Raw genomic sequence first — 57,671 nt, forward strand, 5'->3', positions numbered from 1 at the left:
CGCCGCCGAAGGGCATGAGCACCGTGGCCGCGCCGATGGTGGAGTCGAAGCGCTCCACAAGGCCCTTGTTCGAGGCCACGTTGATGTCGCCCACCAGCGTTTCCATGCGGTCAGCGAAGGTAGCGCCCTCCCAGCTCGGCGCCCAGGCGCCCTGCTGGGGCACGGACACGGCGGCGTGCTTGGGCGCACCGTTGGAGGCCAGGAAGTCGCGGCTCACGTCCACGATGGTGTTCCCGCGCCAGTTCATACGCACGCGGGGCTCCTCGGTGACCACGGCCACCGGCGTGGCCTCCAGGTTCTCCTCGTGAGCCAGAGCGATGAAAGCATCCACGTCTTCCGGCGCCAGGGCCACGGCCATGCGCTCCTGGGATTCGGAAATGGCCAGATCGGTGCCATCGAGGCCGTCGTACTTCTTCGGCACGGCGTCGAGGTTGATCTGCAGGCCGTCGGCCAGCTCGCCGATGGCCACGGACACACCGCCGGCACCGAAGTCGTTGCAGCGTTTGATCATGCGGCAAGCGTCGCCGCGACGGAACAGGCGCTGGATCTTGCGCTCCACGGGCGCGTTGCCCTTCTGCACCTCGGCGCCGCAGCTTTCGAGCGACTCCACGGAGTGCGCCTTGGACGAGCCCGTGGCACCGCCGATGCCGTCACGGCCCGTGCGGCCGCCCAGCAGCACCACCACATCGCCCGGCGCCGGCGTCTCGCGACGCACGTGGTCGGCCGGCGTAGCGCCCACCACGGCGCCGATCTCCATGCGCTTGGCGGCGTAGCCGGGGTGGTACAGCTCGTCCACGCGGCCCGTGGCCAGGCCAATCTGGTTGCCGTAGGAGGAATAGCCGGCCGCCGCCGTGGTAACCAGCTTGCGCTGGGGCAGCTTGCCGGGGATGGTCTCGCTCACCGGCACCGTGGGGTCGGCCGCACCGGTGACGCGCATGGCCTGGTACACGTAGGAGCGGCCGGACAAAGGATCGCGGATGGCGCCGCCCACACAGGTGGCCGCGCCGCCGAAGGGCTCGATCTCGGTGGGGTGGTTATGAGTCTCGTTCTTGAACAGGTAGAGCCAGTCCTGCTCCTCGCCGTCCACGTCTACCTTCACCTTTACCGTGCAGGCGTTAATTTCCTCGGACTCATCGAGGCCGGTGAGGATGCCTTCTTTCTTCAGCCACTTCGCGCCGATGGTGCCCATGTCCATAAGGCACACCGGCTTCTCGTCGCGGCCCAGCTCATGGCGCATAGCCAGGTACTTGTCGAAGGCGGCCTGCACGTTGGCGTCGGCGATGGCCACATCGTTCAGCACGGTGCCGAAGGTGGTGTGGCGGCAGTGATCGGACCAGTAGGTGTCGATCATCTTGATCTCGGTGATGGTGGGGTTGCGCCCCTCATCGGCGAAGTAGGCGCGGCAGAACTGAATGTCGGCCAAGTCCATGGCCAGGCCGCGCTCGGCGATAAAGGCCTCCAGAGCCGCGTCGTCCATGGCCGTGAAGCCCTCGATGACCTCCACGTCGGCCGGGCGCTCGAACTCCATGGCCAGCGTGTCGCGCGTATCCAGCGAGGCCTCGCGAGCCTCGACGGGGTTGATGACGTAAGCCTTCACCGCCTCGACGTCGTCGGCGGAAAGGTCGCCCTCCAGGTAGTACACCACGGCGGAGCGCACGTCGGGACGCTCGCCCTGGCTGATAAGCTGGATGCACTCGCTGGCCGAATCAGCGCGCTGATCGAACTGACCGGGCAGAAACTCCACGGCGAACACCGCGGCGCCGTTGGCCTCAGGCAGCTCGAAGGTGGCCGTGTCGGACTGCGGCTCGGAGAACACCGTGGGCACGCAGGCGGCGAACAGCTCGTCGCTGGCACCTTCGACATCGTAGCGGTTCACCATGCGCACGCCGGTGAGGCCGGCGATGCCCACAATGTCGCGCAGCTCGGCGGCCAGGGCGCGCGCCTCGCCGTCGAACCCGGGCTTCTTCTCAACATAGACGCGGGATACCATGCTTGTACCTCTCTCTTTTGAGCGGGCGAGCAGAAGCGCCCTGCGAACCAACGGCGGTCAGGCCGCCTCACAAAAGAAGCCTGCGAGCATTCCCCCACTCGCAGGCTCTTGCACTTCCCTACTTGGATTCGTCGGCCTGGGCAGCCTTCTCGGCAGCCTTGGCCTCCTTGGCGGCCTTCTTCTCGGCCTGCATCTTCTCGCGGTTGGACAGGCGGAAGCCGCTGCCGAACAATCCGCGGCGCTGCGGCTTGACCGGCGGCTCGTCGGAAGCATCGGCCTCCGGAGCCTCCTCGGCCGACGCGCCTTTCTTCGGAGCCGCGTGGCGGTTCTGGTTCTTGCCCGAGCCCTTTGGCTTCACCGACTGCTTGGCCTGCTGCACGCGGCGCGCCTGCTTCTCGGCCTTGGCGTTCTTCTCTTCCTCGGCCAGCATGCGCTCTTGGTAGGCCACGCGTTCCTTCTTGATGACCACGAAGTCCAGAATGAAGGCCGCGATAATGAACACATAGGCCAGCACCAGGATGACCACGCCCGCCGTGGGGGGCATCCAGGATTGGCCCACGAAGGACAGGGTGGTGCAGCCGATGGCCGCAACAAGCAGCACCCACCACAGGATGCGCATGCGCTTGTAGCGCGGCGTATCGGGCTTGTAGTACTTGCGCTCGATTTCGCGCTGCTTCTGCGAAGCCTCGCGACGGGCCGCCTTTTCGGCCGCCTTCTTCTGCTCGGGCGTTTTCTTCGCGGACTTCACCGTGACCGAAGCAGCTGCTTTCGACTTCGGCTTGGCAGAGGCGGCGCTTTTGCGGGTGACACCGCGGCGGTCCTCGGACTGATAGCGCTCGTTCATGGGGTTACGCTGTGACATTGAGAGAATCTCCTAGAAAGTGCTGGGATCGAATTTCTTGCCCGTGATCAGTTCATAGGCTTGGATGTACTTGGCGGTGGTGGCGTCGATGACCTCCTGGGGCAGGCGCGGGGGGTTGCCCTGCTTGTCCCAGTTGGCCGTCAGCCAGTCGCGCACGAACTGTTTGTCGAAGCTGGGCTGGTCGGCGCCCTCCTCGTAGGCGTCGCCGGGCCAGAAGCGCGAGGAATCCGGCGTGAGCACCTCGTCGGCCAGGATGATCTTGCCGTCGATGACGCCGAACTCGAACTTTGTGTCGGCAATGATGACGCCGCGCTCGGCCGCATGGTCGCGGGCCGTGGTGTACACCTTCAGGGCCAGATCGCGCAGAGCCGAAGCGTCCTCCTCGCCGATGATCTCCACCAGGCGCTCGTAGGAGATATTCTCATCGTGGTCGCCAATTTCAGCCTTGGTGGAGGGCGTGAAGATGGGCTCGGGCAGCTTCGAGGAATTCACCAGGCCCTCGGGAAGCTGGATGCCACACACGGTGCCCTCGCGCTGGTACTCCTTCAGGCCGCTGCCGGCCAGATAGCCGCGCACAATGCACTCGGCCGGGAACATATCGGCCTTGCGCACCAGCATGAAGCGGCCGCGCAGCTGATCGGCATAGGGCTGGAACTGCTCGGGCAAGTCGGCCACATCGGTGGAAATAAGATGGTTGTCCACCACACCGTCCAGAAGCTCGAACCAGAACTTCGACAGCTGCGTGAGCACCTGGCCCTTGCAGGGAATTTCATCTTCCAGCACGTAATCGAAGGCCGAAATGCGGTCGGTTGCCACCAGCAGCAGCGAATCTCCCAGATCGTACAGATCGCGAACCTTGCCCTGCGCATCGGGGGCGATGTCGATTCCCGTCATGGACACCCTTTCCACTTGTGAGTTTCAGGCTCGAAACACCATGGTCGAGCCCCATTTTTGCGTACCGCTCATTATGCCACAAAGGAACGGACGCCGAAGGCGGCACCGCCCTGCGGGCGAGGATTCAGCACGGGGAACCCATCGAGCGGTGCCCGCGCCCCGCGAGCCCCGTCAACAGCACGAGCCCCGCCAACAAAAGACGGGGCTCGCCGAGAATGACTGTGGCAACGATGGCTTACAAGACCGACAGCGGTGGGAGGGCCAGCTCGCATCCGCTGCGTCAAAAGCCTAGCGGTTCTTCTTGGTGCTAGTGCGCTTCTTGCCCGAGCGGCCTGCGCGCTTCTGGGCTTCCTCGTCGTACAGGGGAATGTGGATGGTGAAACAGGCGCCCTTGCCCTTTTCGCCTTCCACCTGCACCCAGCCGCCGTGGCGATCGACAATTTCCTTCACCACGGCCAGACCCACGCCCAAGCCGCCGCTCTCGCGATTGCGGCCAGCGTCGGCGCGCCAGAAGCGGGAGAACACCATGCGGGCCTCTTCCTTCGACAGGCCGATGCCCGTGTCCTTGACCGCAATGGAGGCCATGATGTCGCCCTTGCGCACGCTGACGTTGATGTGGCCGCCCTCGGGGGTGTAGCGCACGGCATTGGAAATAAGGTTGGCCGTGGCCTGGCGAATCATGTCGGCGTCGCCCACCACCATGACGTCGGGCTGGGCGTCGTACTCCAGGGTAAGGCCCGAGTCGGAAACGAACATCTCATGGGTGGCGATGATGCCGGCGATAAGATCGCCCACGTTCACCACTTCTTCCTTCATGGGCTCGGCGCGGTTTTCCAAGCGCGAGAGTTTGAGCAGCGCGTTGACCAGGCGCGACAGACGCTGAATTTCGGAGTTCACCGTCACCAGACGCTCCTCGTCGGCCTCGTAAACGCCGTCGACCATGGCCTCTACCGTGGCCTGGATGGCCATGAGCGGGGTGCGCAGCTCGTGGGCCACGTCGGTGGTAAGACGCCGCTCCAAGTCGCGGTCCTTCTCGACCGACTCGGCCATGGCGTCGAAGGTTTCGCCCAAGCGGGCCACCTCGTCCTCGCCCGTTAGGTTAGTGCGCGCTGACAGGTCGCCTTTGCCGATGGCGCGGGCGGCTCCCATAATGCGGTTGATGGGCGCCACCAAGTTGCGCGCGAAAAGGAAGCCGATGCAGGAGGCCAGCACAATGGCCACGCCCGCGGCGATGAACATGGCCTGATAGGAGTTGTCGCGGAACTCCTGATCGGGCTGGCGCATGAGCGCCTCGGAGCCGTACACCCACAGGCGCACCTTGCCCACCACCTTGCCGTCGACCTTAATGTCGGCGATGGCTACCTGATCGCGCTCGGCGGGCTCGAAGGACTTGAGCGTGCCCGCCTGCTCCTCGTCGATGATAATGGAGGAATCGAAGGGCGTGCCGCCCTTCATGTCGGTGACCTTCACGCCAATGCCGCTGGTCATTTCCGTGGCCTGGGCAGCGGGCTTCGTGGTTTCCGGCGCCCACAAGTCGCCCGTTTCCTCGTAGATGGCCGCAATGCGGTTGGCCGTGGTTTGGCAAAGGGTTTCCATGTTGTCGGCCGTGTAGGTGCGGAAGTGCTGCTCCCACACGAAGGACACCACGCCGATGGCCACCAAGGCCGTCATGGCGGCGATAAGGGCAAAGGCCAGGGTAACGCGGGTGGTGTAGGAAAAACTGGACCAGCGAATGAGGCGCTTGCGCTTCGTTTTGCGCACCGATGCAGCCGCCGGCGGTGCGCCAAGTGACGGCTCGTCGGCCGTCTCCAAGATGCGGGGCTTTGCTTCAGCGTCGGTCATGGGACTCCTTCAAGGGCCTTGCGGCCTGCGGCTCTCACAAAAAAGAGGCGGCCTTGGAGCCGCCCCTTCACTACGTTATGGCTGGGGCCTTCCCTACTGGCCCGATTTGGTGGGATCTTCGAAGCGGTAGCCCACGCCGTGCACGGTGTGCAGCCACTTCGGGTTGCGGGGGTTATCACCGATCTTGGCGCGGAGGTTCTTCACGTGGGAATCGATGGTGCGCTCGTAGCCCTCGAAGTCGTAGCCGAGCACCTTTTCCACCAGCTCCATACGGGAGTACACGCGGCCCGGGTAGCGGGACAAAGTGGTGAGCAGCTTGAACTCGCTGGCCGTGAGGTCGATTTCCTCGCCGGAGACGAGCACCTTGTGACCGGACACGTCGATGGTGAGCTCGCCGAATTCCAACACCTCGCGCTGAGGCTCGGAGTCGGCGTGCACGCGGCGCAGCAGGGCGCGGGCACGGGCCACCAGCTCGCGGGGGCTGAAGGGCTTCACCAGGTAATCGTCGGCGCCCAGCTCCAAGCCGATGATGCGGTCCTCGACCTCGCCCTTGGCGGTGAGCATGATGATGGGCACATCGGACGTATCGCGGATGACGCGGCAGACGCGCTCGCCGGGAACACGGGGAAGCATGAGGTCCAAGATGACCAGATCGAAGTGGTGCTTCTGGAACTCTTCCAGGGCATCCTGGCCGTCGCCCACGGCGGTGACCCAGTAGTTTTCGCGCTCGAGATAGGCCGTTACGGCGTCGCGAATGGCCTTCTCGTCCTCCACCAGCAGAATGCGGCGTGTTTCATTGCTCATAAGAGGCTCCTCTGGTTCGTTTGCATTGCCTTGGGCGCCCAAGCAGAAAGTGATACTGACCTGCGGTTTATTGCCGTTGTCGGTATATATCAGCCCGGCGGTCGTGTTTGGGTTTATTGTAGCGTTTAGCCTGCAACGGTCGCCGAGGCGTATGCGAAATGACACAATACACCCATGCCACAGAAGAGAACTTCACGCGCTCGCACCACCGGCCCGAGCCGACGCTCGGCCGCCTCCCGTTCCGCCAGCGCCTCATCCCATAATTCAACCCCCCGCTCTTCCGCCTCTCGACCTTCCGCCCACGCGCGCCGGGGGGCTGCTTCGGCGCGTCCTGCCACCAGCGTCACCATGCGCCATGCCGGTGCCATGCCCAAGCGACGCCCCAGCACGGCCCCGGAGGGCAAGGAGATCACCCTTCCAGGCGGCCATGAGGTACTGCTCACCCGCCGCCACTTCCTCTACGGCGCCGCGGGCGTAGCCGCCCTGGCCGTTCTCGGGGGTGCCACCGCCTACGCCAACGACCACGCCAAAGGCTCCGACGACCTCGCCGTGCTCACCGTCCCCCAAGAGGCCGTGTACGACTCCCAGGGCCTCGAGCAAATCGAAGACGTCGACTCCGTGGCCACCGTCGTGGCCACGGCCAAGCTTCCCTACGGCACGCTGCTCTGGTCGAGCGACGACCAGGTAGCCGCTTGTCTCCTTCCCACGGAAACTGCCAAGCCCCTGGCCCAGGTCGGTCTCCTCTCGCTGGAATCCGGCACGTGCACGACCGTGCTCGAGCACGCGGTGGGCGAAGACGAGGGCTTCGAAATCTACGATGTGCGCGGCAACGCCTCGGGCCTTATCTGGACCGAGGCCGACATCATGGACGGCCTGTGGCGCGTGTACGGCGCCAAGGTGAAGGGCGAGAAGCTGGGCAAGGCGCGCCTTTTGGACGAGGGCGATGGCAATTGGGAAATGCCCACGCTGGCCGTGGCCGGCGCTTACGGCTTCTGGCAGTGCCTTCCCCAGCTGAACGGTGACGCTCGGGTAGAGAACTCGCTGCTCAAGCGCGCGCAGTTCGGCACCGACGAGGCCGAGGTGGTCTACGAGTCCCAGGGACGCATGGCCTGCCCGCCCACCTCCTGCGGCGACGCCGTCATCATCACCCCCCGCGCCCGCACGAGCGGCACCTACTATCAAATGACGAAGATCGACGGCGCTTCCGGCACGGTGACGGATGCCTGCGTGCTACCCACTTCCATGAAGCCCATGGAGTGCAGCTACGGCCCCACCGGGTTCAACTTCGCCTTCGAGGCCATTTACGACTACGGCGACGGCATTGCCAACTTGGGCACCTATATGCCGCTGACACCGGTCGACACCGAGGTAGCCACCCCCGCACCCGTTGAAGAAGACGCCGCTCCCGATGGCGAGGCCACCGTGGCCGCCAGCGCGGCCCAGGCCCACTCCATCTCGATCGACCAGGCCAATGCCGCCACCGAGGCCTACAGCGACGCCCCGTGGTTCCGCTATGCGCGCACGCCCGTCTCGGCCCCCTGCTGGTGCGGCAACTGGCTCATGATCAAGGGCAGCACCAACATGTGCGTCGTGAACCTCGAGGAAAAGAAATTCGCCGCCCTGCCCCTCGAAGAGGGAGCGGACTCCTACAAGGACTTCCTTGCCTCTTCGGGCATGGGGAAACGCGCCGTCACCTATAGCAGCGTCAACCACACGCCCGTCAACGGCGAGGCCGAGAAATGCTGCAAAGTGCGCATCTGGGAGACGAAGTAAGCGCCCCTTTCGGAAATGCCGCAGCCCGCAAGGACCGCAGCACCACCGTCCGCCTCGGAACGTGCTCTACCACGAGCCGTGCCTCCTGCCATTACCGCCGTTGCTGCCACCCCGTCTAGGCCTGCAGGTACTTCGCCTTAGCCGCCAAGATGCGCGTCACTGACTCGTCGATGCGCTCTTCCGTGAGGTCGCCCGCTGCTACGGCGTCGAGAACGCCCTGGTAGGCGGCGGAGAAGTCCTCAGGCATGAGCGGGATGTCGCACCCGGCCTGCAGGGCGGCCACGGCCGCTTCCGCCGAGGAATAGCGATCAGTGATTGCCCCCATGGCCAAAGAATCGGTGACCACGATGCCCGTATAGCCCAGCTTGTCGCGCAGCAGGTCCTGCACCACCTTGGTCGAAAGCGACGCCGGCGTCTCATCGCCGATGACGTTCGGCAGGTTCAGATGGCCCACCATGATAAGGGGCACGCCGGCCTCGATAGCCGCCTTGAACGGCACAAAATCGACTTCCTCCAGCTCTTCGACGGTTTTCTCGATGGTGATGGACCCATCATGGGAATCGCCGGCCGCGGAGCCGATGCCCGGGAAGTGCTTGGCGCAGCACAGCAGGCCGGCCGCCTCGAAGCCCTCCACTTCAGCCCGCACCATGCCGGCTGCCACCGTGGCGTCGCTCGAAAACGAGCGGAGTCCCATGGTGTCGCTCCGCGAGGGATCGACCACATCGGCCACCGGGGCGAAATCGAGGTTGAAACCGAGGGGCTTCAGATAGTCGGCGATGGCCTGAGCCGCCTGCTTGGCCGCCGCCGGATCCCCCGCGCTGCCCAGCGCCGAGGCATCCCCGACATCCGGAACGTCGAAGGTCTCGTTGTCGGCAATGCGCACGACGCTGCCACCCTCCTCATCCACCGCGAGGAAGGGCGTCACGTTGCCATCCGCCTCGTAGAACTGCTTGACGTTGGCTAGCATATCGGTGGTCTGCGTGGGGTCCAGCAGGTTCGGGGCGAAGTACACGATGCCGCCGACGGGCCAGCGCGTCAGACCCTCATGGGTCATGTCCCCTGCTTGAGTCACTTGGGACACTCCTTCGACGAGCGCTTCCGGCGCCACGACGAACAGCTGAGCCACTTTCTGCTCGAGCGTCATAGCGCCGAGGCGATCAGCCACCGCCGACGAGCTGTCGGCGGAAGCAGGAGCCTCCTCGCCAGCGCCAGCAGTCGGTTGAGCGTCGTCAAAGGTGGTGGAAGAGCCGGGCTCCGAAGTCTCAACGTCCTCCGAGCCGGCACAGCCGCCGAGGGCCAGGGTGCCGCCCGCCACCGCGGAGAGCCACACGAACCGGCGACGGGACAGAGAACCAGGGAATCGAGCCATGATGCCTCCTTGAAACGAGGTTACGCGTGCGTGCGTTTTTGCTGATAGGACTTCAGATAGGGGGCAAATTCCTCGGAGGTATCCGAATTGCCCGAGCGCCAGGCCTTGTGGTCGATAATTTGGCTTTCGAACCCGTAGTAAGCGTCGATGTAGGCGATGAGCTTGTCGACCGCCTCCAGCTGAGCCTCGGGGTAATCGCCCTCGCCTCCCTGGTGCACCATCTCAATACCGATGGAGTAGGAGTTCATGCCGTAGTCGGCATAGTCGTCGCCGATGGGGGTTGTACCCTTTTTGTCATCGCGAGCTTCATTGTTGGTGCCGAACTCCACGTTGTGGCCCGTGTCGCCGAAGCCGGCGTGATGGGCGATCTTATCGAGGGGAACGCATTGCCAAATGGAGCCGTCCTTGTTCACGATGAAATGGGCCGCTACCAGGTTGCCGTTGGAATCCCACCAGTCAATCACGTTGGCGGCGCTGTCGCCGCCCTCAGTGTCGTGCAGCACGATATAGCGCTGATAGTCCGCCGGTTTCTCGCCATGCACGAAGCTTTTGCGATAGTCCTCGGTGACATCGAGGTCTTCGAAAAGAGCGTCGATGTCCACTTCCTCTTCGGGGGCAGCCTCGCTGGCGGCTGCGCCTTTGCCGCTGGACGCGGCCGCGTCGGGCGCCGAGGCGCCAGGTGCGGGGTCAGGGGATTCCTTCTGGGAGGAAGCGCCGCTTGAAGCCTCGGCGTCTTCGTCCGTGGTGGCCGTCGTGGCGGCTGGCGTGTCCAATACGTCAGAAGCAGACGGCGCCTCAACGGCCACCACGCTTCCAGAGGCCGAAGAGCCGGAGGAAGCGTCGGCGCCTTCTTCGCTTTGCTGCGCGCAGGCCGTCGCGCTGAGGAGCACCATCAGAAGCAGGAAGATCAGGGAGGTAATTTGCACGACATCGAGCGCACGGCGCGTAGCCGTTGAGCGCTGCTCAAGAAGCGGAGCCGCGGCCCCGAGAAGATTTCTCATAGCCATTCCTTTGCGTTGAACGATTAAGGGATATTTGCAAAGTGTCACCCCAGCATACGCCACCTTTTCCCCGCGCGCAAATGATTAAGCCCGAAAAGTAGAACGCCCGCGCAGGGCGGGCGTTCTGGGGCAGTGAGAGTTATCTCTCTTCAGCTTCGATCTGCTCAAGCAATTCCTCGCAGAATGCGGCGTCGCATACGGCTCTCTGCGCTTCCTCGACGCGCCCCTCGTCAAACAGCCGCTTCATGAGAGCAGCCATCTCGGCCTTTCCCTCGACCTTTCCCTCGGCCTTTCCCTCACGTCGCGAGATAGCAATCTGGCTAGCCATGTCCTGTTCGAGCGTAAGCAACTGGATCGCCTCCCTTCGCCAGAGATCGTCTTGATTGGCATGTCGAACTGCCTCATCGACCTCTCGCACTAGCGCAGTTTCAAATACCTCCGAAGCCATTCCGCCTTGTGCGGTGTATCTTAACAAATCACGTAGTTCGCCAAAAGGCGCATCTTCCCAGTACGCCGCATTGAGAATCTTCCAGCAAGTGCCATCATCGACTGAGAGCTGGGGAGCCTGGCAGCAACGTTTCACGAACGTTGCGACGGGAATTCCCAAGCCAAGCGGATCATCGGTGCAGATAAAAATAAGGTAGCTCTCGGGCAGATCCTCGTAATTCGACCCCTTCCGCAAATAGGCGACATCCATGCTCGCCTGATAGTATCGCAGTCGTCGCCAAAGATCTTTCCTCCCGTAGGCTTGCATCTCGATGTCGTACATCTTTCCTGACGCCTTCAAGAACACATCCATCCGAATGCCCTTCGAGCTCAAGGCTGGTTCGATAGCCTGCTCGGCGTTGATCAATTCAATACGACCAATCTCTTCCCCAAGAATCACTTCCACAACTCTCTTGCAGATAGCTTTATCGGCCATAACGCGTCCAAACATGGGGTAGTCGCTAAAGGCAAGCATTCCATCTTTCATAGCACATCCTTTCTCGCAGCCACAGATGCACACCATGGCAAACACGAGCCGTGCTTCCTTCGCAAAAAAGGTGACCCCTGCTTCGCAATCCTCTCACGGCGCAGCCGCCATTCGCCCGCAACCCCAAAGAACCCGTGCCACACCCCGAAAAGCAGAACGCCCGCGCAAGGCGGGCGTTCTGGGGCAATTCGCTCTAGGAGCGCACTCTGGTTACTTTTTTACTGCTACCTGCTTGACCTTGCTCCATCCTGTATATTGCTTCTTACCCTTAACGGTTTTATAGGCACGCACTTTCACGTAGTAGGTTTTACCCTTCTTGAGCTTCGACACAACCTTCTTTGTCGTGGCCGCCTTCTTCACGGAAACATTCTTCGCGCCTTTGAAGTTCTTATTGGTCGAATAGGCAATTTGGTAGCCTGTTGCGCCGGCCACCTTCTTCCAGCTTACCGTTATTTTCTTCCCCTTGGTGTTTTTCGCGCTCTTGAGAGTCGGCGCGGGCAGACTCGAGATAACAATGGTCTTCGAGACAGCCCCCTTCGCGTAGCCCGGGAAGTACACTTTTACCGTAGTCGAGCCCGAGCTCTTTTTGGCCTTGATAACGCCCTTCGAAGCACTGACGAGCGAAGACTTGGAGCTCTTGTAGACGAGCGCCGCTGCGGGAATGGTCACCGTGGAAAAACCGTTATGCCACGTACAGGCGATCTTGGCGGTTGCTCCCTTTTTCTTCAGGCGCGTTGTCGAGAACGAGAACTTGGGCTTGTAATACTCTTTTTCAGGCGACACATATACCGTTCGGGTTTTATTGCCGTCCTTGTACGACCCTTTCGAAGCAGTCGTGCCTTTGGCCTCCCCAAAGCACTGAACCCAGTACGTTACTCCGTTCACCTGCACACACCCCACACCGATGGAGGCGTACGACGATCCCAGAATGTTGGAGCGATGGCCCGGGCTGTTCATCCACGACGACATAACGCTTTTCGCCGTGGCTTGTCCCGCAGCGATGTTCTCTCCGCTCATCGCCGAGGAGACCGTAAAGCAGTCCATGCCACTTGGGCGGGTATGGCTCCAGTAAAGCGTCGTTTCCATAGCGCGCTGCATAGCCGCTTCCAGTAGATTCTTGTCCATGGTAAGCGCCGGCAACCCATACTTCTTACGCTCGGCATTAACCTGCGTAAGCACCGCGAACGCTTGGGAGTAGAGCTGTTTGCCCCGCATAGCGACCTTGACAACTATCGAATACGAGCCGTCCTCCATTTTCGTAAGACCGGACGGTATGTTTGTCATTTTAGTACTCGGCGGAAAAGCCTCTTCCCCGATATGCGTCACGGTAGCTGGGATGCGAACCGTTTTAAGACCAGTGCACAGGGCAAAAGCATAGCGATAAATTTTTTCCAACCCATTCGGCAGCGCAATACTGGTGAGTGACTTGCAGTTCAAAAACGCCTGATAGGCTATTTCTTTGACCGTACTAGGAATGGTCACGCTCTGCAAGGAAGTACACTCGCCAAACGTACCGTTCATAATCGCCTTCACACCCGAGGGGATGACAATCTTTTTGAGGGAAGTGCAGTAACCGAAGGCGAGCATATCCAAATCAGTCACTTTGCCAAGATTCACGTTCACGAGATTTGAGCAATCATAGAACGTGCGGTAGCCGAGAGCCTTAAGACCCGTTCCGATTGACACCGATGCAAGCGAGTAGCAACCCTCGCATATATACGAGCCAATGGAGGTAACCGAATTAGGCAGCGCCAGACTGGTAATATCTGCATAGCAGAATGCGCCGTCCTCAATGGTCTTCAGCGTGCTCGGCAGCGTAATGCTCTGAAGACACGATTGCATAAAGGCGTTTTCCCCGAGCGACGTCACCCCCGAGGGCACGGCAAAGCTTCCCGTCTTGCCCGCAGGGCAGAGCACCAGCTTCTTGCCGTCTTTGCTGTAAAGCACGCCCTGAGACGCTTTGAAGCTTTTACTGCCTGCCGCCACCTCGATAGACGAAAGCGAATACACACTATAAAAAGCTGTGGCATCAAGAGAAGTGAGCGACGCGGGCAGGACCACGTTCTGGAAGGCGCAGTTTTGGAAGGCATACGAACCCACCGTGCTTAGCTTCGCGGGAAGATTGATGCTCCCTAAGCTATAGCAGCCGGCAAATACACCGCTTCCCAGCGAAGTCAGCGTCGAGGGAAGCTGCACGCTCTGGAGTTCGTAGAAATTGTAGAAGGCAGCATCCCCCAGGGACGTGATGCCCTCGCTCACCACCACCCGCGTCACCTGCGAAGCATAGGCGGCGTAGCCCGGTGTCTCGCTCGAGGTTTGAGCGGGCAGAGCCCCTCGCCCCGTGAGCGTAAGCACACCATCAGTCACCGACCAGGAAATCGGCCCCCACATACCCGACGCAGCAGAGGCATTCTTCTTCAGCAATGTGCCAGCTTCTGCGCCGAGACTGAAGCCGGCGGGCGGCGCTGCGCTATCCGCGGGGGCGTCTAAAGCACCTTCCATCTGAGCGGCATTCGTCGCAGGCAAGGTCAAAAGATTCTGCTGGGCAGCCGCCTCCGGCATGGCCTGCTCAGCGGCTTGAGCCGGCACTGTCGGCGACAGGGTCGCAACAAGACATACCGCTGTGAATACACTGAGGGTTTTCCGAGGCAGTTGCCCACCTCTCCGAAACGCTGTTTGCTTCATAGTCTCCTCCTGACAAGACCCTCTGCGCAGAGCGCGCATCGGCCCCACATTCTGGGCACTTCCTATTTCAACACCAGGTCGTCGGCGTCGATGCAGCTGTCATCGTCCTGCTTGACGTCCTGCTTCTTGTCACTGTTGGAACTGCTCTCCGACTTCTTGTCGGAGCTGCTGTCGGACTTTTTGTCCGACTTGCTCTCGCTCTTCTTTTCGGACTTCTTCTCCGATTTCTTCTCGCTCTTCTTCTCCGTCTTCTTTTCGGAGCTACTGGACTTCTTCTCGGAGCTGCTGGATTTCTTTTCCGACTTCTTGGTACTACTCGACGAGCTCGAGGACTTCGACTCGCTCTGAGTCTTCGCCTCGGCAGCCTCGGCCTCGGCAGCCTCTTCTGCAGCAGCCTCGGCCTCAGCCTTCTTCTCTGCCGCCTTCTGCTCGGCCTCGGCCTTCTCGGCGGCCGCCTTCTCGTCTGCCTCCTTCTGAGCGGCCTCCTCGGCAGCCTTCTTGTCGGCTTCTTCCTTCTCGGCAGCGGCCTTGGCGTCCGCTTCGGCCTTCGCAGCAGCGGCCTGATCCTCGCCCTCCTTCGTTTCCTGCTGAGCCGTCTGCTCGGTATCGGCCTGCTTGGTGTCTTCGGCCTGCTGGCTCTGAGCGCAGGCGGGCAGTAGGCCCATGCTCAAGCAGAGGCTCAGTCCGAGTACGGCCATTCCCTGGGTCTTCTTCATTGGTTTGCTCCTTTGTTCGGGGGCGCGTGGTGCCCTTGATTCCCTTTATGCTGAAAACCGCACGTCGTAGGTGTCGAGAAGCAGCACATCGGCTCCTCGCTGCACCATAATGTCGGCAGTCAGGTTTTGCTCGGCCCACAGATCGAGGCTCGCATACACGCAGTAGCCCTGATCGGTGCCTGCCTCGTCGTCGCTGATGAGGAACGCACGGTACGTGCCGGCCGCCCCCTCCTCGTCGGTCAGACGCACGAGGATCTCATCGCCCTCTTCCAACGTTATGCCTTCGATCACGCCCTCGACGCAGGCCAGCGGCCCGTTTTCCGACGTAGCGCACGAGGCGCTGCCCTCAGCTTCAACCGGCTCCACTTCTTCCAAATCTACCTGGGGGCACACCATAAGCGGCGCCTGCTGGGCGAACAGGTCCATGTGGCGCTGGGCGCGCTCGACCACCACCACCTGGGGCTCGATGTCATCGACGAGCAGGGCGTTGTAGGGCAGCTTCTTGCTGAACGTGGCCGACTCGAATTCGCAGGCCAAATACGGAATAAGGCTGTTGCCGAACGAGTCGCGGAACATGAGTAGCGAGCCGTTTTCCGCCGCCAGGCCCTCGTTATCGGACGCCGGCTGCGCCTCAACGGTCGAGTCTTCCACCGAGGCGCCCTCGACGAACTCCCACTGGGACCCGCTGCGCAGCGAGCCCGTGGCGCCCGAACCGTCGTTGATGCCCACGGCATACCAGTTGGGCTCGGGATCAGGCGAAAGAGGATAGAGCATGCGGCTCAAGTCACCCGTGTAATCATCGGCTTCCTGCAAGTCGGCCGGGGTCAGCCCCAGCGGGGTGAACCCTGTCGCTTGGGCCAACGCGTCGTGAGCCACCAGGGCGCCCTTCTCCGTCCAATGGGAGTCGCGCAGGAAATACAGGCGCTCTTCGGACGCCGCCAAGGGCTCGACCACGTCGACGTAGTTCACACCTGCCTCTTCCATGGCCTGCTTCATCCGCGCCAGATCGTCTGAGGCCACCGACGGGTAATAGAAGGGCATGTCCTGCCCGTACAGCGTGTTTTTATCGGGCGCTACCGTCACGGCGAAAGCAGCCTCGCGCTCTTCGCAATAGTCCTGCAGCATACGCATGTTGTGCGCCATGTTGCGCGCCTCGGCCGGCCGCAGCGGATCGCGATTCTGAAAGTCATTCAGCGTGCCGGCGTAGTACAGCCAGCCGTTGTTTCCCACCACCACGCTATCGGCCGTGGATACCCCGAACAGCCCGGCGTACAGGTGAGCGCCGGCATCAATCAGGGGCACGCGATAGGCGAAGTGGTCGGAGAAATAGTCGCCGGCCTGAGAGAGGAAGTCACCGTTGAGCCCCGCCTCTTCATCGTAAAGCTGCGGGAATGATACCAGCTCGCGGTTCTCAATGGACTCGTCGGTGGGAGCCCAGATCATACCCACCAAGGGTAGCAGCAGCATCGCGAACACCAGCACGGGGAACACCACGCGAGCAGCGCGCGCCGAAGCCGGCGCCTTGCGAATGTCGTTGTAAGTTCTTGCCACGGCGGTCACCCCCTAGAACCGGAAATAGATGAACGGACTGTAAGCGCCCCCGGCCAGCGTGAGAAGGCACACCAGCAGCAACGCCACGCACGCCACACTGGCCAGCGCGTCCATGCGCTTTTGGACGGCCATGGGCTGCTGCATAATGCGCTCTTTCAGCTTCGGCAGCCACGGGAACGAGCCCACGGCGCCCAGCACCAGCGTGAACAGGAACAGCGGCGTAATCTGCGCCGCCAGCAGCACTTCGGCTTGGGCGCTGAGCGCTCCCCAGCCGGTGAACATCTGGCCCAGGAAGTAGAGGCCCTGCTCGATAGTGTCGGCGCGGAACAGCACGAAAGCCAGCATCACTACCATCATGGCATACAGCCAGCCCAGTGGTTTCGGCAGCTTGCGAATAGGCAGGTACTCTTCCAGCAGCAGGAAGAAGCCGTGGATGAGGCCCCAAATAACGAAGGTCCACGCTGCACCGTGCCACAGGCCGCAGCAAAAGAAGATGGTCAGCTTGTTCAGCACCGTGCGCGGCCGCCCCTTGCGGTTGCCGCCCAGGGGGATGTACAGGTACTCCTTGAACCACGTGGACAGCGAGATGTGCCACTTGCGCCAGAACTCCTGGATGGACGTGGAGGTGAACGGGTAATTGAAGTTCTCCAAGTAGGTAAAGCCGAACATGCGCGCAATGCCGATGGCCATGTCGGAGTAGGCACTGAAGTCGAAGTAGATTTGCAGCAAGTAGGCGAAGGCCGCAAGCCACGCCGCCGGCGCCGTCACGTCGGCCATGTCGGCGCCGAAGATGCCATCGACAGCTACAGCCAGCACGTCAGCAATGAGAACTTTTTTCGCCAGGCCCACGATGAATCGCTTGAGACCCACGTGCACGCCCTCCCACGTGATGGTGCGGTGGGTAAGCTGCTGGTCAACGTCGTGATAGCGAATGATGGGGCCGGCGATGAGCTGCGGGAAAAACGAGATGTACAGCACCACGTGCAGCAGGTTGCGCTGAGGCTCGACGTCTTTACGATATACGTCAATGATGTAGGAGATGGCCTGGAACGTGTAGAACGAGATGCCCACGGGCAGAGCGATGCCCGCAATGGCCATGGACTCGTCGATGAGCTGGCCCAGCATGCCCGTGAACCACTCAGCGTACTTGAACACGCCCAGGCAGCCCAAGGCCACCAGGATGGCAATGCCCGCATACAGCTTGCGCGCCGAGGGCTTCTCAGTGGCGCCAATGGCCCGCCCGAAACCATAGGACATGACGGAAATGACCACCATGAGCAGCACGTAGGCCGGCTCGCCGTAGGCGTAGAACAGCAGGCTGGCCACCATGAGCATGACGTTCTGCCACCGCGTCTTCCTGATGAGCAGCGCCAGCAGGAAGACAACGGGCAGAAAGACGCAAAGGAATGTGAGGGAGCTGAAGACCATGAGACCGCCGAGGGGCGCAGGCTACTTGCTATAGACGAACAGTGTAGCGTCTGCCGGCTGCATGAACAGGCAAGAGTCCAAAGCGAGACCCTTCTCTTCCACGATCTGCGTAGCAACCTTGGAAGTCGGATTCTTCAGCAGCGTGTTGGTGTTGTTCGGATCGCAGATGTATCGCTTGCCCGCCTGCTTGATTTCAACCCAACCATGAGGGCGTCCGGAAGTTTTACCGGAAACAACCTTGGCGTCATAGCCGAGGCCCTTCGCGAGCCAGCAGAACAGCGCAGCCGACTCATAGCAGTTGCCGCCCTTGTTCTTGATCATCTTGCTGGCACCCGTCACGTTCCACTTGCCCTTAGCGGCAGTGCCGCCCACGGTCTTATAAGGAAGACCCGCGACATAATCGAAGGCCTTCTTCAGGCCGGCTTCGCCGGTCTTCTTGATCTTCTTATCGAGAATGTTGTTGATATTCTTGTCCAGCTTCTTGTCGCCGGTCTTCACGCGCGTAGTGATTGACTTCGTGGCCGACCAAGCGCTGTACTGGGTCTTCTTTCCCACCTTCTTATAGGTGCGCACTTGCACGTAATACGTAGTTGCCGGCTTGATTTTCTTTTTAATAGCGACGGACGCCGTCTTGGCCTTGGTCACCTTCTGCGTCTTGGCTTTGGACATTTTGGCATTGGTGGCGTAGCGCACCTCGTAGCCGTCGGCCTTCTTGGCGCTAACCTTCTTCCACTTCACCGTCAGTGTGGTTTGCGTGCGAGTAAGCTTGGTGATTTTCGTGGCCGGAGGCTTCTTCGCCGACTTCTTTTCGGCCGCCAACGCCGAAGCGGGTGCCACGGCCACCATCGAGCAGGCAAGGGTCAAGGCCGCCACCGAGGCGATACCTTTCTGGAACATCGTTTGCTTCTTCATGGGCTTCCTTTCACCTTGCTCGGCGGCTTGCGGGCGCGCCGCTCGTTTTACGGCTCGTTACTTGCGTGTTACCTGATTATCACGCCGTTCGCTGCCCTGTCAACCGTTAATCATCGGTGAACCGAAGAGCGGAACGATGCCTGAGCTTGATGAGGCCCCAGGTGGGGCCTCATCGGATGCGCTATTGCTTCTTAGCCTTCTTGTATTTCATGGGGGCAGACTTGTAGGTCATCTTGAACAGGTCGAATCCCTTCAGCACATGCTGCATTTCGGGATCGTAGATATAGGTCTTACCATCCAGCTTGACTTCCACCCAACCGTGAGGCGCCTGCCCCCGCGACCGACTGGGCACCGAGCCCGTCACTGCCGTGGCATCGTAGCCCAGACCACGGGCGAGCCAGCAGAATAGCGCGGCGTAGCGATAGCAGTTGCCGCCCGGGGTCTGGTACAGATCTTTCGCATAGGACACCGACCAGTTGCCCTTCGGCGTATCGTTGGTGCGAATGTAAGGATAGGTCTTTACGTTGGCCACGTGCTTGAACGCCTTTTTCAAGCGCTGCTCCGGGGTTCCCTTGGTGCCTACCTTTTTAGTAAGCACCGTTTTGACAATGGCGTCCAGCTCTTCGTCGCCACTGTTCACGCCCGTTGTTACCGCCTTCGTCTTCGACCAAGCACTGTAGTACTTCTTACCCTTCGCCTTCGCATAGGTACGCACCTGCACGTAGTACGTAGCGCCGTCCTTCAGACCGGTGATCAGCTTGAACGTGGTGGACTTACCCGCACTTACCGTCTTGGCGCCCTTCATGTCCTTGGCCTCGGCGTAGCGAACCTGGTAACCCGACACCTGCTTTTTGTTGCCCGCCTTCCAATTCACCGAGAAGCCGCCGACAGCCCCGAGCGCCTTGCGAATCGACGTAGCCTTGGGATTCACCGTGAGCGTGTACTTTGCCGACGCGGCCTTCACGCCTTTCGTGGCCTTCGACTTCACCTTAATGGTGGTTGAGCCAATGCCCGTAACAGTCACCTTACCCTTGGCGTTAACCGTGGCCACTTTCTTGTTGGACGAAGTGTAGGTGAGCTTGCCCTTTACCTTCTTGTCCTTCACCAGTTTGTTGGTGAATTTCTTGGCGCCGATGGTCTTTGTGACCGTGGCACTCTTGAATGCCAACGGCTTTGCGGGCTTCACTGGCTCCACGGGCTTTACCGGCTGCACGCTTGGGACGGTCTCATCAGGAGTTGCAGCCGGCGTATCCGCCGGAGCCTCCTCGGCGGCCAAAGCCGTGGCCGGCGCGGTTCCCATGAGCGAAAAAGCGAGGACTCCTGCCAGAAGCAGTGAGAGCCCTTTGCGCGAAGCGCGCTGCAGCGAATAGGCCTTCATGTGCATCTCTTCTCTCTTTGTTGGCTTACATGCTTGATTCGTTGTCTCGCATGCTTGACGCGCGCCGCCATCAGCAAGCTGGCACCTACGGCGCTGCGTCCCTCTCAGCCCTGCGCCTTTCCCCAAAAGCGCAGGTCGTTGCTTACCAAGCGCGATGCTAACAAAGCGCCCCCCCCCCGTCAAGGATTCTCATCAGGCAAAACACCCAGCGGTTCTGGGCTATACTTACCGTAGGAGAGAGAAGAAACGAGGACCGCCATGACCGCACTCCAGCCCCTTGCATCCAGCCATCTTGCAAAGCGCCTGCGAACCCTTGCGATAGCCGCCTTTGCCCTTGCGCTCGGCTTTATCTTTCTGAGCGCCGCACCCGGCGTTGCGCCCAAGGCCCATGCCGACGCTGCTTCGCCCTCGGTAGAGTGGATCGAGAAGGCCTCGCAGGTGTACTGCAAGGTGGACGGCGTTACGCAGAAAGACGGTCTCAAGACTATTGGCAGCAAGACGTACCTCTTCGACAAGAAGGGGCGGCAGCTGACTGGCTGGCACAAAGTTGGGAAAGACTACCGCTTCTTCACCGTGGCAGCTAAGGCTAAGGGGGCCATGGTTTCGGGCAAGGTAGTTAACGGCGTCAAGCTGGACAAAAGCGGACGAGCAACGCTAACCAGCGAAACGCGTGCAGAGCTGAAGGTGCTGGTGAAAGCGACGGATTTTGTCGAGCAGCACACCAAGGCCACCTGGTCGCAGCAGAAAAAGCTGCGCACCTGCTTCAACCTTTTGCGCGACAAGTACTCCGAGCGCACCTTCCGCAGCTTCTCGGCGAAAAGCGGCTGGAACCGTTCGTTTGCCCTTGACATCTTCACCAAGAAATCGGGCAACTGTCACTCCTACGCCGCGGCCTTCGCCTACATTGCCAACGCCATCGGCTGCAAGACGTGCAAGGTAGTGTCGAGTGGCGGCCATTCGTGGGCCGAGGTGAACGGCAACGTGTACGATCCCGAATGGGCCAAGCACTGCAAAGTCGACCTCTTCGCCTTCCCTTACAGTAAAAGCGGTTGGGGCGGCTCGCCGCGCTACAAGAGCGCTCGCAAGTACGTGGTCACGGTGGCACCCCGCACCAAGGCCCTGGGCACCGGCACCTCCAAGGCGGCATCGAATCGCTTCGCCGGCAAGCGCGGCCTGGTAAAGCTGGACGGCGCCCGCTACTTCGTCAAGAACGGGAAGGCCATCACCAGGCAATGGCAGACGATCAAGGGAGCGAAGTACTACTTCCTGGCCAGCGGCAAAGCGGCCACGGGGCCGACGAAGATCAAAGGCACCTGGTACGTGTTCAACAAGAACGGCAAGCTGCTGACGGGCAAGAAGACACGCGTGGTGACCGTAGGCGCCGAGAAGTACCGCGTCACCAAGGCGGGCAAGGCGAAAGCCGGCTGGGATGCCAGCAAGACACATCGCTTTGCGAAGGATGGACGCATGCTCACCGGCACAGCCGTTGTGGGCGAGAAGTTCTTCGCGTTCAGTGCGAAGGGTCGCTACGACGCCGCGAAAACCGCGCAGCTGCGCCGCGCCGCAAAGATAGATGCTGATGCCACACCACTGCTAGCCCTGCTCGGTTCGCCCTCCAAGCGCATCTACACCCCCAGCTGCTACTTCATCGAGGGAGCCGACGGCAACCTCATCGGCGGCCAAGACGGACGACTGACCTACCCCCATTTCACCGTCTACACCTTCAAAGCCGACAACGGCATCGAATACTACCGCGGAGCTGAGGAGCGCTAGGCGCTACGGGTCGTTCGCAGCGCGTAACAATCACCCCTCCGAACCGCACCGCGACGAAGGGGGCAAATAGTCTGTGGAATAATAGGAGCAGAAAATAACCTGCGCTCGGCAGCGCAGAAGCTCATTGCGCCAGCTGGCATGAAAGGACCCGCCGACCCTATGGAATTCGTCATTACCTTTTTGGAAGGCATCATCACGTTTGTGTCGCCGTGTCTTCTGCCCATGATTCCCATTTACGTGACGTACTTTGCCGCGGGCGAAGAGGTGCGCACCCCCGTAGTGCTGCGCAATGCGCTGGGGTTCGTGCTGGGCTTCACGCTGGTGTTCATCGCCATGGGCGCGCTGGCTTCCAGCGTGGGCGCTTTCTTTGTGGAGTACCAGGCGGCTGTTAACGTGGTGTGCGGCCTGGTGGTTATCGCCTTCGGCCTGTACTTCCTGGGGTTCATCAAGATCAACCTGTTCCACGGGCGTCAGAATCCCCTGGCCGGACGTCAGCTGGGCTTTTTCTCGTCCATGCTGTTCGGTATCATCTTCTCTATTGGCTGGACGCCCTGCGTGGGAGCCTTTTTGGGATCGGCGCTCATGCTAGCCTCGCAGCAAGCCTCGGTGGTAAAGGGCATTCTGTTGCTGCTGTGCTACTCTGCCGGCCTGGGTATTCCCTTCGTGGTGGCCGCCGTGCTCATCGACAAATTGAAGGGCGCTTTCAACGTTATCAAGAGTCACTACGATGTCATTAATAAAGTATGCGGATGGTTCCTCGTGGTCGTGGGTGTGCTTATGGCCACGGGGCTGCTGGGCGGCTTCCTTCGCCTGCTTAGCTAGCCGCACGAATGAAAGGGTAAAAGCATGACCGAGAACGAAAAGAAAGCGGACACTTCACAAGAAGCGTCCGAGCTGAAAGACGCCGTGCTCGAAGGCGCGGCAACAGAGATCGCGCAAGAGACCGCCCGCGAAGCGACCGATGGCGAAGCGACCGATGGCGAAACCCCCGAGGAGCGCGGCGAGCAGCTGGGCGAAAACATCGCTAAGCTCGAGCAAGCCGAGGCCGCTCAGGCCGCCAATCCCGCGGCGGTCCAGGCAGACAAGAAGAAGCACATCGGCGTGATCGTGGCCGCCGTCGCCTTCGCTGTCGTGCTGGTGGGAGCCGGTGTAGCCTATTCGGCCCTCGCGCCCGCCAACCAGGCAAGCAAGATCGCCGCCAGTCCAGCTGCAGTCGACAGCGCCTCGCAAGACGCCGCCCAGAGTGCGGACAGTGCGGGCTCTTCGGCTGGAACCGACACCGCCGCTCCTGGACCGACCAACGACCCTGATGCCACCCAAGCCGACCCCGAAAGCGGAGTTGCCGGCAGCAACGCCCCCGAGGACGCCAACACCACAACGCCGGCGCCTGATTTCACCATGACCGACGCCTCGGGCAAAACGGTATCCTTGGCCGATTTTAAGGGCAAGCCCATTCTTCTGAACTTCTGGGCCAGCTGGTGCGGCCCCTGCCAAAGCGAAATGCCCGCCATGCAGGCCGCCTACGAGCAGTACGGCAGCGAAATCGAGTTCCTGATCGTCAACATGACCGGCATGAGCGGCGAGACCCAGGAAACCGCCTCGCAGTTCATCAAGGAAAATGGCTACACCTTCCCCGTCTATTACGACCAAAACAGTAGCGCCCAGGCCGCCTACGGCGTGAGCGCCGTTCCCCAAACTTATCTCATCGACCCTGAGGGCAATATCATCGGCGCCGCTATGGGCGCTTTGGATACTGCCTCTATTGAGCAGGGCATCCAGATGCTCCAAGCTTCGTAAGGGCGCGGTAGGTCGGGCGGGCGGCTAGAACTCCAGACCCTCCAGGCGATCGAACACGATATCCTTGCGGGTGAGGAAGTCCCACGGATCGAAGATCTCGTCGAGCTTATCGGCCGTCAGCAGAGCCATGGCCTCGCCATCGGCCTCCAAGCGCTCACGGTAGGAGGGGCCATCCACGGCGTTCTGAATATCCTCCCATACCTTCATGGCGTTGCGCTGCACGATGACGTAGGCATCCTCGCGGGAAATGCCGGCATCCACCAGGGCCAACAGCACCTTCGAAGAGAAGATGAGGCCCTTGGTGCGCCACAGATTGTGCTCCATCTTGGCGGGATAGGTTTGCAGGCCGTCGAGCATCCACTGCATCTTCGCGAACATGTAGTCCAGCGCCGTGAAGCTGTCGGCCAGCACCACGCGCTCGGCGCCGGAGTGGCTGATGTCGCGCTCGAACCACAAAGCCACGTTGTCGAAGGCCACCTGGGCGTTCGCCTTCACCACGCGGGCCAGGCCGCACACGCGCTCGGCCGTGATGGGGTTGCGCTTGTGGGGCATGGCCGAGGAGCCCTTCTGGCCCTTGGTGAACGGCTCTTCGGCCTCGATGACGTCGGACTGCTGCAGCAGGCGCACCTGCATGGCGATAGATTCCAGCGTGGAGGCGGTAACGGCCAGGGCCGCCATCACCTGGGCGTGGCGGTCGCGCGCGAGCACCTGGGTGGACAGAGGATCGGGGGTAAGGCCCATCTTCTCGCAGACGTACTGTTCCACGAACGGATCGATGGAGGAATAGGTGCCCACGGCGCCCGAGATGGCGCCCGTGGCGGCCACGGCGCGGGCCTCCTCCATGCGGGTGAGCGCGCGCTTCAAGGCCCAGGCCCAGCTGCCGAACTTCATGCCGAAGGTCATGGGCTCGGCGTGGATGCCATGGGTGCGACCGACGCACAGCACGTTCTGGAACTCGAAGGCGCGACGCTTGCAGGTTTCGCCCAAGCGCTTGATGTCCTCGATGATGATGTCGCAAGCCTGGGTGACCTGGTAGGACAGCGCGGTGTCGCCCAGGTCGGAGGAAGTCATGCCGTAGTGCACCCAGCGGCTCGGCTTCTCGGCGCCCTCGGGAATATCGGCGTCGATGTAGTTGGCCATGCACGTGGTGAAGGCGATGACGTCGTGGTTGGTGACTTTCTCGATCTCGTCGATTTCCTCCACGGTGAAGTCGGCGTGATCGCGGATCCACTGGGCCTCCTCGGCCGTGATGCCCGCCTGGCCCAGCTCGGCCTGAGCCTCGCAGGCCAGCACCTCGATTTCCTTCCAGATGGCGAACTTGTTCTCGAGCTCCCAGATGCGGCCCATCTCCGGGCGGGTATAGCGACCAATCACGGACGTTCCTTTCCTCGCGCCCCGGCGCAGCGCATCGGGCAATCGGGAGCCAAGCCCCGCCAATCGCCCAAGCGTCACCTCAGAGGCTGCCTGCTGCAGCCGCCGCACCTTCCCAATCCCTGCGCGCCCGCTGCTTTTCCTTATTGCGTAGATTACCAAAAACGCCGAATTCTGCGTTGCGAAACCCCCAAGGGTCAGGTAAGATACAGCATTACGCGGAGGAGTGACCGAGAGGCCGAAGGTGCTCGCCTGCTAAGTGAGTATGCCCCACAAGGGCATCTAGGGTTCGAATCCCTACTCCTCCGCCACTTTGAATGCAACGCCCTCAACCGAGGGCGTTTTTCATTGTCGGGGGTCGTGCGGGGGATTCGAACCCGCGAGGGGAAAACAGCCCAGTGGGCTGTTTTCGGCCGAGGAGCCGAAGGCCCGCAGGCCTTGCGGCTTCGCGCAGCGAAGACGCGGACATCCCTATTCCTCCGCCACTTTGAATGCAACGCCCTCAACCGAGGGCGTTTTTTTGTTGTTGGGGGTCGTGCGGGACCCAGCTTCCCAAATCGGCCACTTTGGTTCCCTTGCGGCTGTCAAATTCAGGCGCTTTGGTTCCCACTTCCCGCAAAACCCCTGATCAGAATTTTGCCTGCCGCGGCACAGGGGAACCAAATCTGCCAGTTTTGGAACTAAATGCGGGAGCCGGGAGAGCGGCGACCAGGCGCGAACCCCTGGCAGCCAGCATTAAGCCCGGGCCAACCAAACGTGGGCCTTTGCCAACCGACAGCAAACCTCGGCAGCCGGCTGCAAGCCCCTCTAAAGCCGACAGAGGCTGATCCGCTATGCCCAGCCCCTCATCAACCCGCCCTTACACTGCGCGGAAACCGCGGAAGTAGGTGATGCCGTTGTCGCCCTTCAGGAATTCTACTTTGCAGTTCTTGTAGGTGTAGGTGAGGTCTTTGCCCCATACGTCCTGGCCATCGGGGGTGAACACGGGGTTGCAGCCCGTCACCTCACTCTTCTTGCCCGGCGTGCCGATGAGCTTGAGCAGCGCGCTGCCATCGGCCTCCTTCTTCGCGGCCGCACGAATAGCCTGGGTCTTCGCGACATCGTACACGCCCTTGTCGGTGAACCAGTACACCTGGCCCTTGTACAGGCTCAAGCCCGTGGCCATGCGACCGTTCTCCAGGTACAGCTTCGTGTTGCCGGCCGCCCAACCCGCCTTCGCAACGCCGTTGGCCTTCACCTGGTACTTCTCGCCATCGATGGTCACCACACGGGTCTTCGAACCCTTCTTCAGCTTGCCGTTGTCGGCGAACACATACCACTTCCCCTTGATCTTCGTAGGGCCGGTGGCGGCCGCGCCGTTCTTCTGGAAGTAGTACTTCGCACCCTTCCAAGTCTTCCACTGGCTCTTCAGCTTCTTGCCATTTTGGTAGTAGTAGCGCTCGCCGTTCAGCACAGCCAGGCCGTTCTTCGAGGACGCTTTCACCTCTTCCTCAGAGGCCTTCGGCTTTTCGCCCACGTACTTCGAGGTGGCGTAGCCGTTGCTGGCCGAGGGCACCATAATGCGCACCGAGCGGAAATGATAGCCGCCGTTCTTAGTGCCGTAATACTTCGAGAAGCTTTTGGCCTCGGCGAACAGGGGGTCGTAGAACTTGCCGTTGATCTTCGTGCAGCCGTGACCGCCGGTGCCCTTCTTCGAATCGATGCCCACGTACACGTTGTCGTAGCCGATGGCCAAGGCCAGATAGCCGAAGGCCGCCGCATCGGAGTTGCAGCAGCCGCTGCGGTAGCCCTTCCACGTTTTCAGGAAGTGATCGTTGGCGAAGTCGGCTGCCCAGCCCTCGTAGTTGCGGAACTTGCGGTACTGATGGTAGTAGCCCTTCTGCACCCACTTGAAGCACTTCAGCAACTTGGTCGCCTTGCTGTCCGACTTCTTCGTGATGTCGGCCGCCACCTCGCGGGCGCGCAGCAACGTGCGGTACTCCTTGGCCTCGTAGGCCTTCATCTTCTTGCCCGTGGGCTTGTAGTACGTGCTTTTCACCTGGTAGGCTTCCATTTTTCCGCTGTCACCCAGGTAGTAGGTAGTGGAGCCGTCCTTCACGGTACCCTTTTTCATAACGCCCTTGGCGTTGAAGTAATAGTAGTTCTTGCCGATCTTCTGCACACCGGTCAGCTTCTCGCCCTTTTTGTAGTAGAACTTCTGACCCTTCACGGTATGCCAGCCGTTCTGCGTGTTGGCAAACGCCAGCTCAGACGTTTCGATTGTCGTCCATGCGAACGCGAGCAAAAGCGCAACAAGCGCCGCCGCCATTCCCTTGCGCAGCATCTTCGCCGTCATAGAAGCCTCTTCTCTCTTGAGCGCAGGCACCGCTTGTTTCCCCTTGGCAGCGAGCCGCCCACGCATGGTTCATCGGCTCCTAATGATAACGCAAATCGCGCCTTTGACCAGGTACACTGCAGCGAAAGGGGTGCGGCAGTGCCAAAGCAGGAGCTCCGATGGGCACCGAGTCGCAGGCACTGAGATGACCGCCAACGAGCGCGGAATCGATAGGTGATGGGATATCCACCAATGATCGACGTGCTGACGAAGGCGAAATAACCGGTAGCGACCGCCGAGTCAGCACGTACGGAGTGCCCCGCCGGCCGCTGGTATGGCGCGGAATGGCCCCTAGCGGCTCCAGGGCCAACGGCGCTTGGTGCGCGCGGCGAGGCGCTTCTGGCGATAGTGCGGATTGTGCTTAAGGAAGCGATAGTTGCAGAAACGGGTAATGGCCAGACCTGCCAGCGTAACGACGAGGAAGCTGGCCGTCAGATCGAGCACCGCCGAGGCATGGTCGAAGAAGGCGTACACCGAGGCCAGGGCGAAGAACACGCTGAGACCGCCGCACAGCCAGGTGAACACCGAAATAAGCACCTCTTTGGCCCGGGCCGGAGAATGACGGTACGTGACCACCAGATAAATGATAGTCGCCACCACCGCAAGAAGCAGGGCGAGGGGCACCACGCGCGAAAGTCGTGCGAGCAATCCCATGACGTCCTCCTCTTTTGAGCCTTCGGTGTCTCCTATATTGCTGTTGCTATTCTAGCGGCTTTTCACCGCCGCGCCGCTGGACACGCGGGGAAGAAAACGGCTTGTTACGCTTGTCCCCGCAACTGTCGGGCGGCGTCCGCACCTGTCCGCCATGAGGCTATGCCCGCGTGGCTTTGCCCTCCGGCCCCACCTACGCAACGGAACGCCCGAGCATCTGGGCCGTTCTGCGCCTGCGCAACCTCGCCCGCACCGCTGGAGTGCCCTAGCGACCGGGCAGCACGGCGGCGCGCAGCCCTGACAAGTTCGTGGGGCGCGCCCACCAGCCCCGCTTGCTAGCCTCTACCGCCAAAGCGCTGGCCTGGTCGAACGTATCAACCAGGGCGAAGGTAGTGGACCCACTGCCGCACAGCAGCACATTACCCTCCCCCGCGCGCTCGGCCAACCATTGGCGAATGACGGCCAGCTCCGGCAGCAGCGCCTCGGCAGGCGCCGACAAGTTATTGGCCAGGGGCAGCGCAGCCGCCTCAGCCTGCTCGTCTACGGCCTGCAGCACCGCGTCGGCCACGGGCTTGGGCTGCTCGTCGAAGCGTTGGTAGCACGCTGCCGTCGACACCCCCGCCGCGGGGCGCACCAGCACCACGGCCTGATGGGACGGCGCGTAGGTGCGTGCTGCGCGCTCGCCCGCCCCTTCCAGCAGCTGACACCCGCCCTGCAGGAAGAACGCCACGTCGGCGCCGAGACCCTGGGCCACTTCCAGCACGCGAGGGTCATCGGCGGCTACATCCCATTTCGAAGCCAGGCCCACCAGCACGGCCGCCGCATTCGAGGAGCCACCGCCCAGGCCACCCTGGGCCGGAATGTGCTTCTCGATGCGCAGGGAAACTTTCTCGGGGGCCACGCGCTCCACGGCGCGGGCCAGGCGATCGGCCGCCTTGAAGGCCAGGTTGTCGGCGGCGGCCACCTGCAGTTCCTGCCCGGTGCGATCCGACAGATCGATCTCCACCAGCAGATTGTCCGCCGGGCCGCCCACGGCGCGCGCGTTGAGCAGCGCCGCCGCGCGGGGGGCGCGAGCGCGGGCCACTGCAGCCGCCTGATCATCAGGCGCTTCGGCCGCGCGAGCGTCCTCTTCCGCTTGGGCTAGAGCAGTCTGCGCCTCGGCCAATTCGGCGGCGTCGCGGGCCAGATCGTCATCGGAAAGCGCTTCGACGTGCAGGTACAGCGTGTCGTGCAGCGCCAGCGCATGCATGACGTTGCGCACCTCATGGTAGCCGTCGGCGCGGCGCGGCCCCACAGCCAGCACCAGGTTCACCTTCGCCGGCGACACCAGCTTGATCGACCCGGGCCCTAGAAACGTGCCCGCCGACCACTGGGCGTCCTTGGCCGCGGCCAGCAGGTTGACCTCCATCTCGCGATTGCGCTGCACGTTCTCGGTCATTCCGCTTCCTTTCGCTTCGTTCGCCGGGCGCGGAAAAACTCCTGCAGCAGGGCGACGCACTCCTCTTCACGCACACCGGCCTCGACATCGAACTGGTGGTTCAGGCGCTCATCCCGATGCACCTGGTACAGGGTGCCCGTGGCGCCGGCCTTCTGGTCGGGGGCGCCGAACACGCAGCGGCTCACTCGTGCCTGGTGCATGAGCCCGGCACACATGATGCAGGGCTCGAGAGTGACATACACCGTGCAGTCGGTCAGCCGCCACGCATCCAGCACGCGGGCAGCCTCTTTCATAGCCAGGAATTCCGCATGCCCCGCGGGGTCGCGATCGGTTTCGCGGCGGTTGTGAGCCCGCGCGATGACCCGGGGTTCTGCCGTGGCGCGCCGCGTACCGCGGTCGATGGGCTCGTACACCACCACCGCACCGATGGGCACCTCGCCCATGGCAGCCGCGGCCCGGGCCTCTTCAAGGGCCAGCGCCATGTACTGTTCATCGAGAAGCCGCTGTTCAGCGGCAGTGCGCATTTCATTCATGAGGAGGATTATAACGAAACGAAGAGCACGGCCGGGGAGGGTCGACCGTGCTCTTCGAAATCTCCGTTGGGGAAGCGCCCCAACGAGGGCGCGCCCAAGGGAAGGCAAGGGGGTGAAGGGGCTGCAATGGGACGCGGCCGCGGGGAGCGGGGCGCCGCGGGCTGCAGCCCCCTAGGCGTTCAGGATCTCATCGGCCACGTAGGCGCCGGAGCCCAGAGCCAAGCCCACCGAGGAGCCCTCGTTGGTGTAGTAAGGCACGCTGTAGACCGAGCCCTGGTCCACACCGGCCACGTACAGGCCGGGGATGGCCTTGTTGTCCTTGTCCACGGCGCGCAGGTGGCTGTCCACCTTCACGCCGCCGTTGGTGGACCAGCAGCTGGGCACGTACTCGAAAGCATAGAACGGAGCGGTCTTCACAGCCTTCAGGAAATGGGCCTCCTTGCCGTACTCCTCGTCGACGCCCTTCTCGCAGTAGCCGTTGTAGGCCTCAACGGTCTTCTCCAGCGCCGGCAAGTCGAAGGCCTCGGCAATTTCGGCAATGCTATCGGCCTTCACGGCCCAACCCTGCTCGATGGCCTCCTGCAGATGCGCCTCGCCGTTCTCGGGGGTCACGTTGTAGTAGCCCGCCTCCGGGCCGGCAATCCAGGCCTCGGGCTCTCCCAGATAGGCGTAGATACCCTCGTTCTGCACGGCCTGGTAGTAATCATCGTCCATGATGACGTAGGCCTTGCCGGCGCGCAGCAGCGCCTCGCCGCCCACAGCCAACGGGAACTGGGCAATCTTGCCTTCACTGATGAAGCGCTCGCCCACCGGATCGGTGTAGAGGCCGCCGAAGAGCCAGTAGCCCAAGTGCTCGTTGGTGTTGTGCCAGTCCTCGGTGAAGGGGTTCGTGGTGGCCTTCGACACGGCACCGCACTCGTTGCCGAGCACCGCGAAGTTGCGGTCCCAGGCTCCGCCGGCATCCAGCACCATGTTGATGCCCGTACCGTCAGAGATGGTGCTGCCCAGGGGGAATACCGTGGTGTTCAGCTTCTCGATCTGCATCTCCTCGTTGCCGCCAAAGCCGCCGGTGCACACCACCACGGCCAGGGCCATCACGTCGATGCCGGCATCGGTCTGCACGCCCACCACCTTGCCGTCCTCCATGATAATCTTCTCGCCGCGAGTGTTGTAGAGGAACTCGCCGCCGTTGGCCTCGATGTCGGCCACAATGGGAGCCGTGCGCCCTTCGCCATCCTCCATGAAATAATGGCGGCCGCGGAAGCCCACGCCGTAGGTGTCAGGTATAAGCTCCATCTCGATGCCCAGATCGAGCATGGCATCGATGGCCCCGCCCGTGTGAGCCAGGCAGTTGCGCAGAAGGGCGCTGTTCACGCTGCCGCGCGAGAAGTCGTTCATGTAGGTGAATATCTGGTCGAGCGTTACCGTAGCATTCTCTTGGGCCTGCAGCTTAGTCTCGCAAGCCGTGGGGCCGCCGCACATGGAGAAGTTCGAGATAGCCGCCGAAGGACCGGCCTCGATGACCACGACCTTCTTGCCGCCACGAGCCAGATTCATGGCCGCCATGAGACCGGCAGCCCCGGCACCCACTACGGCCACGTCGCACTCCTTGGTTTCGGAGCCTTCCTTGCGCTTGATGCCCTCCGCGGGGGCCTCGCCCGTGTCGCCGAGCGGCTCAGCGGCGCCAGCGTTCGGGGCCTGGGGCGCACAGCCCACCAAGCCGGCTCCAGCGGCCAGCGCACCGAAAGCGGTCAGCCCGAGAAATGCACGACGATTCATTGACGTTTCCATAGGTAATCCTCCTTGGTTTCCCTCCCGAAGCGGACGGGCTGGCACGGCAGCCCTTGCGGTCGCATCGTTCCGCTCCTGGCGTTTTCAACGAGGTGCACTTTACGGAGCGAGGACGTCTTGCGCATCACCGCAACGAGAGGTGATGGCCTGGAACTGGGAAGACTTTGGTAAAATCACCGCGGTGAGGTGATGGCCGCCGAGCCGTTTTTGCCTAAGGTGGAAGGCAAAGGGGAGGGAGAACGTCATGGCGCACAACACCCGCGCGGAGCAGAAGGCGCGCACCGATCGCGAAGAGCGCGGAGAACAAGGCGCGCGCAAGGGATGCGGTGCGGGCGAAGGCCAAGCGCACTGTCCGGGCCCAAGCCGCGCGGGGGCGGTTCTGGCGCGAATGGACGCCAACCTGCCATTGCGCCTTCTGGGCTTCGGCCTCATTTATGCCTGGAGCACATGCCTGTGGGAGATTCCGTTCATGGGAGACGGATCGCCGAGCACGCTCCAGGGTGGCGACGGCTGGCTCTTTTCGGCCGTGCTGACGCCTCTTACCTGCCTGGCCATCGCTTTCGCTGGCCGTACCCGCGCTTTGGTCGACCAACGCTGGATAACCGTGGCTGCGCCGTTGCTGTGCTCGCTGGGCACCATTGCGGTCTTAGGCGCCGAATCGACCGTTGGCACCGCCAGGCTGCTGTGCGTGATCGCGGCTGGCATCGGCACGGGCTGCGGGCCCGCTTTGCTCGTCCTACTGTGGACCGCGCTTTTCTCCAGGCTGGACATGGGCATTGTCGAAACCGTCGTACCCGCGTCATTCGTGGCGACGCTGCTCTGCACCCTGGTTATTCCCGCCCTTGCGCCCGCTATCGGCGTGCTCCTTCTGGTACTCCTGCCCCTTCTTTCGGGGCTTCTCTTCGTTTTATCGCGCCACAGCTTTCAGGAGGGGCACATTGCGCCAGCCGAAAAAGAGCCTGCCGAGGCGGCCGGCCCGGTAAGCCTGCGCGCCTTCGCCCGCATGCTCGTCCTGGTGGTGATCGTCTACGTCCTCGCCTGCCTGTCGGCGGCCATCGTTGCCGCTCCGCTCTCCCCTACAGACGAGGCCTTCACCACCATGGCCGGCATGCTCTTCGCCATCGCCCTTTCGGTATCCATCGTGCTTTTCGCGCGCCGCGTCAACATCACCGCGCTCTACCGCTGGATTACCATTCCCTTCGTGGTGGCCATAGTTGCTGCACCGCTGCCCTTTGTCGAAGCAGCAGCCCTTTCGCGCGTGCTCATGAACGTCGTGTTCACGGGCATCGAGATCATCGTCGTGCTCTATGTGGTGAAGCTGGCCCAGCTCACCCAACGCCCTGCAGCGTTTTTTATTGGCTGGGGCGAATGGGCCGGTTACTTCGGCGTGCTTCTGGGCTATGTGCTGCTTGAGCCCTTTGCCGAGCTGCTGGCCACCAACAGCGAAAGCCTGTTTGCCTGCCTGGTGATTCTGGGAGCCTTCATTCTGGCGTCTCTGCTGGTGCCGCAGGACGAGCGAGCCTTGACCGCGATGCGCGCCCAAACCACGGGGTCGGAAACTTCAGGCCTAGAAAGCACGGGGCATGGTGCGCCACTTGACGGGAGTACCATGGCCGGCCCGGTTGCGGCAAAGAACCCCGAAGGCGCCCCCGCTCCCGTGGTGTCCTCCTACGGTGCGGAGATGGACGCCATCCTGGCCCACCGCACCGCCGTGGCCCAGCGCTTCGGCCTGTCGGCACGCGAGACCGAGATTTTCCTGCTGCTGGCCCAGGGCCGCAGCCGGCCCTACATCCGCGACTCGCTCTACCTGTCGAAGAATACCGTGGCCACGCACATTCGCCACATCTATGAGAAGCTGGGCGTGCATTCCCAGCAGGAACTGATCGACCTAGTTGAGGAATAGCCCGCCCGTTCATTGTGGTATCCTGTTTACCCTACGGAGGCGTGTCCGAGTGGCTTAAGGAAGCAGTCTTGAAAACTGTCGTGCCGAAAGGTACCGTGGGTTCAAATCCTACCGCCTCCGCCAGAAACGATAAAGCCCCGGGACCAGCGCCCCGGGGCTTTTTCTTGCTACAGCTGCTGGGCCTTACGCACGCAGGCATCGACAGCGTTCATGACGCTGGCACGGAAGGCTCCCTCTTCCAGGGCCTTCACACCTTGAATGGTAGTGCCGCCCGGCGAGCACACCATGTCCTTGAGGTCGCCGGGGTGACGCCCTGTTTCCAGCACCAGCTGCGCACTGCCCGCCACGGCGGCGGCGGCGAACTCGTAGGCCTGGGCGCGCGGCATGCCGGCGGCCACGGCGCCATCGGCCAGCGACTCGATGAACATGAACACGAAAGCCGGCGACGACCCGCTCACCGCGCTGGCCGCATCCATCAGGCGCTCGGAGATAACCACGGCACGACCGAAACTGCTCATCAAGCTGATGCACGTCTCTTCATCGGCCTCCGTAGCACCCTCCCCCAGGCACACAGCGGTGCAGCCGGCATTCACGAGGGCCGGCGTGTTGGGCATGCAGCGGATAAGGCGCATAGTGGCCGCATCGCGACCGAACAGGTCGGCGATGCGCTCTAGGGTAAGACCCGCGGCAATGCTGATGACCAGCTTGTCGCCAATAACGTCGCGAATCTCCCCGATGACCTCGGGGAAGAACTGCGGCTTTACCGCCAGCACTACCACGTCGGCCTGCTCGACCACGGCGCGATTATCGGCGGTAACGGCAATGCCGAACTCTTCGGCCTTGGCGCGGCGCGTGGCCTCGGTCTTTGCCGAGCCGATGATGTTGGCCGCAGTGATGGCCTCTTCGCCCGCGCCGAGCACCGTGCCCTCGCGCAAAAGGCCGCCGATGATAGCCGTGGCCATATTCCCCAGCCCGATAAACCCTATGTTCATGGATGCTCCTTCAGTGATAGTGCGTCAGCAGCGGATGTCAGCGAAAGCTGGTCGAAACCTGACGCCCATTCAGTTCGCAGCCAGAAGCTGCCCGTTTTCGGTCGCCTGCCATTGTAGCGCAGGGAATATTCCCCTGCGGTTCGTTTATGACCGAAGGGGTTCTTTCGGCCGCAGTGCATACTGTTTTCATGATTCCGAATCGGGTTTAAAAAATTATATAAATCACCAATATTTATTGCTTTATTTGTTGGCTCTTTATACAATTTGCGAAAGGATTCTTATGCCGATGACAGCGCGCGAGGCGGCACGGCTTGTTCGAAAGATGGGCGGTCGCTTTGGATACCATGGAGCCGAACACGACATCTACTATGGGCCCAAAGGCAACGCCATCCCCATCCCACGCCATAAAGGGGATCTGTCTCCCGGCACCGAGCGATCCATCAAGCGCGCTTTAGGCTTGAAATAGCGGCAATGCAAAGAGGAGCGTTTTCCATGAAGTATCTCTACGAGGCTTTTTTAACGCCCTGGGGAAACGGCTACGAAGTCTCGTTTCCTGACCTCGAGATCGTTACCCAGGGCGACGATCTACATGATGCCGTGTACATGGCGCAAGACTTGCTGCAGCTTTGGATTTCCTCCGAAAGGGCCCAAGGACACGCCATTCCTCCGGCGACGATGAACAACCAGGCTCCCGAGGGAGGCCAAGTTGTTTTCATCGCCGTCGAATGCACCGACAAAGTTCCCGAAATAGAAACCATGACGGTCAAAGAGGCAGCTGACATCCTGGGCGTTTCCAATGCACGCATTTATGCCATGGCAAGAGACGGCGTCCTCGAGTCAACCAAAGTGGGAAACATGCTGCTACTCAGCACCGAAAGCGTGCGCAAGCGCTACAACGAGCCCCGCAAAGCGGGACGGCCCAAGAAGGTGCAGGCATAGGAAAAGGCTCGGCGGCCGCTCGGCACGGGAGCTCGCCAAAATACCAGCGTTAGCGAGGGAAGGCTCCTCAACAGGGAGTTGCGCCTTTACACCTGAGCGGTTCGTGACGAGAGCGTCGCGCGCCTTCTACAATCGAGCCACCCCCTACCAAAGGAGCCTCAAGCATGAAACTCGCAGAGAACGTGCGCGCGCTTCGCCTCGCCCACGGCCAGACCCAGGAGGATGTGGCTCGCGCTCTTGGTATCACGCCGCAATCGGTCAGCAAGTGGGAGCGCGGCGAAGGACTGCCCGATATCACCCTTCTTCCAGCCCTGGCTGCCCACTTCAGTGTCTCCACCGACGAGCTTCTTGGGTGCGCACCTCCTTCGCGCACCCAAGACTATGCCGCCATCAATGAAACCTGGTGCCTTCAGAACGACGCCGGGCTCAACGCTGAAAACGTTGAGCTGATGCGTAGCGCCCTGGAGCAATTCCCCAACGACGCCCTTCTTCTGGTTCAACTGTCCACCTCACTTGAGAAGGCCGGCAGCACCGCTGAAGAGCGCGAGGACAACTTGCGCGAGTCGCTTGAGGTGCAGGAACGCATTCTGCGCTTGCCCGTTGACAGCGAAATGCGCAGCGCCACCCTGTTCAACATCTGTTTCACCTACTGGAAGCTCGGCCGTAAAACGCTCGCCCTCGACTGCGCTCGTCAACTGCCCAACCTCTACAAAGCACGGGAAAACGCCCTAGTTACTTTTCTTGAAGGCGAAGAGCGGCGGGTGGTGGCTCGCGAGGCGCTGGAAGCGATGGCCTGGGTAGCCAACCGGCACCTCAACGCCCTGGCCGATCTCGAAAACGACGAGCGCTATCGAGAAAAAGCGCGGGCCATTGAAGAGCTTCTCGAAGACGCCATTCGCTTGGGCCGAGATCGAGGCTGCGAGTAGAACTTGGCATGGGGCCTGGGGCGCGAGGCGCGAGGTGCGAGGTGCGAGGCGCGAGGCGCGGGTCTTGGGCCCGCTGTTGGATTCGGGCGCTGAGTCCACTTCTGGATTCGGCAGCCGAGCCCACTGTTGGATGCGGGTCAAAAAACGCTCGAGGTTGAAGCTTTGGTTCGCAAAATGACTTTTAAGGTCGAAAACCGGCCGAAGCGGGGCTTTTGTAGCGGCCAATGCGTCGGATTCGCCCTTTTGGATGGAAAACAAACCACATTTGGCCGCACGCTGGTCAAAATATGGGCAACGTCAGCGCACAAACCCCGCCTCGACGCAATTGTGACCTTAAAAGGATCCATTCGCGCAAAAGCATCAACCTGGAGGCGTTTTTGACCAGTCCCGGCACGATGGCAACGAAGCAGAGGGGAGTGATCTGGGACAGAGGCGGCACACTCCCTTGCTGTACCGTCAGTCTGGCACAACCCGCCACGCCTCCACCTCTTACGCGCGCCCGGCCGCCCGCGCGGGCAAGCCGAATCCGACCATTGGCCGTAGCGAGGAAATCCGCCGCACCGAGAACAATCCGACGCTCATCGGCGAGCCCTGCATCTGCAACAGCGTTCACTCCTCCCCCTTGCACAAGAAAGCGCCTCGCGGTGATTTCCGCGAGGCGCTCTTACTCTTGCCTTGGCGGCTTCCCCTAGCGGCGCTCGAGGGGCACGTAGGGCTTGGTGCCGCGGACGGTGTTCTTGTAGGCGGGGCGGATGATGCGCTTGCCAGCGCCGATTTCCTCGAAGCGGTGCGCCGCCCAACCGGCCATGCGAGCGCAGGCAAACAGCGGCGTGAACAGGTCTTCCGGGATACCCATCATGGAGTAGATGAAACCGGAGTACATATCCACGTTGGCGCACAGCTCCTTGGTGGAGCCCTTCTCGCGGGCGAACACCTCGGGAGTGAGGCGCTCGATAGCCTTGAGCAGGTTCAGCTCGGCCTCGTACTCGGTGCCGGCGGCCAGCTGCTCGGCGAAGCGCTTGCCGATAACGGCGCGCGGGTCGGACAGCGTGTACACCGCGTGCCCCATGCCGTAGACCAGCCCCGTGCCGTCGTAGGCCTGCTTGTTCACGATTTTCGCCAGGTAGGCGGCCACTTCGTCGTCGTCTTCCCAGTTCGCCACGTTCTCCTTAATTTCGGCCTGCATGGCGCGCACCTGGTGGTTGGCGCCGCCGTGGCGATGGCCCTTGAGCGACCCCAGGGCCGCCGCATAGGTGGAGTACGGGTCGGTGTCGGACGAGGACAGCACGCGCGTGGTGAAGGTGGAGTTGTTGCCGCCGCCGTGCTCGGCGTGCAGGCACAGCATGATGTCGAGCATGCGTGCCTCTTCCGGCGTGAACTGGCGGTCGGGACGCAGCATGGATAGGATGGTTTCCGCCGTGGACTGGCCCGGCACGAAGCGATGCATGATCATGGACCCGTGGTTGAAGGTGGCCTGCTTGGCGTAGTAGGCCAGCACCATAATGCGCGGCAGACGGCTGATGAGCGAGAGCGCCGTGTGAATCTCGTGGCCGGGTGAGCGGTCCTCGGCGCAGTCGTCAGCCGCGTACAGACGCAGAATGGAGCGCTGCATCATGTTCATGAGGTCGGGCGACGTGTCGTTCATGAGCACGCTGGCGGTGAAACCGTCGGGCAGCTCGCGTTGGGAGTCGATAACCTCCACGAACTTGGCCAGGCGCTCTTGGGTGGGCAGTTCGCCCATAATAAGCAGGTAGGCCACTTCTTCGAAGCCGAAGCGGCGCGAGGGGTCCAGATCGCCCAGCAGGTCGTAGATATCGTATCCGCGCAGACGCAGCGAGCCCTCGGCGGGCATCTTCTCACCGTCGGACACCACGTAGCCGTGCACGTTGGACACGTTGGTCATGCCAGCCAGCACGCCGGTGCCGTCGGCGTTGCGCAGACCGCGCTTGACGTCGTAGGTGCGGTAGAACTCAGGGTCGATGGAGTTCACCTGATAGAAGTTGTCGTAGAGGCGAACACGGGCCGCTTCCTCATCGCTAATTTCGAGGGGCTCGACCTCGTTCAGGTCGGCGGGGTTCTTGACGCGAATGACGGCCTCGTCGATTTCCATGGCCATAGCTGTTCCCTCCCTCGGAGCGCTTCTGAAGTAATTGGTCTATTCTAACGTCCATGCCCTCTACGCGGGCGGTTTGTCACCTTCCGTTTGCCGCTTATGCGGTGAGCGGCGCACTTTCGAAAAAAGTTCAAATTTCTCGTTGACAACCTAAAAGGGTCATGGTTAAATAGTCGTTGCTGTTTTGAAGTGCGCCGTTACCTCAGCTGGATAGAGGGACTGACTACGAATCAGTACGTCGGGGGTTCGAATCCCTCACGGCGCACCATTTTGAACTGCTGAAACCGCCTCTTGGCGGTTTTTTTATTGCTCAGGCTCGGTGCAGGCGCGCGCCAAAAAATAAGGAAGCGCCTTCCGCAGGAGGCGCTTCCTTGTCGAAGCAAATATCCCGTCTAACGCACCTCGGGCGGCGGGGGCACCTGGCCGGGCTCGGCGGCCTTCACCTGCGGGGTCACCTTGCTGCCCTGGAACAGCTCGCCGATCATGCCCGTGGCGCTGGCAATGCCCGTCAGCTCGGTGGGCATGAAGATCTTCGTGGCGTTGCCGTCGGCAATGGCCTTCAGGCTCTCCACGTAGCGCACGGCAATGTAGGAGTCGGTATCCTCGGCGTGCAGTTGCTCGAGCACGTTGGCCACGGCCTGAGCCTCGCCCTCGGAGGCCAGCACGCGCTGCTGCTTTTCGGCATCAGCCACCTCGCGGATGGCCTGGGCCTTACCCTCGGCCTCCAGGATAGAGGACTGCTTCACGCCCTCGGCCTTCTCGATGGCCGCCTGACGCTCGCCCTCGGCCTCCAGGATGACGGCGCGCTTCTCACGCTCGGCCTTCATCTGACGATGCATGGCCTGGGTCACATCCGCCGGCGGCTCGATGCGCTGCAGCTCGACGCGGACAATCTCGACACCCCACTGCATGGTGGCATCGTACAGTATGTTCTTCAGATTGGCGTTGATGGTCTCGCGGCTCGTCAGCGACTCGTCCAGCGTGAGCTCACCGATCACGTTACGCAGGTTGGTCTGAGCCAACTTTGTGGCGGCCAGGTAGAAATTCGTCACGTTGTAGATGAGCTTCACGGCATCGGTGGCGCGATAGTACACCACGGCATCCACGGTAACGGCCACGTTGTCCTTGGTGATAACTTCCATGGGGGGCACGTCCACCACGTTCTCGCGCATGTCTACCTTGGTCATGCGATCCACGAAGGGAATGATCCAGCGGAAGCCCGACTGGGCGGTGCGCTTGTACTTACCGAAGCGCTCCACGACGCCGCGCTCATAGGGGCGGACAATGCGCACGCCCATCACCACCATCGCAATAATCGCAATCGCTACTACCACGCCAACAATCCACATAGTGCCTTTTCCTTCTCTCGTTGATGGTCCGTCTCCGCACCCGAAATCCTGGGTGCCTAGCCTCTCTCTACCTCTGCCATTGCCTCTTCGACTTCTGCCCCTCCCCTTTCTGCCTGTCTCTGCCCTCGGCGCTCACGCCGCACCTTGGCCTTGTCGTCGTTCTTGATAATGCGCCGCATAAGCACCCGCTCTAAAAACGTCATCGACCTTCCCTCTTGCTTGACCACTTGCTTGAGGGGCTCCATACCGTCGGGAAGCTCCTGGATTGCGAGGGGGTTCTCGGAAGCGACGCGCTCAGTGGCCGGGAGCGTCAGCCCCTGGGCCTCCAGCTTGTCGGCCACCGCGCGCACCAGCGCGTCGTTCGCTTCCACCAGGCGCCCCTCCAAAATGCTGTCATTGCGCCGAGCGTCGCGCCTCACCTGTTCGAAAGGATCCCCTGCATCGCCCTCTTGGGCGTCGGCCCGAGCAGCCTCGGCTCGATCCCTCAGAGCATCTCGATCGATGCGGTAGAACCAATCGCGCTGCTCGAGGGCGAACCAGTTCACCCTTCCCTGCGCATCCAGCCGCGCCACGTCCTCGTATTCAAGCGGTCGCGCCCCTACAAAGAACTGGTAGGTTGCACGATCGTAAAGCAGCCGCTTCCCATCTTCGCATTGTCCCAACTGCACGCTCATGAGGCTCCCTCCTGACCCTCCGCCGTCGCATGGGCATCGGTGCCATCGACTGCCTCCGACCCCTTCTGAGCCACGGCCATGTCAACGTTATAGGGGGCATCTTCCGGGAAGGGGAAGTACACGACCTGGGCATCTGCCACCAGCTGCTCCACATAGGCATCGCTCGCCGTCTGCCAAAGAGCGGTGGCCACGCGATCCTCAAAGTACTGAGCCAGCGAATCCGGAAGCCCCTCGATTCCTGCGCTTCCCTCCTGCGTCGCCGCTGCCGTGTCGCACACTTGATCGACCCAAATAAAGTAATAGCTTTCGTCGTCGGCCAAAAGCTGAGACACGTCGCCAGCTTTCATATCTGCCAGCGCCGTCTGGTAATCCGCTGCGTAGGTTCCTTCGTCCACATACCAGCCGTAGTCGCCATCGCCGTCCGACGATGCCCCGTAGGCCTCCTTCAAGGCCGCGAAGCTCGCAGCGGTCTTGTCCGACTGGGCGAACTCGTCACGCACCTGCTGAGCCGCTTGGCGCTCGTCGAGCGACCCTTCCGCGCTGCTCTTCGCCATGCGCAGGCAATAGGAGTGCTTCACCACGGCGTCGCGGCCAGCTTCCTGCTCTTGGGCCACATAGGCGCTCAGGGCGCTCCTCACTTGATCGTTCGTCGGTTCCGGCCACGGAACCTGCTCGGCGCAGAGCTTCTGACGCAAACCCTCGAGACGGTACACCTCGCGCAGCCCCTCTTCAGTTTGACCGAAAGAGGCCAGGGTTTCCTGCCAGGCCGCGTCGTCGTCGAAAGCCAGCATGCCCTTTAAGGCCTCCAAAGACGACTCAATCTCCTCTTCGGAAACGGTCAGCCCGGCCTCGGCCGCCCTCTTCTCCACTAATCGATCAGCGATCAGGTTGTAAAGCGTCGACTCTCGCAAGCGCTCCGGCGTCAGCTCGTTCGATGCGAGAAACGTGGCCCATTCCTCGTCGGTGACCTCAGCCAGGCCCATTTGCTGACGATAGGTGGCAATGTACTCGCTCACCTCGTCTTCCCCCACGTAGCTGGCGAAGTCGTATTTTGCCGCGGCGCCGGGAGGAGCCCAAAAGCCCGTTCCCACGGCGTAGGCCGTGCCTGCGGCAACCCCAAGAACTATCAGGACGGCCACGATCGCCCCCGCGAGCCATCGACGCGGCCCTTTGCCGGCGCTTCGCGATCCCTGTTTCGACACGTTCGTCATAGCCTCATCGTTCTTCAAGATTCATCAGCCCTTTTTTACCGTGGCCTTCTTGGAAAGGCCTTTTTTGACAAGCGCCTTGCCATAGGCTTTCACCTTGGCCTTAGGCACTTTCACAACGGCCTTGGAAGCAGTTTTGGCAAAGGCCTTGGACCCAATGCGCTTCGCGGTCAGCTTCGACGTGCCCAAGGTAATCGCCTTAAGCTTTTTGCAGTTGTAGAACGCCTTGGCTCCGATTTTCTTAAGAGACTTCGAGGGAATTTTGACCGTAGCGAGCTTCGTGCATCCCTGGAACGCCGAAGCGCCAAGCGTGGACAGCTTGCTGCCCAGCGTCACGGACTTCAGGGCCGTGCAGTTCAAAAACGCCCCCGATCCTACGCTGGCAACCTTGCCCCCCAGCGATACCGATGCAAGCTTCTTGCAACCACGGAACGCGTTAGCCCCTACCGTCTTCAATTTGGACGAAAATGCGGCCTTCTTAAGCGCCGTGCAGCCCTGGAAGGCCCCCGATCCGATGCTCTTCGCCGCCGGGAACGACACGCTGCTCAGCGCTGTGCAGCCGTAAAACGCCTTCTTCCCCACGGTGGTAGCGCTGCGCACATTCCCGTTGAGCGTTTTCAGGGCCGTACAGCCTTGAAACGCGCTGCTGCCTATGCTGCTAACCTTTGCGGCATAGGCAACGGAGGAAAGGTTTTTGAGGCCGCTGAACTGCGAGGCGGCAATGGTCTTAACGCCGGTGTTTTGCACGCTTAAACTACGCAGGCCCGTCATTGACTTGAAGAACGTCGCCGGTATCGACGACACTTGGGCGCCCAGCGTCAAAGACGTCACCGTCGCACCCGCCAAAGCACCGGACGCCACGGAGGTCACCCGATAGGTTTTGCCTGCATAGGAAACCGTGTTGATCGTCAGGCTTGAAGCCGCCATCGTCGTTGCGCCGACAAGCTGCACCGTGTCGGTGCCCGTTATCTTGTACACGAGCCCATCGGCTTCAACGGTGTCTCCCTTCGCAATGGCCGTGGCGCCGGGCTTGTCCCACAGCGAAAGCACGCGCTTGCGCACATCGCTGCCCCAGGAAGAGAAGTTCCCGACAAAGTACAGGTTTTCGATAGCCGTGGAGCCCTTCTCAGCAATCAGCGACTGCAAATAGACCTGAAGCTGCTTAGCATCGGCCGAGGAGGCGCAGGTGAGAACAATGCCGTTGAGGCTTCCCGCAAGCACCGAGGCAGCCGTCACATCAGCGGCATTGCGACCATCGGCAATAACCACCTGGGCCGAGGACGCGCCCGCGGCAAGCATCGCCTTGGCGCCGGCGATGCTGTTGAGCGCGCTGTTGCTGTTTTGCGAGAGAAACCGGCTCGGCGTAACGCCCGTAGACGACTTGATGGCCGTAGCGCAACTAGCAGACACCTGAGCCGTCGTTCCCGCGATGACGATTTTCTTGAAGCGGCCTGCCTTCAGGTACCCCAGATCGGCCGAGCTGAGGGCGCCCTGCTCATTGGCGAAGAACACCGGGGCCTGCCTCTGGTAGGCATACTGGGCAACCGTCAGAATGTTGCCGGCATTCTTCGTGGGGACAACGAGCGCCGTGTCGCTCCAAGTTACCCCCCAGCGTCCCTTCTTTATGGTGCTGTACACCTCATCGGCCAGGCTTTGCGGCGTGCCGTCGCTACTGTAGCGCGACGCTTTACCCAGATTGCGCTCGCGCAGGTAATCCATGAGATAGGCCTCGCTCGACGCACGGGCCGACTGGGGCAGGCGGCTTGTCGACCCCACCGCCTGCAGAGCCGTCGCCCCCGTCTGAATGAAGGCACGGGTCATCTCGTTGGAGTAGTCGCTTCCGCAATCGTACAGCAACACGCCTTGCCCTGTACCGGCCAAGGCCGCACCCACCAGCTGATCTTGCCAGTGGGATCCCGAAACCGCGACGCTGAACTGGCTGCCCTCAACCTGCTCGGCAGCGCGGGCCATAAGCAGCCCCAGGCGGCGCGATTGACTGCTGTCGCCAAGATCGGTCACCTCGGGCGCATAGGCCGCCACCGTGAATGTCGCCGGGGCCGTCTCGGTTTTCGCATAGGCGCCAACGCCCCGGGCTTTAACGCGGTACGTGCCACCGAGTTTAATTTGGGAGGCGCTGATCGTCTTATAGGTGGATTGCTTGTTTACGGTGGTCACTTCCTCGAACACCAGTGTGTATTTGGACGGATCGAGAACCGATCCGTCGGCCGCGCACACCTTGAGACGGTCAAGCTCGATCACCTTGCCCGCCCGATCCCGATAGAACGTCGTCGTCACCGTTGAAATATTCGTCGCCCCCGGCGTAATGATGCGGTCTTCGTTGGCCGCATCAAGACGCGGCGACGAAAGCCAGCCATAGTCGAGGTTTTCGCGCTCAACCGCCGCCACGCGATAGGAGCCCGCCATCTTCGTCTCAGCACAGGCAACGGTATGGCCCGTCACACCCCAGACCTTTCCGCTCGGACACGTGGGCAAGGATGCGGCACTTCCGCTGTAGCGATACGAGGCAAACTGCGCGGGATTTTTCAACAAGGCGAGCAGGGCAATGGGATAGCTCTTTGTTCCATCGGAGCCAATTTGCGCGCCCCGATAGGTGGCCGAGCCCAAAAGCCCTGTGCCCTTTTCGGCGCCCTCGGCGCTATCGTAAAAATCGAGGGTAAAGTACATGTTCTTCACCGGAATGGCATTCTGGCTCGTTCCCATGGGGAAACTCACTGTTTGGCCCAAGCACACGAAGTCAGTGAGCACCGGACACTGGGCGAAGCAGTTCGTGCTGGCCAAATAGGTAAGCTGCGTCGAGGCCACAGGCCCCTGGAACACAATGCGCTTAAGCTTAGCGCATCCATTGAAGCAGTCCTCGCCAATTGTAGCCCGTGCCAAAAAGCTGGGATTTACCCCCGTTTCCGCAGAAGTGGGGTAAGCCGTCAGGCACGGCAGCGCCAGCTCGGTAAGCGAGGTGCATCCATAAAAGGCCTGATCGAGAAGGTACTTCATCGTGGCGCCCTCGAAGGTGACATTCGCCAGAGAAGTGCAGCCGCGGAAGCACTGCCAGGGAAGGTACAAAACACTTGCCGGAATTGTAATGCGCGTCAAGCCCGAGTTCATGAACACCGCTTCGCCCATCGTTTTCAGAGTGGATGGCAACTTGACCTCTTTGAGGGCTGCCACCCCCTTGAAGGCTTCCGCGCCCAAGGCCACCACTGGCTGCCCGTCTATGGTGTCGGGTATCTCCAACGCGCCGGAACCCACGGCCGTAACGCCATCAACACAAATGCCGTCGTTCGTAGCATGATAGGCCAGCGTCCACGTACCGCTTATGACACTTGCTGCAGCGCGCTCTTGAGAAGGGGCGGAGGAGGCAAACGCTGCCGTGGGCGCCCCTGAAAGCACCAGCAGGGCGCTCAACGCAACGGACAGGCTTGCCGACGCGGACTTTGGCAGATGTTTTGTAGCTTCCATGGCATCTCTTTCAGTCAGGTAGAGCTTTTCTTTCGATCAAAACGCCGTCAGGCTCCCTGCTGTCTAGCGGATTGACAGCAGGGAGCCCTCAGGAAAAAGAATTCAGAGCACGTTACTTCTTGATCGTCATCGTCTTCTTGAATCCCGTCGAGGTCTTGAACACCTTCTTGTAAGCCTTCACCTTGGCGGAGGGAACCTTGATCTTCGCCTTGGCGTTGATGCCGGAGATGGCTTTCTTGCCCACGCTCTTCAGCACCTTCGACTTCACGGTGATGGTCTTCAGGTTCTTGCAGCCATAGAAGGCCGTGGCGTTCACCTTGCTCACCTTGGCGCCCAGCGTGACACTCGTCAGCTTGGTGCAGCCGCGGAAGGCGCTGGTGCCCACCGTGGTCACCTTGGAACCAAGGGTTACCTTCTTCAGAGCCGTGCAGCCGCGGAAGGCGTTGGAGCCAATAGTCTTGACGCTCGCACCCAGCGACAGGGTGCTCGCCTTGGTGCAGCCGCGGAAGGCGTTGGAGCCGATGGAGGTAACGTACTTGCCCACAGTGATCTTAGTGATCTTCTTGTAGTTGTAGAATGCCTTAGAGGCCACGGCGGTTACCTTGAAGGACTTGCCGTTGATCTTCACCGTGGCAGGAATGGTCACCTTGCCCGTTGCCTTGGCCTTGGTCTTCGCATGGCCGACCACCGACACGGTGCCCGTGCCGTTCGAGGCCACCGTCAGCACCTTGTACTTCAGCGAGCCAATGGTCTTCTGATCGCCCTTTTTCACCGTTGCCGCCGGAGCCGTTGCTGCCGGTGCCGCCGGCGCGCTCACGTCGTCCGCCGTCACCGCATGGCTCGCCTTGGCCCACGCCCCCGAGGGAGCGAAGCCGTTGAAGGCGTAGCGCACGCCGTTAAGCTGCGTCGTGCCATCGAGAGCCGTGTTGGTCAGCACGCGCTTGATGGTCGGATCGGTGCCCATGGCCTTCTGGAAGTAGTTGTAGCCAATCTCGAACTTGTTATCGACCGTCGCCAGCTTGTACGTCTTGCCAATGTTGGACAGCGTGGTGCCCGCCGGCAGCGAAGCCGAAGCGTAGATCCACGACATGGCCGAGGGCAGGCTGGAATCCTTCAGGTGGTACACCTCGTCGCACCAGTAGGTGGACAGCGCCATGTTCTTGAACAGCTCGGGATAGATACAGTCCATGGCGTAGGCGCCATAGATGAGCTTCTCCATGGTGAAGTTGGAGCCGTTGGTCACCGCCGGAGAGGAGGCGATGTAGGAGATGGAGGCAGCCTTGGCTTTGTTGGCAGCGGTGGTGGCGTTCTTCTCGATCCACTCCTGCCACTCCTTCGCCGTCACCGAGTTGTGGGGGCTGTAAATGACATCGCAGCTGGCCAGGTCATCGGCCGTCGCATAGTACAGCGTGTAGGTGGTGGTGCTGTCGTCCGACGAGGACACCGCGCCGCCGCCCGTTTTGGCCGTCTGCACGCTGTTCGTCTTCAGCTGATCCACCACCAGCGGAGACCAGCTGGCACGACCGTCCATGGGGCCCGAGCCAATGTTCTCCGTAAAGTCATAGACCGCCACCACGACCTGTGTTGCCGACGTCGTCACATTCTTGGTGTTGTTGAACGGATAGGCGACATAGGCTACCTTCTTTTTCTTCACCGTGCCGTCGTTGATTTTGGCCAAGGTATAATAGACCGAGCCACGGGCGAGCTTCTCAATATTCACGGCGCACTCCGTCGGGGTCTCCGTGTAGCGGTTCGAGCGGGGAAGCTTATTGACCGTACTCCAGTTGAGTTGCTCACCAGCTGCCAGGCCGGTGTTCTTGCTCGTGGCTTGCATAACGTCTTCAGCGGCCGACGCCAAGGTGAACGCTGAGTTCACGAAGGAATAGGGGCTGTTGTTGTTGGGCTGAATAATGGCAGGGTTGTAGGTCTTGTCGCCCTCAATATAGAACTTACTATCGTAGGAGCCGTCCTCTCCGGCCACTGGCTCCGAATAAGAGTAGCGGTCGTTACTGCCCTTGACCTGGGTGTCGCTGGCGGAGTATTGGCCCTTCTGAATGTAACTGATGTACTTCTTGGCGTTTTCCTCGCTCAGGTTGTTGTTCAGCCACACCACTTCGGGACGATACTTGAAGCCAACCCAGACGCCCGAGGCACTATCCCAATAAGACGAGCCGTCAGTGCCGGCTGAAGACACAGTCGCCCAATCGCTCAGACCAGCGCCCTTGCTCTTCGCATAGAAGTTGTAGAACGTATTCCAGTTGTAGGCATTAGGGCTCTCGTTGGCCGCCGTAGCCCATACGCCAATGGTCGAGTTCTTCTGCGCCGACGCCAAATCGGTGATCTTCGGATTGCCGTTGCCTCCGTTGCCGTAATAGGCGCTGTTCGACACGCCCAGGTAGTCCGGGCCCGACGTCGACCAGGCCTCGGCCCAGGTGGTCAGCACCTTGTACTGCTTGGCCCCAGCGGTGTTAGCCGGAACCACGTTGCCCTTGGCGTCCTTCCACACCGTATTGGTCATGGGCGTAGTGGGGACCGTCCAGTTGGCACCGTTGCCGCCGACCGTCGTCGTGCCAGCGGCCACAGCCGTGCCGGCACCCAAGGTAGCGCAAAGCGCCACGGAAAGCGCGAGGCTCGCCGCCACCTTCCCCTTTCTTCCCTTCTTCAATCGCTTCATAGGGCTCCTTTCTTCTCCAAGGCGCCGACGGCGCCTCCTGCTCTATGAATAAACATGAGTCCGCTCCTCATGTCTATTAATTATATCAAATTGAGTATAATACTTGTAATAGGATAATTTAGAACGCAGAGGGGTATTTTGCGCCCCCGTTCCTCTCTAAAGGCGGAACGAGACGATCAGATAGCGCGGCACCCCCAGACGGCGCCGCGCACCCTTCCAGAACGAGCGGTAAAACGCCTCAGCACGCAGCAGCCCCTCCCCGGTTACGGGCTGAGCGCCATACTTGCTGGCGGCATAGTCATCGACCAGCAGGGCGAAATCCGCCCCAGCCGCCCTGCCAAACGGCGCTATGGCGGCCTCACTGCTCCGACTGAACTCAGCAAGGCTTTGGCCTGAGGGCACGGTTATGCCAAGACGCTCAAAGCGTCCCATCAGAAAAAGAAAAATACCCTCCAGTTCGCCGTTGGCTCCCTGTATCCGCAGACGATTGAGGCGTGCGCGACGCCACAGGCGGCGCCCCACAAAATAAGCGAGAACAAGCAGGAGGACCAGCGCCAGTACAGCCCAGAGAAATGCCGAGACCGAGGGGCTGTTCTCAAGATCGAACTCCTCCTCGAACGCATTGAAGTCGATGCCCAGGAACGATCCTTGGTTCTGCTGCGGCTGTTCCCCCGTATCGGGCAACTTGTTGGCCGGCCAGGTCATGCCGCCCGCGTCTTCCTTGATGTCGTCGGTAGTACGCATGCCCTCATTGGTCTCGCTGCTGGTAAGCGAGGTGTCGGGCGTTTGATACTGATTGGAAACACCGCGCACCGCCCGGGTCTCATAGGCGCGATACTCGGTAACAAGCTTCACGTCCGCCGCCTCCGGGTGCAGCGGGGCAATAAGACCGAACCATATACCGCATCCCGCACCGACTACCACTAGCGCGCTGGCCAGAGCCACCGCGAAGCCGGGCGCAAACGACACCGAGCGAACCGTGGATACCGACGTCAACGACTTCTGATAGTTCCGGTACACCAACAATGCCAGCGACGCGCCGACAAAAAGAAGCGTCCACCCAATATAGGAGCCGTGATAGAAGAACTGAATGAGCGCGCAGAGGAACGATCCGAGAACGAACAGGAGTGCTGCGCCCAGCTGGCGCCGCGACAGCAAAAAGCACCCGGTGGCCGTCAAGGTCACCACCATGGCGAATATCAGGTAGTTATCCGCATTGTCAACGAAGACGTTGCCCCCAGGAGTGAGAGCTGCCGCCACCGCCCAGCTGGCGATCAGGGCAAGCCCGTAGAACGCCCCGCCGATAGCGGCCGTTTTCCGCGACCGAGCCGCAAGGAACAACAGAGCCTCGCAGCCCGCAACGCCCACGGCGCACCACGGACCATGCTGGAAGACCGGACTGACGTTGAAGCCATCGAGCAGGGTATAGGCCAGCGCTGCAGCCGCCAGCGAAACGAACAGGAAATCGGCCCAGGAAGCACGGGCGTAGTCGGCAAACCTCATAGAGCAGTCCTCCCCGCAAGATCGGCGGCGGTAGAAATAACGAAAAAGGGAACGCGACCTCCCTCTAAACGGCGCAAAGGGCGCGTAAGCTCGCGCACATCCTCGGGATCAAGCCTTGGAGGCACCACCACAAAGAGCAGCGGATTCTTCTTGCGCAGACGCATTTCCAGCAAGCTGGTCACCAGTCGTTCCGACACGCGCGCGGTGCACATAACGACATTGTCCTGACCATGCAGCGAACGGCCTTCATTTTCTAACAGATCGAGCGCGTCCTCTTCCGCCCCGCGATGAATGGGCAGCAGTGCATCCGTCAAGGAGGTGAATTCGCGCTCATGCACCAGCTGCAGAAGACGGGCTTCGTGATAGCGGTCGACAAACGCCAAGGTCGCATCAAGGCCCTGATCCAACAGATAGCGATTCGCCGAGAGCGCGCTTTCCACCAAGCCATCGTAGACGTCCATCAGCGACTCGGCATCGTAGGCGGGCGACGCGGTGTCGATGATAATCGTTGCCCCCGGGTTGTTGTAGGACTCGACGAGACGCGTCAGATAATCGCCCTCGGTCAGGCGCGACGAGAGCTTCCAATGAATGGTCTTCAGCGGATCGCCCCACTCGTAGGGGCGCACCCCGGCATAATCCATGTCGTCGGCCACCACCGTCTGGAAGGGCTTGCGGCTATCGGCCGAAGAGGTGCTGGACAGAGCCAGGCTCCCCACATCGAACAGGCGCGGCATCACCTCGACTTGGTGGCGATGATCGTTGTCGATAGTGCAGAAGAAGAGGCCGAGCAGGTCGCTGATGACGATCTTCTGAATGCCTGCGGCATAAAAGCCCACATGGTCGAATTGAGCCGCAAAGGTAAAGTCGCGCGTTTCCCGCGGCATCAAGGCCATGGACACCGGGGTAACCGTGTCCATGGCGCCGAAAATATCGCTGATGTACACAAAGACCTCGATGCGGGGAAACACCAGCGGAGAGGTGTTTTGGAACTGAACGACAAAATCGATCTCACTGCCTCGCTCGCACGACGGCTGGAGCGAATCCTCGCTGAACCGCAGCGACCGCTTGAGCCCCTGCAGGTACAAAAAGGAAACGATCACCATCGCCGCGAGAGCCAAAAGCGGGATATAGCCGATGACATCGTTGACGAATACCGGCAGCACCGCGCAGCAGCCGAAGGCCACCACCAGCAGCGCAACGCGCCCCGCCACCGCTCGGCGATGGCGACGTCGAGCTTCTCGGGCGACCACATCGCGGTTCTCTGCCTTTTGCTTTCCCACCGTTACTCCCAACTTCTTTGACGGATGGCGAGCATCCACACAAACAGGGGCATCGCGAACAGCGTCACCACCGGACCGAGCCCCACCGCCGTCCCATCGAACAGCAACGCCGTTGACAGGTCGCCGCACACGAGCAGCACTAAAGCGCCCAGGAGCATGCTGCCCCCCAGCTGCTTGCGGAACTCGGAGCCGAACACCGCCCGCGCCACAAAGGGCACCACAAGAGAAGCCATGGCCACCTGACCGGCGTTCAGCTGAGCCACCAAGATCATGAGCGAGCCACAGCCCAAAGCCACAAGCCTCAGCTTTGTCGGATTGACGCCCAGCAGGCGCGCCTCGTCATCCGAAAACGACACCAAGTTAAGCTGAAAGCGGAAAAGAACTACGGGCACCAGCGCCACCGCGCCGCCCGCTATAAGCGACAGAGCCATCCAGGGGCTCTGAACCCCGAGGGCGTTCTGCAGCAGGTAGTAGGCCTGCCACGCCTGCTCGTCCATCCAGGCCACCTGGGCGTAAGACACCACCACGCCCAGAAGCTGAGAGACAATCGTGCCCATAAGGATCATGTTCACCACATTGAAGCGGCGGCGGCCACTCATCCATTTGCCGCCCAGCATCACCAAGGCCAGCACGGCCGCTCCCCCGATCAGGGAATAAAGGCAGTACTCGTCGCCATGATTGACCGCCTGGTAGCCATACTGCAGCACCAAAATGAGTACCGCCACATTCATGCCGCTGGTTACGCCCAGCATAGACGGGGCAGCAATGGGGTTGCGAAACGTGTTCTGATAGAGCATCCCCGACAGCGCCAGGAGCACCCCGCAGGCGGCGTATTTGAAGACGGTCCACACTTGCAGCATAACATCGGGATAGGCGGGCATCTCGATAAGCATGGTGCGGTAGGCCTCGGTAAAGGCAATAGGGGCCGCAAGCTCAAGGTACGTCAGCTTGAACCACAGGCCAATGCAGGACGCCACCTCAAGGGGACTGCGCACCAAGCCAGGCTGCGTGGTGCTCAGGCACAGCGAGAACAACACTAAAGCCACCAACGCGCCGCCGAAGGCCAGATACTTTATCTGCTGCTTGCGCCGGCTCTCCGAGCGAAGGGACAAGGAGCCCGAGACGACGGACAACTCCCCCACGCCCGAGACCGAGGCCCCCTCCGAGCGATCGCCCGCGCACCCACGACGCCCGCGCCTTCCCCGGAGCACCGCCTGAGCCCGCGCCTCATCGGCCGGAGTGCTCCCCGCCGGGCGGCCCGTCGCGTCGGCCTGCTGGGCCTCCTGCTGGCCCGGGGCGAGCACGGCTTTGGGGTCCACGGGCGCGACCGTGTCCACGGCAATGCGTATCGCCTCGTCGGCACGGAGCGCCTTCCCATCGATGAAGATGTACTCGTCGTCTCCTCGACGACGCTTAGAGCCACTCGCCACCGGCCGACCTCCTTCCGCGCACCGCAATAATCAAGAAGGCAATGCACCCGATCAGGCTTGTCAGCACCCCGGTACCACCAGCGGTGATGAAGGGAATGCCCAACTGGGTAAGGTAGAAGACGCCCGTAACCATAAGAGCGCCCAGCAGCGCGCACACGGGCAGCAGATAGCGGAAATCGGGCCCGACCATCTTGCGCGCCATGTGGGGCACGAGGAACCCGACGAAGCCGACAGGGCCGCAGAAAGAGACCACGAGCGCTGTCAAAACCGTGCACAGGGCGATCATGCCATTGCGCAGACGCACCGGCGAGATGCCCATGGAGCGCGCCTCGTCATCGTTGAACGCCAACAGGCTCAGGCGCTTCGACAGCGCAAAGATGCAGCCCATGCACGCCAAAAGCGGCACGGCAAACACCAGCACCGAGGGCACCGTGTAGGCCCCCATGAACGTCATCGTCTGGGCCTGAGCCAAATAGGTTGCCGCATCGACGTCACCGTGATTGGTCAAATAAAGCCGTATCCAGCTCAGCACCACGGCGATAACCGCCGTGAACACCTGGCCGGCAATGACCAGCGACACATTGGACACCTTCCCGCGACCCGCGATGAAGGCAATCACCATGATGAGCGCCACGATGAGAAAACAGCCGAGCAAGGAGGCGATGAACGAGCTGAACTCCTCGAAAAGCTGCTGGCCCAGCGGCAGTTCACTTTGCAGGGCCACCAAATCAGTGTAGGAGCCGACAAAACCATAGCCCGACTCCTCGGGGCGCAGAAACACCGCGTAGATGATTGCCCCGATGCTGCCGCCGCTTGTCACGCCGAGCGTCGACGGAGACGCAAGCGCGTTTTTGAGCGAGCCCTGAAACACTCCGCCCGACAGCCCCATGGCGGCTCCGGCCAGCAGCGTCACCAGCACCGTGAGCACATAGGTGCCGTACATAGTGTCGGGCTGGGCGAAAAAGCCAATAAAGCCCTGGAAGGCCGCGGCCGTTTCAGCAGCCAAGGTGCCGATCGTTCGGTCGGCGCGGCCCACATCGAAAACATTGGTGGGCAGAATGCACACCAGCACGTACACCACCGCCAAGGCCATACCCAAGCCGAGCGCCACTTTCGCGCGCCTGTCCAACCCATAGCGCTCATCTTGCTCGGCCGCGTAGGGATTCACCTCGTCTTTTTTGTGAATGCGAATGCGCCGATAGCTGTAATCGGGGCCGAAGGCATCTTTGCGATCGCGCTCAGCGAACAGCGACCCCATGACTTCCTGGGGCTGAGACTGCCCGGCCTGAGCCTCGTCCTTCCCCGGGACACCCGAGGGTGCGCTCCCGCCAATTTTAAGCTCTGCCATAAACCGCTTCCCTACTGATCCGCCAGCGTCCGCGGGTCGACGTCGTAGCCATAGAAGGTCTGGTAGAAGTCCTTCGCCTCCTGCTCCCAGCTAACACCCGAAGCCTCATCGTTGACGACATCGCACACCCAGGCCGCCTCGAGGAACGACTCCACGGTACCTTCGGTCCAATCGCAGAAGAGCCCCGACGGATTCACCTCGATGACCTGCTCGAAGGCATCTGCCTGACTCAAAACGTTGGTTGGATCATCGTCGGTCACGCCGCCGATGCAGGTATAGATCACCGTATCGCCCACGCTCGGGCCCACCGAGCCGATCTCAGCGCCCTGGCTGTAGTCGTAGGGGTGATATAGACCGTGGTCTTTCTTGCTGTTCTCCACCAAGGCTTCCTTTATGGAGCCCTTGGTGACAATCACCTTGGGGAACGAAGGGCAGCCAAGGCCTTCGCCCATGTCGGTAACCGAATGAACGTTGACGCCCGAATCCAACAAAGAACGGTCAAGGTTGGCAATGCCCTCCATCAGGCTTAGGTCGATGCCCGACCACTCCTTTGCTTTGAAGGGGAAACTCTTCAGCTGAAACTGCCACACCGGCACCTTGCCGGCGCTGCCCATGGTGGTTTGGGCCGCCGCATTGTTGATGAGGCCACCTACCTGCATGTAGTAGGACACCGGCGTCGTCCCGTAGCCTGCACCGGCAAAAGCCATACCGCTTGCCGGCTTCCAATTGGCGTCGCCCTGGCCTTCGCCCACGTACTTGGCCCCCTTGACGTACTCGTCAATGAGCAGGGTATAGCGCGGCTCGGTGTTCTTGCCAACGTCCTTGTCGCCCTTTTCGCTGCTCTGGTATACCTGCTTGCTCGAGGACTTCAGGGCCATGCCGCCGGCCGCATCGGCACAGGCCTTCACGACGCGATCATGGAACGCCACGTAGTCGGCGGCTCGATCCTCGGCGGTATCCCCATAGGCCGCCTTCTTGCTTCCCTGCAGCAAGCTGCCAACCGTATTCACATTGGCCTTGATGTTCTGAGAAGAGCTCATATCATACATAAGCACCGTGTGGATGTGCGCCTTGCGCAGCTTCTCGAAGTCAGCGTCGCTCAGGTCATCCAAGTACGATGAGTCGGTAACGAGAATGACCTCGGCACCCGATTTCACCAGCGCGTTCACATTCATGCCTTGCGCCGTTCCGTCATCTTTCCACCCCTTGCTGATGCCCGACGTGTCGAAGACGGTCTTAAAATCGCTCTTGAGCGTGGTGGCATCGGTCGCAGCCAAAGCGCCCGTACCCCCTATCATCTGAACCATGGCCGCATAGGGACCGAAGGCCGCAATCCGCTCCACCTGGGGCGGGTCTTGGTTCGGATCGGATGCATCGTAGATAACGCGCGTCGGATCCTTCTTGCGATCGGGGCCCGCGGTGTCGGCCTCGGGGCTTTCCGTGCCGTTGCTTTTCTCGTCCTTCTCTTCGGCGGCTATCTGGTTGTCGCCCCCGGCCGTCGCTCCCTTATCGGTCTTCTCGGCCTTGCTTTTTTTGGACGATCCCGAAGACTCTCCCTCGCGGTTTTCCCCGTCGGGATTCGCCTCGTCACCTGCACTTGTCGTCTGAGGCGCTTGCTCGTCTTCACGCTCCTCGGACGCCGCTTCCTCTACAACCGTCGCCTCGTGGTCGAACGCATTGGGGTCCTCGGAGGGCACGAAGCACACGGTCTCGCTGGCCTCGATGCCCGGAAAGTCCGCAGGGTCGGCGAAGGCCGATTTCTTAGCAGTAAATCCCGTGGTGTTGGGCTCCGAAGAGTACACCACCAGATTCTGCACCTCATCCGTCGGCTCAGCGTCTTCGCTTACCTCGGCGGCAGCAACGGCGTCGCTTGTCTCCTCGGCGCTCTCATCGCTGATAAAGAACTTGGTAGGGTTCTCGTAGTCGATTACCGTCGCCCGTTGGTCGTACACAATCTCTTTGAGCGCGTCGGTGTCTTTGCAGCCACCTAGCGTAAGAGCGCACAGGAGCGCCAGGGCAACGGTGGCCGCCCGAAGAACACACCCGCGCATGCTTCTGTCTGTCGCCGTAGTTTCGGCCATCTGCCTCACACTCCTCGGTGCGAGCTACGAGCGCTGGACGCCCTGCAGCTCTTGCTCGTTGCCGTAAGGAACTGCGATGCCCGAGAGAATGGATCCCAGCACGCCTTCGGCTGTGCGGCCCGTAATCTTTGCCTCGTGGGACAACATAATGCGATGGCCGAGCGTCGGCACGACGAGCGCCTTCACATCGTCAGGAAGCACGTAGCCGCGGCCGCGCGCCAGGGCCCAAGCGCGGGCAAGGTTCATCAGTGCCAGGCTGCCGCGCGGCGAGGCGCCCACCTGAATCTCCGGGTTGCTGCGGGTCGCTGCAACGATTTCCACGATGTAGCGCAAAACGAGCGGGCTTACGTAGACCCTCTCTGCCACTTCGCGCGCCGCCAGCACGTCGGCACCGCACACCACGGGGGCGAGGCTCTTTTTCGCCGAATCCCCCAACTCCAAAACGCGCACCTCCTGCTCGAAGGCGGGATACCCCATGGAAACCTTGATGAGAAAGCGATCGACCTGGGCTTCGGGCAGCGGATAGGTGCCGAACTGCTCGATAGGGTTCTGGGTAGCAAGCACCATGAAGGGCTCTTCCAGCTGATAGGTGCGCGCGTCCACCGTCACCTGGCGCTCTTCCATCGCCTCGAGCAGCGCGGACTGGGTCTTGGCGCTGGCGCGGTTGATCTCGTCGGCCAGAACCAGATTCGACATGACGCCGCCGGGGCGAAATTCAAAATCCTGGGTTTTCTGGTTGTAAATACTGAAACCCGATACATCCGAGGGCATGACATCGGGCGTGAACTGAATGCGCTTGAAGTTGCAATCGATGGACTTCGCCAAAGCACTGACAAGGGTCGTCTTGCCCGTGCCCGGCAGATCCTCGATCAGTACATGCCCCTTGGCAAGAAGTGCCAGCACCACCAGTTCGACCACATCGTGCTTGCCCTGAACCACCGATTCAACTTGGGCTACCATCTGGTCGATGGTCTTTTTCGCAATCTGAATGTCTCCGTCATCCACCATGACCGCCATACTGACAACTCCTTAAAACACTGGGGCGCACATGCGCATGATTTCGTTCTTGGTGTTCACAAACTCGACGATCTTCACGTTGACGCCGTAGGCTTGCTTCATGTTCTTCTCTGTGATGATGTCCACCGCCTGCCCGAACTTCATCGGCTCCCCTTTCTGCAAGAGGACAACGGACGAGTTGCACATAAAGGCATGGTCGGGGCTGTGGGTGGTCATAATGACGGCATAGCCCTTCTCTGCCAAAGTGCGCACCTTGTCGATGACGCGAACCACGTTGCCATAGTCCAAGGCTGCCGTGGGCTCGTCGAGCACGAGGATCTTCGGTTGCTGCGCCAAAGCGCGGGCGATCATCACCAGCTGCAGTTCTCCACCAGAGATGTCGGTGTATACCTTGTCGCGCAAGTGGTAGACGCCCATGTCTTTCATGGCCGTTTCCACCACGGCATAGTCGTCGTCGCTCGGCTGGCCCATATGGCCTACCTTGTTGATGCGGCCCAGCAGGACCACGTCTTTCACTTGGTAAGGGAACGGGGGCGTATGGCTTTGCGAGACATAAGCCATGGTGTCGGCAAGGCGCTTCGGCGACCACTTGGCAATGTTCTCGCCATCAACCATCACCTTGCCGCTTTGCAGAGGCAACAACCCCAGGATGGACTTGAAGACCGTGGACTTACCGCAACCATTCGGACCGAGCACGCAGCACACATCGCCGCTATCTACCGAGAAAGTAACGTAGCGCTGGATGGACTTGCCCTTTTCGTAACCACAGTGGGCATCGCGCACCTCAAGCTTCACGCTGCTCTCCCCTCTCGTAACAGGATGTCAACAGTATTATTCTTATTTTAGTATAT

At 61.3% G+C, this 57,671-nt stretch carries 42 protein-coding genes and 3 tRNA genes; 11 read left to right on the forward strand and 34 right to left on the reverse strand.

Going from position 1 to position 57,671, the window contains the following annotated elements:
• The 5 genes from QZ307_RS00980 to QZ307_RS01000 form a co-directional block, all read right to left on the reverse strand.
• The coding region (locus QZ307_RS00980) for a phosphoribosylformylglycinamidine synthase (RefSeq protein ID WP_295994456.1) at nucleotides 1–1,990 on the reverse strand (1,990 nt) is incomplete at its 3' end.
• A 118-nt stretch (nucleotides 1,991–2,108) separates the two neighbouring features.
• Complete coding sequence (locus tag QZ307_RS00985) at nucleotides 2,109–2,852, reverse strand: hypothetical protein (protein ID WP_295994458.1); 744 nt, start codon at nucleotides 2,850–2,852, stop codon at nucleotides 2,109–2,111.
• A 12-nt stretch (nucleotides 2,853–2,864) separates the two neighbouring features.
• Nucleotides 2,865–3,746 (reverse strand): phosphoribosylaminoimidazolesuccinocarboxamide synthase, encoded by an 882-nt coding sequence (locus QZ307_RS00990; RefSeq protein ID WP_275206121.1) that lies wholly within the window; start codon nucleotides 3,744–3,746, stop codon nucleotides 2,865–2,867.
• Between the two features lie 288 nt (nucleotides 3,747–4,034).
• Complete coding sequence (locus QZ307_RS00995; protein WP_295994460.1) at nucleotides 4,035–5,588, reverse strand: HAMP domain-containing sensor histidine kinase; 1,554 nt, start codon at nucleotides 5,586–5,588, stop codon at nucleotides 4,035–4,037.
• Between the two features lie 93 nt (nucleotides 5,589–5,681).
• Entirely contained in the window at nucleotides 5,682–6,392 is a 711-nt protein-coding gene (locus QZ307_RS01000) for a response regulator transcription factor (RefSeq protein ID WP_275206119.1), read from the reverse strand.
• 348 nt (nucleotides 6,393–6,740) lie between these two features.
• Between QZ307_RS01000 and QZ307_RS01005 the strand changes: the two genes are divergently transcribed.
• Nucleotides 6,741–8,165 (forward strand): Tat pathway signal protein, encoded by a 1,425-nt coding sequence (locus tag QZ307_RS01005; RefSeq protein ID WP_295994463.1) that lies wholly within the window; start codon nucleotides 6,741–6,743, stop codon nucleotides 8,163–8,165.
• A gap of 115 nt (nucleotides 8,166–8,280) precedes the next feature.
• On the opposite strand, the gene QZ307_RS01010 is transcribed toward QZ307_RS01005, so the two are convergent.
• The 9 genes from QZ307_RS01010 to QZ307_RS01050 all read right to left on the reverse strand — a co-directional run bounded on the left by QZ307_RS01010 (nucleotide 8,281) and on the right by QZ307_RS01050 (nucleotide 20,178).
• Nucleotides 8,281–9,534 carry a glycoside hydrolase family 3 N-terminal domain-containing protein gene (locus QZ307_RS01010; RefSeq protein ID WP_295994465.1) on the reverse strand — a complete coding sequence of 418 codons (1,254 nt, stop codon included), beginning with the start codon at nucleotides 9,532–9,534 and terminating at the stop codon, nucleotides 8,281–8,283.
• A gap of 20 nt (nucleotides 9,535–9,554) precedes the next feature.
• Complete coding sequence (locus QZ307_RS01015; RefSeq protein WP_295994467.1) at nucleotides 9,555–10,535, reverse strand: peptidoglycan recognition family protein; 981 nt, start codon at nucleotides 10,533–10,535, stop codon at nucleotides 9,555–9,557.
• A gap of 139 nt (nucleotides 10,536–10,674) precedes the next feature.
• Nucleotides 10,675–11,508, reverse strand: a complete 834-nt coding sequence (locus tag QZ307_RS01020; protein WP_295994470.1) for an Rpn family recombination-promoting nuclease/putative transposase — start codon at nucleotides 11,506–11,508, stop codon at nucleotides 10,675–10,677.
• A gap of 210 nt (nucleotides 11,509–11,718) precedes the next feature.
• A complete protein-coding gene (locus QZ307_RS01025; protein ID WP_295994474.1) occupies nucleotides 11,719–14,193 on the reverse strand; it encodes a leucine-rich repeat protein in 2,475 nt (824 codons plus the stop codon).
• Between the two features lie 62 nt (nucleotides 14,194–14,255).
• Entirely contained in the window at nucleotides 14,256–14,909 is a 654-nt protein-coding gene (locus tag QZ307_RS01030; protein ID WP_295994477.1) for a hypothetical protein, read from the reverse strand.
• A gap of 45 nt (nucleotides 14,910–14,954) precedes the next feature.
• Nucleotides 14,955–16,460: a hypothetical protein gene (locus QZ307_RS01035; protein WP_295994480.1), complete on the reverse strand. Its 1,506-nt coding sequence runs from the start codon at nucleotides 16,458–16,460 to the stop codon at nucleotides 14,955–14,957.
• A 12-nt stretch (nucleotides 16,461–16,472) separates the two neighbouring features.
• Nucleotides 16,473–17,888: an MBOAT family protein gene (locus QZ307_RS01040; protein WP_295994483.1), complete on the reverse strand. Its 1,416-nt coding sequence runs from the start codon at nucleotides 17,886–17,888 to the stop codon at nucleotides 16,473–16,475.
• A 21-nt stretch (nucleotides 17,889–17,909) separates the two neighbouring features.
• The gene (locus QZ307_RS01045; RefSeq protein ID WP_295994486.1) at nucleotides 17,910–18,800 is read right to left on the reverse strand and encodes a fibronectin type III domain-containing protein; all 891 of its coding nucleotides are present in this window, start codon (nucleotides 18,798–18,800) and stop codon (nucleotides 17,910–17,912) included.
• Between the two features lie 181 nt (nucleotides 18,801–18,981).
• Nucleotides 18,982–20,178, reverse strand: coding sequence for a transglutaminase domain-containing protein (locus QZ307_RS01050; protein WP_295994488.1), 1,197 nt, complete (start codon nucleotides 20,176–20,178; stop codon nucleotides 18,982–18,984).
• A 258-nt stretch (nucleotides 20,179–20,436) separates the two neighbouring features.
• Here QZ307_RS01050 and QZ307_RS01055 point away from each other — a divergent pair, with 258 nt between their 5' ends.
• The 3 genes from QZ307_RS01055 (at nucleotide 20,437) to QZ307_RS01065 (ending at nucleotide 23,748) form a co-directional block, all read left to right on the forward strand.
• Nucleotides 20,437–21,951: a hypothetical protein gene (locus QZ307_RS01055; RefSeq protein ID WP_295994491.1), complete on the forward strand. Its 1,515-nt coding sequence runs from the start codon at nucleotides 20,437–20,439 to the stop codon at nucleotides 21,949–21,951.
• A 159-nt stretch (nucleotides 21,952–22,110) separates the two neighbouring features.
• On the forward strand, nucleotides 22,111–22,773 hold the full coding sequence (locus tag QZ307_RS01060) for a cytochrome c biogenesis CcdA family protein (RefSeq protein WP_295994494.1): 663 nt from the start codon (nucleotides 22,111–22,113) through the stop codon (nucleotides 22,771–22,773).
• Nucleotides 22,774–22,797: 24 nt separating this feature from the next.
• The gene (locus QZ307_RS01065; protein WP_295994497.1) at nucleotides 22,798–23,748 is read left to right on the forward strand and encodes a redoxin domain-containing protein; all 951 of its coding nucleotides are present in this window, start codon (nucleotides 22,798–22,800) and stop codon (nucleotides 23,746–23,748) included.
• Nucleotides 23,749–23,772: 24 nt separating this feature from the next.
• On the opposite strand, the gene purB is transcribed toward QZ307_RS01065, so the two are convergent.
• Nucleotides 23,773–25,122 (reverse strand): adenylosuccinate lyase, encoded by a 1,350-nt coding sequence (gene purB / locus QZ307_RS01070; protein ID WP_295994500.1) that lies wholly within the window; start codon nucleotides 25,120–25,122, stop codon nucleotides 23,773–23,775.
• Nucleotides 25,123–25,339: 217 nt separating this feature from the next.
• On the opposite strand from purB, the gene QZ307_RS01075 reads away from it, so the two are divergent.
• Nucleotides 25,340–25,430, forward strand: a tRNA-Ser gene (locus tag QZ307_RS01075).
• A 548-nt stretch (nucleotides 25,431–25,978) separates the two neighbouring features.
• On the opposite strand, the gene QZ307_RS01080 is transcribed toward QZ307_RS01075, so the two are convergent.
• From QZ307_RS01080 to QZ307_RS01100, 5 genes are all read right to left on the reverse strand, one after another.
• A complete protein-coding gene (locus QZ307_RS01080; protein ID WP_295994502.1) occupies nucleotides 25,979–27,454 on the reverse strand; it encodes a hypothetical protein in 1,476 nt (491 codons plus the stop codon).
• A 330-nt stretch (nucleotides 27,455–27,784) separates the two neighbouring features.
• Nucleotides 27,785–28,147 carry a guanylate cyclase gene (locus QZ307_RS01085; RefSeq protein ID WP_295994505.1) on the reverse strand — a complete coding sequence of 121 codons (363 nt, stop codon included), beginning with the start codon at nucleotides 28,145–28,147 and terminating at the stop codon, nucleotides 27,785–27,787.
• A 262-nt stretch (nucleotides 28,148–28,409) separates the two neighbouring features.
• Nucleotides 28,410–29,582 (reverse strand): hypothetical protein, encoded by a 1,173-nt coding sequence (locus QZ307_RS01090; protein ID WP_295994507.1) that lies wholly within the window; start codon nucleotides 29,580–29,582, stop codon nucleotides 28,410–28,412.
• Nucleotides 29,579–30,115 carry a tRNA adenosine(34) deaminase TadA gene (gene tadA / locus QZ307_RS01095; RefSeq protein ID WP_295994508.1) on the reverse strand — a complete coding sequence of 179 codons (537 nt, stop codon included), beginning with the start codon at nucleotides 30,113–30,115 and terminating at the stop codon, nucleotides 29,579–29,581. The genes QZ307_RS01090 and tadA overlap by 4 nt, the downstream gene beginning before the upstream one ends.
• A gap of 171 nt (nucleotides 30,116–30,286) precedes the next feature.
• Entirely contained in the window at nucleotides 30,287–31,906 is a 1,620-nt protein-coding gene (locus tag QZ307_RS01100) for an FAD-dependent oxidoreductase (protein WP_295994510.1), read from the reverse strand.
• Between the two features lie 244 nt (nucleotides 31,907–32,150).
• Between QZ307_RS01100 and QZ307_RS01105 the strand changes: the two genes are divergently transcribed.
• Together QZ307_RS01105 and QZ307_RS01110 are read left to right on the forward strand one after the other, a co-directional pair.
• Nucleotides 32,151–33,809, forward strand: coding sequence for a LuxR family transcriptional regulator (locus tag QZ307_RS01105; RefSeq protein WP_295994512.1), 1,659 nt, complete (start codon nucleotides 32,151–32,153; stop codon nucleotides 33,807–33,809).
• A gap of 35 nt (nucleotides 33,810–33,844) precedes the next feature.
• Nucleotides 33,845–33,932: transfer RNA gene (locus QZ307_RS01110), tRNA-Ser, on the forward strand.
• A gap of 44 nt (nucleotides 33,933–33,976) precedes the next feature.
• Here the strand turns inward: QZ307_RS01110 and proC are convergent.
• Nucleotides 33,977–34,801 carry a pyrroline-5-carboxylate reductase gene (gene proC, locus QZ307_RS01115; protein ID WP_295994513.1) on the reverse strand — a complete coding sequence of 275 codons (825 nt, stop codon included), beginning with the start codon at nucleotides 34,799–34,801 and terminating at the stop codon, nucleotides 33,977–33,979.
• Between proC and QZ307_RS01120 the strand changes: the two genes are divergently transcribed.
• From QZ307_RS01120 to QZ307_RS01130, 3 genes are all read left to right on the forward strand, one after another.
• Nucleotides 34,794–35,267 (forward strand): type II toxin-antitoxin system HicA family toxin, encoded by a 474-nt coding sequence (locus QZ307_RS01120; RefSeq protein ID WP_295994516.1) that lies wholly within the window; start codon nucleotides 34,794–34,796, stop codon nucleotides 35,265–35,267. The two genes, proC and QZ307_RS01120, sit on opposite strands and share 8 nt — an antisense overlap.
• Nucleotides 35,268–35,293: 26 nt before the next feature.
• Nucleotides 35,294–35,740: a type II toxin-antitoxin system HicB family antitoxin gene (locus tag QZ307_RS01125; protein WP_295994519.1), complete on the forward strand. Its 447-nt coding sequence runs from the start codon at nucleotides 35,294–35,296 to the stop codon at nucleotides 35,738–35,740.
• Between the two features lie 164 nt (nucleotides 35,741–35,904).
• The gene (locus QZ307_RS01130) at nucleotides 35,905–36,666 is read left to right on the forward strand and encodes a helix-turn-helix transcriptional regulator (protein ID WP_295994521.1); all 762 of its coding nucleotides are present in this window, start codon (nucleotides 35,905–35,907) and stop codon (nucleotides 36,664–36,666) included.
• Between the two features lie 688 nt (nucleotides 36,667–37,354).
• Here QZ307_RS01130 and QZ307_RS01135 read toward each other — a convergent pair.
• Complete coding sequence (locus QZ307_RS01135; protein WP_295994525.1) at nucleotides 37,355–38,782, reverse strand: citrate/2-methylcitrate synthase; 1,428 nt, start codon at nucleotides 38,780–38,782, stop codon at nucleotides 37,355–37,357.
• A gap of 188 nt (nucleotides 38,783–38,970) precedes the next feature.
• Here QZ307_RS01135 and QZ307_RS01140 point away from each other — a divergent pair.
• Nucleotides 38,971–39,047 (forward strand) — tRNA-Arg (locus QZ307_RS01140).
• Nucleotides 39,048–39,171: 124 nt separating this feature from the next.
• Here the strand turns inward: QZ307_RS01140 and QZ307_RS01145 are convergent.
• The 12 genes from QZ307_RS01145 to QZ307_RS01200 all read right to left on the reverse strand — a co-directional run bounded on the left by QZ307_RS01145 (nucleotide 39,172) and on the right by QZ307_RS01200 (nucleotide 57,615).
• Nucleotides 39,172–40,128, reverse strand: coding sequence for an SPFH domain-containing protein (locus tag QZ307_RS01145; RefSeq protein WP_295994528.1), 957 nt, complete (start codon nucleotides 40,126–40,128; stop codon nucleotides 39,172–39,174).
• 56 nt (nucleotides 40,129–40,184) lie between these two features.
• On the reverse strand, nucleotides 40,185–40,802 hold the full coding sequence (locus QZ307_RS01150) for a hypothetical protein (RefSeq protein ID WP_295994530.1): 618 nt from the start codon (nucleotides 40,800–40,802) through the stop codon (nucleotides 40,185–40,187).
• The gene (locus QZ307_RS01155) at nucleotides 40,799–41,941 is read right to left on the reverse strand and encodes a peptidylprolyl isomerase (protein ID WP_295994533.1); all 1,143 of its coding nucleotides are present in this window, start codon (nucleotides 41,939–41,941) and stop codon (nucleotides 40,799–40,801) included. The genes QZ307_RS01150 and QZ307_RS01155 overlap by 4 nt, the downstream gene beginning before the upstream one ends.
• Nucleotides 41,942–42,037: 96 nt before the next feature.
• Complete coding sequence (locus QZ307_RS01160) at nucleotides 42,038–45,487, reverse strand: leucine-rich repeat domain-containing protein (protein WP_295994535.1); 3,450 nt, start codon at nucleotides 45,485–45,487, stop codon at nucleotides 42,038–42,040.
• A gap of 112 nt (nucleotides 45,488–45,599) precedes the next feature.
• Nucleotides 45,600–48,161: a leucine-rich repeat domain-containing protein gene (locus tag QZ307_RS01165; protein WP_295994537.1), complete on the reverse strand. Its 2,562-nt coding sequence runs from the start codon at nucleotides 48,159–48,161 to the stop codon at nucleotides 45,600–45,602.
• A 156-nt stretch (nucleotides 48,162–48,317) separates the two neighbouring features.
• The gene (locus tag QZ307_RS01170; protein ID WP_295994540.1) at nucleotides 48,318–49,664 is read right to left on the reverse strand and encodes a hypothetical protein; all 1,347 of its coding nucleotides are present in this window, start codon (nucleotides 49,662–49,664) and stop codon (nucleotides 48,318–48,320) included.
• Entirely contained in the window at nucleotides 49,661–50,944 is a 1,284-nt protein-coding gene (locus QZ307_RS01175) for a DUF58 domain-containing protein (RefSeq protein WP_295994545.1), read from the reverse strand. The genes QZ307_RS01170 and QZ307_RS01175 overlap by 4 nt, the downstream gene beginning before the upstream one ends.
• A 2-nt stretch (nucleotides 50,945–50,946) precedes the next feature.
• Nucleotides 50,947–52,374 carry an iron ABC transporter permease gene (locus QZ307_RS01180; protein WP_295994548.1) on the reverse strand — a complete coding sequence of 476 codons (1,428 nt, stop codon included), beginning with the start codon at nucleotides 52,372–52,374 and terminating at the stop codon, nucleotides 50,947–50,949.
• Complete coding sequence (locus QZ307_RS01185; RefSeq protein ID WP_295994550.1) at nucleotides 52,358–53,722, reverse strand: iron ABC transporter permease; 1,365 nt, start codon at nucleotides 53,720–53,722, stop codon at nucleotides 52,358–52,360. The genes QZ307_RS01180 and QZ307_RS01185 overlap by 17 nt, the downstream gene beginning before the upstream one ends.
• 11 nt (nucleotides 53,723–53,733) lie before the next feature.
• Entirely contained in the window at nucleotides 53,734–55,803 is a 2,070-nt protein-coding gene (locus QZ307_RS01190; protein WP_295994552.1) for a hypothetical protein, read from the reverse strand.
• Nucleotides 55,804–55,827: 24 nt separating this feature from the next.
• Nucleotides 55,828–56,820: an AAA family ATPase gene (locus QZ307_RS01195; RefSeq protein WP_295994555.1), complete on the reverse strand. Its 993-nt coding sequence runs from the start codon at nucleotides 56,818–56,820 to the stop codon at nucleotides 55,828–55,830.
• Nucleotides 56,821–56,832: 12 nt separating this feature from the next.
• A complete protein-coding gene (locus QZ307_RS01200; RefSeq protein WP_295994558.1) occupies nucleotides 56,833–57,615 on the reverse strand; it encodes an ABC transporter ATP-binding protein in 783 nt (260 codons plus the stop codon).
• Nucleotides 57,616–57,671 lie beyond the last annotated feature (56 nt).

The sequence above is a fragment of the uncultured Adlercreutzia sp. genome, assembly GCA_910585575.1.
Taxonomy (GTDB): Bacteria; Actinomycetota; Coriobacteriia; order Coriobacteriales; family Eggerthellaceae; genus Adlercreutzia.

What these genes read in the sequence shown, in the direction of transcription:
- QZ307_RS00985 (WP_295994458.1), bottom strand. Translation starts at nt 2,852, where the DNA reads ATGTCACAGCGTAACCCCATGAACGAGCGCTATCAGTCCGAGGACCGC.
- QZ307_RS00990 (WP_275206121.1), bottom strand. Translation starts at nt 3,746, where the DNA reads ATGACGGGAATCGACATCGCCCCCGATGCGCAGGGCAAGGTTCGCGAT.
- QZ307_RS00995 (WP_295994460.1), bottom strand. Translation starts at nt 5,588, where the DNA reads ATGACCGACGCTGAAGCAAAGCCCCGCATCTTGGAGACGGCCGACGAG.
- QZ307_RS01000 (WP_275206119.1), bottom strand. Translation starts at nt 6,392, where the DNA reads ATGAGCAATGAAACACGCCGCATTCTGCTGGTGGAGGACGAGAAGGCC.
- QZ307_RS01005 (WP_295994463.1), top strand. Translation starts at nt 6,741, where the DNA reads ATGCGCCATGCCGGTGCCATGCCCAAGCGACGCCCCAGCACGGCCCCG.
- QZ307_RS01010 (WP_295994465.1), bottom strand. Translation starts at nt 9,534, where the DNA reads ATGGCTCGATTCCCTGGTTCTCTGTCCCGTCGCCGGTTCGTGTGGCTC.
- QZ307_RS01015 (WP_295994467.1), bottom strand. Translation starts at nt 10,535, where the DNA reads ATGAGAAATCTTCTCGGGGCCGCGGCTCCGCTTCTTGAGCAGCGCTCA.
- QZ307_RS01020 (WP_295994470.1), bottom strand. Translation starts at nt 11,508, where the DNA reads ATGAAAGATGGAATGCTTGCCTTTAGCGACTACCCCATGTTTGGACGC.
- QZ307_RS01025 (WP_295994474.1), bottom strand. Translation starts at nt 14,193, where the DNA reads ATGAAGCAAACAGCGTTTCGGAGAGGTGGGCAACTGCCTCGGAAAACC.
- QZ307_RS01030 (WP_295994477.1), bottom strand. Translation starts at nt 14,909, where the DNA reads ATGAAGAAGACCCAGGGAATGGCCGTACTCGGACTGAGCCTCTGCTTG.
- QZ307_RS01040 (WP_295994483.1), bottom strand. Translation starts at nt 17,888, where the DNA reads ATGGTCTTCAGCTCCCTCACATTCCTTTGCGTCTTTCTGCCCGTTGTC.
- QZ307_RS01045 (WP_295994486.1), bottom strand. Translation starts at nt 18,800, where the DNA reads ATGAAGAAGCAAACGATGTTCCAGAAAGGTATCGCCTCGGTGGCGGCC.
- QZ307_RS01050 (WP_295994488.1), bottom strand. Translation starts at nt 20,178, where the DNA reads ATGAAGGCCTATTCGCTGCAGCGCGCTTCGCGCAAAGGGCTCTCACTG.
- QZ307_RS01055 (WP_295994491.1), top strand. Translation starts at nt 20,437, where the DNA reads ATGACCGCACTCCAGCCCCTTGCATCCAGCCATCTTGCAAAGCGCCTG.
- QZ307_RS01060 (WP_295994494.1), top strand. Translation starts at nt 22,111, where the DNA reads ATGGAATTCGTCATTACCTTTTTGGAAGGCATCATCACGTTTGTGTCG.
- QZ307_RS01065 (WP_295994497.1), top strand. Translation starts at nt 22,798, where the DNA reads ATGACCGAGAACGAAAAGAAAGCGGACACTTCACAAGAAGCGTCCGAG.
- QZ307_RS01080 (WP_295994502.1), bottom strand. Translation starts at nt 27,454, where the DNA reads ATGACGGCGAAGATGCTGCGCAAGGGAATGGCGGCGGCGCTTGTTGCG.
- QZ307_RS01085 (WP_295994505.1), bottom strand. Translation starts at nt 28,147, where the DNA reads ATGGGATTGCTCGCACGACTTTCGCGCGTGGTGCCCCTCGCCCTGCTT.
- QZ307_RS01090 (WP_295994507.1), bottom strand. Translation starts at nt 29,582, where the DNA reads ATGACCGAGAACGTGCAGCGCAATCGCGAGATGGAGGTCAACCTGCTG.
- tadA (WP_295994508.1), bottom strand. Translation starts at nt 30,115, where the DNA reads ATGAATGAAATGCGCACTGCCGCTGAACAGCGGCTTCTCGATGAACAG.
- QZ307_RS01100 (WP_295994510.1), bottom strand. Translation starts at nt 31,906, where the DNA reads ATGGAAACGTCAATGAATCGTCGTGCATTTCTCGGGCTGACCGCTTTC.
- QZ307_RS01105 (WP_295994512.1), top strand. Translation starts at nt 32,151, where the DNA reads ATGGCGCACAACACCCGCGCGGAGCAGAAGGCGCGCACCGATCGCGAA.
- QZ307_RS01120 (WP_295994516.1), top strand. Translation starts at nt 34,794, where the DNA reads ATGTTCATGGATGCTCCTTCAGTGATAGTGCGTCAGCAGCGGATGTCA.
- proC (WP_295994513.1), bottom strand. Translation starts at nt 34,801, where the DNA reads ATGAACATAGGGTTTATCGGGCTGGGGAATATGGCCACGGCTATCATC.
- QZ307_RS01125 (WP_295994519.1), top strand. Translation starts at nt 35,294, where the DNA reads ATGAAGTATCTCTACGAGGCTTTTTTAACGCCCTGGGGAAACGGCTAC.
- QZ307_RS01130 (WP_295994521.1), top strand. Translation starts at nt 35,905, where the DNA reads ATGAAACTCGCAGAGAACGTGCGCGCGCTTCGCCTCGCCCACGGCCAG.
- QZ307_RS01135 (WP_295994525.1), bottom strand. Translation starts at nt 38,782, where the DNA reads ATGGCCATGGAAATCGACGAGGCCGTCATTCGCGTCAAGAACCCCGCC.
- QZ307_RS01145 (WP_295994528.1), bottom strand. Translation starts at nt 40,128, where the DNA reads ATGTGGATTGTTGGCGTGGTAGTAGCGATTGCGATTATTGCGATGGTG.
- QZ307_RS01150 (WP_295994530.1), bottom strand. Translation starts at nt 40,802, where the DNA reads ATGAGCGTGCAGTTGGGACAATGCGAAGATGGGAAGCGGCTGCTTTAC.
- QZ307_RS01160 (WP_295994535.1), bottom strand. Translation starts at nt 45,487, where the DNA reads ATGGAAGCTACAAAACATCTGCCAAAGTCCGCGTCGGCAAGCCTGTCC.
- QZ307_RS01165 (WP_295994537.1), bottom strand. Translation starts at nt 48,161, where the DNA reads ATGAAGCGATTGAAGAAGGGAAGAAAGGGGAAGGTGGCGGCGAGCCTC.
- QZ307_RS01170 (WP_295994540.1), bottom strand. Translation starts at nt 49,664, where the DNA reads ATGAGGTTTGCCGACTACGCCCGTGCTTCCTGGGCCGATTTCCTGTTC.
- QZ307_RS01185 (WP_295994550.1), bottom strand. Translation starts at nt 53,722, where the DNA reads ATGGCAGAGCTTAAAATTGGCGGGAGCGCACCCTCGGGTGTCCCGGGG.
- QZ307_RS01190 (WP_295994552.1), bottom strand. Translation starts at nt 55,803, where the DNA reads ATGGCCGAAACTACGGCGACAGACAGAAGCATGCGCGGGTGTGTTCTT.
- QZ307_RS01195 (WP_295994555.1), bottom strand. Translation starts at nt 56,820, where the DNA reads ATGGCGGTCATGGTGGATGACGGAGACATTCAGATTGCGAAAAAGACC.